Source organism: Streptomyces sp. NPDC085596 (genome assembly GCF_044541565.1).
Classification (GTDB): Bacteria; Actinomycetota; Actinomycetes; order Streptomycetales; family Streptomycetaceae; genus Streptomyces.
In genome coordinates this window covers 176,482-233,621 of record NZ_JBITTC010000003.1, presented here as the reverse complement: position 1 = coordinate 233,621, position 57,140 = coordinate 176,482, and the positions used below count along the sequence as shown (strand labels likewise).

The window sequence follows — 57,140 nt, the reverse complement described above, 5'->3', positions numbered from 1 at the left end:
GGTCTTCACGGCCTGCGCGATCGTGCTGGTCGTGGCGGTGGGGGCGCGGGTACGGCTGCATCCGCCTCGGGCGCTGTAGCTCGGCGGCCGGCGACGGTACCGGCGTTCTGGATATTGCGGGTCAAGGCGTTGGTGACACGCAAACCGGTCTCTTGATCTGCGCGCTCGCGGGCGTCGATGAGTTCGTCCCAGTGCTCGGCGGTCCAGGCATAGACGTCCAGCAGGACGGCGAGGAGGCTCTGCCCGAGTGGAGTCAGGGTGTAGTCGGCGGCGTCGGCGTCATGGGTGAGGAATCCGTCGTGTTCGAGTGAGCGCAGGGCCCGGGTGAGCTCTTTGGGGCTCGTCCTCGGCAGCGCCCTGCGCAGTTCGCTGAACGGTTGAGCTCCCTCGCCGAGCAGGCGCAGCACCAACGGCGCCCACTTGTTCCGCATCCGGACCGGCAGCATCGAGGAGGGACACAGTTCGTCAAACGTCTCGGGCGAGAGTCGGCGCATAGCCCAAGCTTAAGTACCCAACCGGTAACCGGGAGTCGGCCTAGCGTCGAGCGCATGATGAGAATCGTGATCTTCGGAGCAGGCGGCAGGACCGGCAGCGCTGTCGTGGCCGAGGCGACCGCACGCGGGCACCATGTGACGTCCTTGAGAGGTGCCGACGCGGATGTCACCGACCCGGCAGCAGTGGCACGGGCCGCATCGGGCCAGGACGTGGCGATCGCGGCCGTGGCGCCGGTCGATGCCGACCCGAGAGCTTTCTTCCGGGCCGCGGCCGACGGCTTGGTGACCGGTCTGCAGAGCGCGGGGGTCACCCGGCTGGTCTGGGTGAGCATCGCCTCGCTGTTGCCCGACGCCTCCGGCGTTCCGGCCGTCGACACCAAGGGCTTTCCGGCGGAGTATCGGCCGTTCTCCCAGGGACACCGGATTGCGCTGGAGAGGTTCAGGTCCTCCGACCTGCGGTGGACGGCGGTGAGCCCCGCAGGAGACTTCGCCCCGGACACGTCGCCCATCGGCGGATACGCCCTCACCGAGGACGGGGACCTGACCAGCCGAGTCACCCGCGCTGACCACGCCCGCGCCTTGGTCGACCTGGCTGAGCGGTCCGACCTGCGTGCCAAGCATTTCGGAGTGGTCCCGTCGTCCCCCGCCGAGAAGGCGTCCATTGCCCCTGGGGAGCGCTGAACCACACGTCGTCAGGGCACGATCGGACGCACCATGACGGGCAATGGCCAGAGGAGCCCGGAACCGGATGACCGCACGCTCGGGGTCGACGGCTTCTAGGACGGTCCGTCTCAATCGTGTTCTTCCGTGTTCTCGGCAAATAGCTTCTCCTGCATGGCAGTTAGTCGGTCCGAGTCCTCCGGGTCGATGTGTGAGCCGTACGCGACGGTGCCGCAGGGTCAGAGCCAAGCGACCGGGTGCGGGCGTGTTCGTCGCATGCTGGACGGCATTGGTGACCAGTTCGGAAACCGCCAGGGCTGCAGAGTCGGCGTTGCGATCGCGAGGATGAGCTGGACGGGACACGCGCGCGAAAGGGGCCGGCAGTCGTGGAGGAGATTCCGGAGGGTGGCATCGCGGGGGAGGCGACCTTGCTCATTCCCGCCACGGAGGAGCACCTGCCGCTGCTCGCGCGGTGGTTCGCCGACCCCGAGTTCGTCCGCGACTGGGGCGGACAGCCGCTCGGCCGCGAGGAAGTGGCCGCCAAGTACACCGGAAGGCGGCGCCCCGCAGTGGTCTCCTTGCTGGTCCTCAAGGGTGTGGACCCCGTGGGTTACGTCCAGTACGTCGCCGCCGGCCCGCACGAAGGCGGCATTGACATGGTGCTCGCGCCCCGTGCCCAGGGCCGGGGTTACGGTCCTGACGCCGCCCGCGCCCTGGTCCGGCACCTGCATACCGTTGTGGGGTGGGACCGTGTGACCGTCGATCCCGAAGCGTCCAACCGCCGTGCCGTCAGGGCGTGGAGCAAGGCAGGCTTTCGCGCGGTGGGCCCACAGGGAAGCCGGTGGCTTATGGAATGCAGGCGGGTGGCCGGTGTTCACCTGGCGGAGGGTGGCACAGATGGGATCGGCGCCCCGTGAATCGAACGAGCACCGGGTGAGGGGATGAGTCGACTCACCGCTGAGCCGCCGGCCCCGGGTCGCGTACCGTCGTCGTCACCCTGACCTGGCATGGAGTGCGGGGTGCCGAGGCGAAGCCGAAGCGGACCGGGGGGTCGACCGGGGCGAGTGGCCCCAGGTCTCGGCCGTCGAACACGGTGGTCGCGGAGGTCAGCCGGTGCAGGTCGCGGGCGCCATACCACTCGTACCGGCCGCCCCCGGCGGAACCCCGCGTGGGCACGCCCAGCAGCAGCCGCGAGACCGGGTCGGTCACGGCGGCGCAGGCCGGGCGGGAGACGAGGGGGCCGGCGATCCTGAGCAGGGTGCCCAGCGTTCCCCGGCGGCCGACGGTGAAGGCGAGGTCGAGCACCGCACCGGCGGCTATGGTCCACCGCGCCCCGGCGATCCGCACCCCCACGGGTACGACCCGCACCTCGTCGAAGGAGTACGTTCCCGCGATGAAGTCCGCCACCTGCCGGGTCGGCGCCAGCAAGGTGCGGTGGCCGTCGGCGCGTTCCAGCATCACGTCGTTGAAGGGGCCGAAGGGGGTGCGGGGCCAGTGGCCCAACACCAGGCGGGTGCCGGACGTCGTGCCGATGCCGGTGATCCAGCCGTCGAAGCGCAGGTCGACGGAGGCGCGCGCGGGTGGGGGAGGGGCGTCGGAGCCGGGGGGCATCACGCGCAACGGATGCCCCTGGCGCGAACCGGCGAAACAGGTCAGACGCCCGATGGGGTGGCCCGCGCCAGCACCTCCCCGGCCACCGCGAGCGCCTCGGCGCGGTCCTCGGGGACGAGGCCGATGCGGGTGCGGCGGTCCAGGAGGTCGGAGGGGTCGAGGGCGCCCTCGTGGCGGGCGGCCCAGAGGAGTTCCGCGCGGGTGACCGGGTGGCCGGGCACTACCGGCTCGGCGAGCGCCGGGTCCCGCTCGGCCAGGGCGAGGACGGCCGGGGCCTCGGTGCCGTAGCGGCGGACCAGCCGGGCGGGCGCGGGCAGGTCGCGCAGGCGCTCCGGGGCGGCGGCGCCGACCAGGGGGAGCGCGGCGGTCGGTGAGGGGGCCGAGGGCAGGCCGCGCGCGGCCACGGCTGCGTCCACGGCGTCCTGCGCCATCCGGCGGTACGTCGTCAGCTTGCCGCCCACCACGGTGACCACCCCGTCCGCCGAGGTCAGCACCGCGTGCCGGCGTGAGATGTCCGAGGTGCGCACGGAGCCGGTGTCCGGGCCGCCCGGCACCGAGGTGTCCAGCAGCGGGCGCAGCCCGGCGAACGCGCCGTCCACCTCGTCCCGGCGCACCGGCGCGTCCAGCACGGAGCCCAGCACGTCCAGCAGGAAGCCGATGTCCGTCTCCGGCACCTCGGGCACGTCCGGGATCCCACCCTCGACCGGCTCGTCCGTGAGCCCCACGTAGGTGCGGCCGTCACCCTGCGGCAGCACCAGCACGAAGCGGTTGGTCTCGCCGGGCACCGGTATGTGCAGACCCGCCGGAAGCGCGCCGAGGCGCTCGGAGCGCAGTACGAGGTGGGTGCCGCGCGAGGGGCGTACGCGGAGGCCGTCGACCAGGCCCCCGGCCCACACGCCGGTCGCGTTGACGACGGCCCGCGCCCTGATCTCCCCTTCCTCGCCGGTGAGTTCGTCCCGGAAGCGGGCCCCGGTGGGCCCGAGTTCCAGGGCCCGGACGCGGGTCAGCACCCGCGCCCCGTGCGCGGCTGCGGTCCGGGCCAGGGCGGTGACCAGGCGGGCGTCGTCGGTCACCCGGCCGTCCCAGGACAGCAGCCCGCCGCGCAGCCCGGCCGCGCGCACCGAGGGCGCGAGGTGCCGGGCCTCGGCCGCCGTCAGCCGGCGCGGCACCGGCAGCACCTGCCGGGGGGTGCGGGCGGCCATCCGCAGCATGTCCCCGGCCCGGAACCCCGCCCACGCCAGCGACGCCTGCGCCCGTGACACCAGCGGGGTCAGAGGCAGCACGAAGGGCTGCGCGGCCACCAGATGCGGGGCTGTACGCGTCATCAGCACGCCCCGCTCGACCGCGCTCTCGTGCGCCACGTCGAACTGCCCGGCCGCCAGATAGCGCAGCCCGCCGTGGATCAGCTTGGAACTCCAGCGGGAGGTGCCGAAGGCCAGGTCATGGGCGTCGACGGCGACCACGTCCAGACCGCGAGCCGCCGCGTCCAGGGCGACGCCCGCCCCCGTCGCGCCGAGCCCGACCACCAGCAGGTCGGCCGTGCGGCCCCCGGCCGCCGTGGCCAGCTCGCGGGTGCGGCGGGCGGCGTCGAGCGACGAACCGGGTGCCGCCGTACGGTCTGCGCGGTCGCGGATGCTCATGGGGTGAGGGTCCTTTCCAGAAGGGTGCGCAGCTCGCCCAGGAAGGCGGCGGCGTCCAGCTCGGGGTCGTCCTCGTCGGTCATGGTGCGCAGCGACAGCGCGAAGGACTGCACCAGCAACAGCACGGCGCGGGCCTGCCGTTCGGGATGCGTCACGCGTACCGAGCCGTCCGTGTGGCCCTCGCTCAGCGCCTCGGCCAGCAGCGTCAGCAGGGCCTCCTGGGTGGCGCCGCGCCGGTCGAGCACATAGGGGAGCAGCAGCTCGGGATCGACGTCCAGGATCTTGCGGAACAGGGGGTGGTCCCGGAACGCGGCCACGCCCGCGACCAGTCCCGTCACGATCCGGGCGCGGGTGTGCGGGCCGTCCGGCTCGGCGGGCATCGCCCGGGTGGCCACGGCGAGCCACTCGCGGGTCATCAAGTCGCCCACCAGGGTGCGCAGATCGGGCCAGCGCCGGTAAAGCGTCATCCGGGAGACCCCGGCGCGGCGGGCCACGTCGGCGAGGGTGGTGCGGCGGACACCTACGGCCAGGACGCAGTCGCGCACCGCGTCGAGCACGGTGTCGGCGTCCGAACGGTTGTGACGGATGGACGTCATGTGTAACAGTGTAACGCCCCGGCGGCCGGGGGGAGATGGCGCCGCACACACCGAACCGACGTGGTGAGGACGACCGTTCGATGGACATGCTGTGGAACGGCTGGGGCGACCCGGCGAAGGCGGCCCCCCTGCCCGACGCGGTGGCCGGACTGCTGCGCGACCTGCTCGGCGTCCGCCCGAGCCCCTCAACTCCCGTCGCGCTCAACGACATCGAGCTGCCCGCCCCCACGCTCACCCCGGCGGCGCTCAAGGACCTCGCCGGGGCGGTGGGCACGGCGGACCATGTCCGCACCGACACCGAGAGCCGTGTCCGCCACACCCGCGGCAAGTCCACGCCCGACCTGCTGCGCATCCGCGCCGGCGACGTCACCGACGTACCGCAGGCCGTGGTCCTGCCCGCCTCCCACGAGGAGGTGCTCGCCGTGCTGCGGGCCTGCGCCGCGCACACGGTGGCCGTCGTCCCGTACGGCGGCGGCACCAGCGTCGTCGGCGGACTCGCCTCCGAGCGTGGGGAGTTCATCGCCCTGGACCTGCGCCGGATGGACACCCTGCTCGACCTCGACCCGGTCTCCCGCACCGCCGTCCTCCAGCCCGGCCTGCGCGGCCCGCAGGCCGAAGCCCTGCTCGCCGCCCACGGGTACACCCTCGGCCACTTCCCGCAGTCCTTCGAATGGGCCACCGTCGGAGGCTTCGCCGCCGCCCGCTCCAGCGGCCAGGCGTCCGCCGGGTACGGCCGCTTCGACGACATGGTCCTCGGCCTCACCCTCGCCACCCCCGAGGGCACCATCGTGGCCGGCCGAGCCCCGCGCTCCGCCGCCGGACCCGACCTGCGCCAGCTGATCCTGGGCTCCGAGGGCGCGTTCGGCGTCATCACCTCCGTCACCGTCCGCGTCCGTCCCCTGCCGGAGCAACGCCGGTACGAGGGCTGGCGGTTCGCCTCCTTCGCCGAGGGCACCGCCGCGCTGCGCAGGCTCGCCCAGGACGGCCCCCGGCCCACCGTGCTCCGGCTCTCCGACGAGACGGAGACCCTGGTCGGCCTCGCCCAGCCCGACGCCATCGGTGCCGCCCTGGCCGAAGGCGGCACCGGCTGCCTCGCCGTCACCGGCTACGAGGGCACCGAGGCCGACACCGCCCGGCGCCGCGAGGAGGCCGCGGCCGTCCTGCGGGAGTGCGGCGGCACCCTCGTCGGCACCGAGCCCGGCGAACGCTGGGCCCACGGCCGCTACTCGGCGCCCTACCTGCGCGACGCCCTCCTCGACGCCGGCGCCTTCGCCGAGACCCTGGAGACCGCCGCGTTCTGGTCCCGGATACCCGAGCTGTACACCGCCGTCCGCACCGCCCTCACCGACACCCTCACCCGCGCCGGCACCCCGCCCCTGGTCATGTGCCACATCTCCCACGTCTACGAGAACGGCGCCTCCCTCTACTTCACCGTCGTCAGCGCCCAGGGCGAGGACCCCCTCACCCACTGGACCCCGGCCAAGCACGCCGCCAACGAGGCCGTGCTCGCGGCGGGCGGCACCATCTCCCACCACCACGGCGTCGGCACCGACCACCGTGACTGGTACGTCCGCGAGGCCGGTCCCCTCGCCGTCGACGCGCTGCGCGCCGTCAAGGCCCGCCTCGACCCGGCGGGACTCCTCAACCCCGGCGTCCTGCTCCCCACCGACTGAACCGTTCCACCCGCCCACTTCCCCGCGCCCCGGAGGCACACCGATGCGAGAGTTCACCGCCGTGGTCAACCCGACCGCGGGCGCCTCCACCGGGGCCGCCACGCTCCTCCAAGTGGCCCGGCACCTCCGCGAGGCCGGCGCCACCCTGGAGACCGAGTACAGCCACAGCCTCGCCCACGCCCGCGAGACGGCCCGCCGCGCCGGGGAGAGCGGCCGGGTCGTGCTCGCCGTCGGCGGCGACGGCATGGCCGGCGGCATCGGGGGAGCGCTCAGCGGCACCGGCGCCGTACTCGGCCTCGTACCCGCCGGACGCGGCAACGACTTCGCCCGCGCCCTCGGCCTGCCCGCCGATCCCGCCGCCCTCGCCGAGATCCTGCTGCACGCCGAGCCCCGGTACGTCGACACCATCGAGGTCGAGTCCGCCGTCCACCCGCGCACCGTCGTCCTCGGCAGCGTCTACGCCGGGGTCGACGCCCTCGCCAACCGGTACGCCAACCACTCCCGCCTGCTGCGCGGCGCCGCCTCCTACTACATGGGCGGCCTGCGCGCCGTGGCGACCTGGCGCACCGCCGATTACGTGATCACCGTCGACGGCGAGGAACAGCGGCACCGCGGCTACACCGTCGTCGCCGCCAACTCGCCCTACTACGGCTTCGGCCGGGCCGTCGCCCCCGCCGCCCAACTGGACGACGGCCTCCTCGACATCGTGCTGATCCGCGAGGCCCCGCGCCGCCTCTTCTTCAGCCTCATGAACGAGCTGAAGACCGGCGCCCACGTCCACCGCCCCGAGGTGCGCGTCCTGCGTGGCAGGGAACTGCGCATCGAGGCCGACCGCCCCGTGCCCTACGGCGCCGACGGCGAGGTGGAGGCCACCCTGCCCGTCACCGTCCGGGTCCGCCCCGCCGACCTGGCCGTGCTGTGTCCCTCCCCGGACCCGAAGGCCACGAAGCGGTAACGTCTTGCAACCGCGGGTGCCTCGACAAGGTCTGGACCGGCATGAAGATCTCTTTCCTGCTCCACAGCGCGTACCCGATCGGAGGGACGATCACCACGACCTTCAACCTGGCCGGAGCGCTCGCCGAGCGCCACGACGTGGAGATCGTCTCCGTGTTCCGGAACCGGGAGCGCCCGCAGCTCACCCTGGACCCACGCGTCCGGCTGCGGTCCCTGGTCGACCTGCGCGAGGAACAGGACCACCCGGCCCACCGCGAACCCGCGCGGGCCTACCCCACCGCCGAGGGACGCCACCGCGAGTACAGCAGGCTGACCGACGAGCGGATCGCCGCCCACCTCGCCGGCACCGACGCCGAGGTCGTCATCGGCACCCGGCCCGGTCTCAACGTCCACCTCGCCCGCCAGGCACCCGACCGTGTCCTCCGCGTCGGCCAGGAACACCTCACCTGGGACCACCATTCGCGCCGGCTGCGCACCGTACTGCGCCGCGCCTACCGCGGCCTCGACCTGATCACCACCGTCACCGACGCCGACGCCCGCGCCTACCGGCGCGGCACCTGGCTGCCCGGTGTCCGCGTCGAGGCCCTGCCCAACAGCGTGCCCGAACCCGTACTGCCGCCCGCCGACGGCGGCTCCCGGCTGATCGTCGCCGCGGGCAGACTCGTCCCGATGAAGGACTACGACACCCTCGTCCGCGCCTTCGCGCACGTCGCCGCCGCCCACCCCGACTGGCGGCTGCGCATCTACGGCAGGGGCGAGGAACGCGACCGGCTGCGCGCCCTCATCCAGCGGCTCGGCCTCAGCGACCACGCCTTCCTGATGGGCGCCGCCGTGCCCATGGAGTCCGAATGGGTCAAGGCGTCCATCGCCACCGCCTCCTCCACCTTCGAGCCCTTCGGCATGACCATCGTCGAGGCGATGCGCTGCGGGCTGCCCGTCGTCAGCACCGACTGCGCCCATGGACCCGGCGAGATCATCCAGGACGGCGTCGACGGCCGGCTCGTACCGGTCGGTGACCCGGATGCCTTCGGCGCCGCCCTGCTGGACCTCGTCCGCGACGACGAACGGCGCCGCACCATGGGCAAGGCGGCCCTGGAGAACGCCCGCCGCTTCGCCCCCGAGACCGTCGGGGCCCGCGCCGAGCGCCTGCTGGCCGACGCCCTCGCCGCCAAGGCTGCCGGACGCCGTCCACCCCGTGAACCGGGCGCCGCGCATCGCCGCCTGACGTCCGCCGGGCAGAGCGCCCACGACCTCGCGTACACGGCCGCCGCCGGCGCGGTACGCACCGTGCGCGGGTGGCGGCGATGAGCCTGACGAGCGACAAGGAGCCCCGCGTGGACCCCGAGCACCCCGTGATCCGCGTGACCTGTGTGGCGGACGCCGACGGCCGCGTCGCCTTCGACCTCCCGCTGCCCACCCCGGACGGCCGCCCCCACCTGCTGCTGAAGGCCAGGCCCCGCAAGGGCGTGCCCGACCCCGCCGCCCGCAGTCTCCCGCTCGAAGCCGTCGGCGACGGCCGGGTACGCGCCGTGCTGGAGCCGCTGCCCGCGCTGGAGGAGGGCCGCTGGGACGCCTTCCTGGTCCGCGAACCAGGCGCCGCACCCGATCAGTTGGCCTCCGGCCCGCTGGATCTGCGGGTCCTTCTCGACGGCGCCCGCCTCGACCGGCCGTCCCCGGTGGCGGTCCGCATCCCGTACCGGGCGCTGGACGGCTTCCTCGCCGTACGCGCCTGGCTGCGCACCGCGCACGCGGAGGCCGGGTCGATCGAGGTGGACGATCGCGCGACCACCGTCACCGCCCGCCTGCACGGCACCGACCTCGGTAAGGACGCTCTTGTACGGCTACGCGGTCGGCGCAGCCGCGAGGAGCGCACCCTCCGCCCCAGCACCGACGAGGACGGCCGGGGGTTCCGGTTCACCGTCGACCACGCGGAACTCACCGGCGTGGACGTCCGCTACTGGGACGTCCACGTCCTGCCCGCCGCCGACGCGGCCCCCGTCCGGGTGGGCCGCGTCCTGGACGACGTGGCGGACCGCAAGCAGTCCTTCGTATACGCGGCGGCGAACAGCGCCGGCCGCCTCGTCCGCCCCTACTACACGGTCGACAACGACCTGTCCTTCGAGGTCACCGACCCCGACTGAGGCCCGGCTACGGCAGGGTGCGGCACAGCAGCGCCGCCGGACCCTGCCGGGCGCCCAGCCGTGTGGTGAAGGCGATCCCGGCCGCGTACTCGTTCACCTGGCACTGGCCCTTGTACGCGCCCTGCGCGAACTCGCCGCCCACGCCGTCCGGGGGCCGGTTGTCCGAGCGGTCGAACCACACGGTCCGCCCGCTGCCCGCGAGCGCCGTCCGGCCCGGTGCGCACAGCGCCGCCGACACCCGCTCGCCCCGCAGGCCGTAGCCGATCAGGAACGCGCCGGACGGGCACTGGAACTTGGTGTAGCCGCCCGCCCAGTCGCCGCCGGAGACGAACCGCTCGTCCTTGACGACGCTCTGCGCGCCGTCCGCCGCACGGAGATCGGCCGCCCCCGCGTCCGTGCACAGCCCGCGTCCGCCCGTGCTGCTCAGCCCGGCCAGCCGCAGCCCGTCCGGGCAGGCCGCTTTGTACGCGCCCGAGTCCCAGTCGCCGGTGCCGCGCACCCGCAGCGACTCCACCGCGTCCCCGTGGTCGGTGCTCAGCATCTTCCACACGGCGGCCGCCGGCACCGGACCCGACTTCCCCGGAGTGTCCATCAGGTGCCGCCAGGCGGTGGCCCGCCAGTCGCCGGAGTCGAGGAGACCGGAGCGCCGGCCGCCCTCGTCGTAACGCAGCAGCGCCCAGTCGTCGTGCCCGTCGAAGCCGACCAGGGGCCAGTACGCGAAGTCGGCGTCGTGGTCGGTGAAGTAGTCGGTGATGTTGCCGAACCAGGCGCGGGTCGCGGGGTTGGTCTCCCCGGCACCGGCGCCGAACTCGCTGATCCACACCGGCGCGGTGTAGTGGCGGCCGGATTCCTCCACGAAGAACGCCTCGTCGGTGAGCGCCGCGTTCAACTCGTCCCGGGACAGGTCCTGGTAGCGGGCGTCGTGCGTCTCGCCGATCCCCGTGGCACCGCTGTGCCGGGGGCCGGTGTAGCCGTAGAAGTGGGCCGAGTAGACCAGCTTGTGGGAGTCGACCAGGGTGTGCGAGAGGGTACGGGCCGGGGCCAATTGCGGGCGCCCGTGCGGGAGTCCGTCCACCGGGAGGCCGGTCCAGTTGATGCCCTCGATGACGATGAGCAGCCTGGGGTTGGCTTCGGCCAGGATGCGGTCGCCGGCCGTCTGGGCCGCCGCGTACCAGTCGTGCGCGTCGCCCAGGCCCCAGTTGGGGTCGTCCAGGATGTCCCGCCGGACCTCGTTGTACAGATCGGCGCCGACCACGCCGGGCACGGAGGCGTAACGGCGGGCCATGAACACCCAGTCGTCGGCCCACTGCTGAGTCGACTGGCTACTGTTCCAGCGTTCGTTGCCGTCGACCCCGCAGCACCAACGGGAGGTGTTGGTGTGGTTGTTCAGGATGACGGCGAACCCGGCCTGGCTGAGCGCGTCCACCACGGCGTCGTACACCTGGAGCGGGGTCCTGCCGCGCAGCTGCGGGTTGGCGGTCACCGCCGCGTCCGGTACCGGGGCCGTGCGGTGGACCAGCTCGTTGGAGAACGGCAGCCGGATGGTGTTGACGCCCAACTCCCGGAAATCGGAGAGCAGCCGGGCGATCGGAACCCGGTCGAGGCCGAGCGGGATGTCGTGCGCGTTCTGGCCCGCGTGATGGTTCGCCGCGTCGTCCACGCTGCCGCTGCCGGTCCAGGAACCCTGCGCGCCGTCCCAGTTGGCGGCCTTCAGCCGGAACCGGTTCCCCCGGCTGTCCACGATGTACCGGCCCCGCGTCGACAGCGGGGCCGACCAGTCGGCGGCCGCCTGCGTGGCGGAGTGCGCGACCGGCACCGGTGCCGGTACCGGTGCGGCGTGTGCCGTGATGGTCATGGCGGAGGCGAGCAGTAACCCGGCGGCGGTGGCGGCCAGACGCAGGGAACGGGGAGCGGTCGGCATGGTAGCGGCCCTCGGCTGTGATGGGGGGTGGGAGCGCGGGAATGCGTGGAGCGCAGTGTCCACCACGGCGCACCCGTCACGGAAGGCGCCCGACGGCCGATCCCGTCACATCCGTTCACACCCCAACTCTCAGGCGTGGACGGCCAGTTCGGCCCAGATGGTCTTGCCCCGATGCTCCCGCCGGGTGCCCCAGCGCTCGGTGAGCTGGGAGGTGATGGTCAGTCCGCGGCCATGCTCGTCGTCATCCTCGGCCTGCCGCAGCTGCGGGGCGGTGCTGCTGTCGTCGGTGACCTCGATGATCAGCCCCTGGTCACGGACCAGACGCAGCCGGATCGGCCCCTCGGAGTAGCGGACCGCGTTGGTGACCAGCTCGCTGACGACCAATGTCGCGGTGAACGACAGGTCCGACAGCTGCCAGTGGCCGAGCCGTTCGTCGGTGCGCTCGCGGGCCAGGGAGACCGCCTGCGGCTCGTTCGGCAGCGACCAGGACGCCACCTTGTCGGCGCCCAGGGTGAGCGTGCGGGCGACCAGCAGCACACCGTCGTCAGCCGGATGGTGCGGCGCCAGATCGTGCAGCAGGGCGTGGCAGATGTCCGGCAGCGGCCGGTCCTGCGGACGCAATGCGGCTGTGAGCCGGGTCAGTTGGTCGCCCGAGTCCGGGCTCGCGTCCCGCAGCAGCACCGGGTTGCACAGCACCATCAGGGTGCCCGCGGGCACGTCGAAGTGCCCCGCGCGATAGCGGGGCGCGCCCCGGCCCAGCGCCGGGCCGACCGGTATGTTCGCGAAGGTCACCGGCTCGTCCGGCCGGGCCACGGCGGGCGGCGGATGGCCCGCGCTGGCCACCGTGCACCGGCGCGCCACCGGGTCGTAGACCGCGTACAGACAGCAGGTGCCCGCGCGCAGGCTGTCCAGGGACTCGTCCGGGTGCCGCGACTCCTCCGCGTCCAGCCGGCCCACCAGGTCGTGCAGCCGCTCCAGCAGTTCCTCGGGCGGCAGGTCGAGCGAGGCCAGCGCGCCGATCGCGGCCCGCAGACCGCCCATCGTGACGGCGGCCCGGATGCCCCGCGTGGGCGGCTCCCCGACGACCAGCGCCACCCGCGCCCCGGACAGCGGGATGATGTCGAACCAGTCCCCGCTGGTGCTGCTCGGCAGATAGCTGTGCGCCGTGGCCACCGCGCTGTGCCCGGGCACATGCGCCGGCCGCAGACTGAGCTGGAGGATACGCGCCACCGAGCGCTCCCGTGTGTACAGGCGCGCGTTGTCCAGGCACAGCGCGGTGTGCCTGGTCAGCTCGGTCGCCAGCCGCAGATCGTCCTCGGAGAAGGGTGCGGTGCCCCGGCCCCGGTAGAACCGCGCCAGGCCCAGCACCCCGCCCCGCGCGGCCAGCGGCACGGCCATCCTCGAGTGCGCGCCGTTCGCCTGGGCGACCTCCTGCCCACCGCGCCGCGCGGGCCCGTTCGCCGGCGTCTCGTGGTCGGTGATGAGCACCGGGCGCCCCTCGGTCAGCACCTTCTTGTACTGGGAGGTGAGACCCGGCTCCATCACACAGCCGACCTCCCCCGCCCGGTGCCCGTTCGCCGCGCGCACCGACCGGTACCCGGCACAGCGCAGCAGCAGATCGTGGCCGAGTGACCCCACATCCGGCACATCGCCCCGCAGCACCGCGTCCAGTACGTCGATCACCACCGTGTCGGCCAGGTCGGGCACGCTGATGTCCGCGAGTTCCTGCGCGGTGCGCACCGTGTCGAGGCTGGTGCCGATCCGGGCGCTCGCCTCCCGCAGCACGCTCAGCCGGACCTGCGCCCGGTGCCGGTCGGTGGCGTCCACGACGCTGAGCGCCACCCCCGGCCGCCCGCCGGCCGCGTCCCGCAGCCGGAACGCGGACAGCGCCAGCACCCGGTCCGGCGCGTCCGGCGTGGCCCCGCCCGCCACCTCCACGTCCCGCCGGGGCTCGCCGGTGGCCAGGACCTCGCGCAGCATGGCCTCCACCGGCTCGTGGCGCAGACCGGCCGCCCACTGCTCCAGCGGCCGGCCCAGCGCGCCGTCCAGCGGCAGCGCGCCGAAGTCCCCGGCCGCGTCGTTGAAGCCCACCAGCCGGAGCGTGCCGTCGAGCACGTACAGCGGGTGCGGCGAGTCGGCGAACAACGCGTCGAGCACGGCCCTGTCCAGGTCACGGCCCCGATCCGCAGTCCTGTTCTGCGATGTGTTCACCCCTCCAGACTGCGCCCGCGAGCGGCGCCATGTCGTGCCGACCGGCCCCCTACCCGGTGCCGCCCAGCCCCCGCGCGCACCGTTCGTGCCCCGGGCCCATCTGTGCCAAGCTCGTGGCATGACTCCCGCAAACACGACCGGCAACGAGGGCACCACGCTGTACTACGGCGACCTGTCCGCGCCGCACGTGCTCCAGGTCTTCCTGGAGATGCGCGACCGTGCCTCCGCCCGGATGGCCAAGACCCTGCTCGGCACCATCCGGCAGGGCGCCGACGACGGAAAGTACGCGGTGAAGTTCCACTTCGCCGGGACGATGGACGACACCGTGGGCGGCAACGGCGACCAGAAGGCCCTGAGCGCCCTCGCCGCCGCGAGCGACGAGGGGCAGAAGCAGTTCATCGAGTACCTCGGCGCCCTCTTCGACCACCAGCCCTTCCCGCCCGGCGACGACAAGTTCTCCCAAGGGTCGGTGCTGCTGTCGGTCGCCGGTGACGTGGACGGCCTGCGCTCCGCCGACTTCGACCACAAGGTCTCCGACGACACCTATCTCACCTGGGCCGGGGAGTCCATCGCCACCTTCGAGACCTTCGGCCTGCCCGGCACCCCGGCCGTCTGGTACGACAAGGACAACATCCCCGTCACCACGGTCGAGGGTGAAGTCGACACCGACCCGCAGAAGTTCCTCGCCGCGGTCAAGACGTCCTGACCGCACCGGGTGCGTGGCCCGGCCGCTGGGTAGGGAACGACCGTCCGGCCATCGGGCCGGGCGGTCGACGCGTGCAGGGCGCGCAGGGAGGGGACGGGGCACATGACTTCCGAGCGGGAGGCCGGCGGCCGGGTGCTGGCGGTCGCGGTGTACGACGGACGGCTGCTGCTGGTGACGCAGGGGGACGGCGGCCCCTGGACGCTGCCCTCCGGCACCGCCGAACCGGCCGAGACACCGGGCGCGACGGCCGAGCGCGTCGTGTACGAACTCACCGGCTACCTCGTCGACGGCACCGAACCTCTCGGCCCGCCGGACGGGGAGTCCCCGGACGGCGTCCCGGCCGTGGTGTGCCAGTTGCTCACCGACTCGCCCTCGGGCGGGGCCTCGCTGCCGGCCGAGCAGATCCGCTGGGTGACCTTCGCGGACACCGAGCGGGACTCGCTGCCGTCGTCCGTGCGTGCCTACCTCCAGGGCCACAGCCCCGTCTGATCAGCCGGCCGGAGGGCTCGGCGCGGCGGCGAGGAAACGCTCGCGGTCCACCACCGCCCGGTCGATCTCGCCCTCCGCGACCGGCGCGCCCGAGCCGTCCACGGCCCGCACCACGAAGGTGAGCCGTCCGCCCGACGTGCCCGGCACGGGTTCGGCGGACACCGTCACACGCCCGCCCACCGGCGTGGCCCGCAGATGCCGCACCCGCACGGCCGTGCCCACCGTGGTCAGCCCCGGCCCGGCGAACGGCTCCGCGGCCCGTACGGTCGCCGCCTCCAGCCACGCGACCAGCCGCGGCGTACCCAGCACCGGCACATCACCGCTGCCCAACGCCACCGCCGTGTCGGCCTCGGTCACCTCGTACTCACACATCCCCCCACGCTAGCCGCCGCACGCACGACAGAGGCGGTACGGAGAGATCCCCGTACCGCCTCTTCACCGACTGTCGTGAGCGGCTACTCGGCGGCCGCCTTCTCCGGCTCGGCCTCCGCGTCGCCGGACTCGCCCGGCTCCGGGTGACGCACGCTCAGGTGCAGCGAGTCGTCCTTCACGCCGGCGACGATCGTGTCGCCCTTCTCGACGCCGCCGGACAGCACCAGCTCCGCGATCCGGTTGTCCAGCTCGGTCTGGATCGTGCGGCGCAGCGGACGCGCGCCGAACTCCGGCCTGTAGCCGTGCGCCACCAGCAGCTTCTTCGCCGCCTCGGTGACCTCAAGACCGATGCCCTGGGCCCGCGTCCGCTTGGCGCTGCGCTCCAGCAGCAGGTCGATGATGCGCCCGAGGTTCTTCTCGCTGAGCGCGTGGAAGACGATCGTCTCGTCGATACGGTTCAGGAACTCCGGCGGGAAGTGCCCCTGGAGCACCGACTCCAGTTCACCGCGGATCTCGTCCACCCTGCCCTGGTGGGCCAGGATCAGCTGCGAGCCGATGTTGCTCGTCAGGATGACCACCGTGTTGCGGAAGTCCACGGTACGGCCCTGAGAGTCGGTCAGCCGGCCGTCGTCCAGCACCTGGAGCAGGGTGTGGAAGACATCCGGGTGCGCCTTCTCCACCTCGTCGAACAGCACCACGCTGTACGGCTGCCGGCGCACCTTCTCGGTGAGCTGGCCGGCCTCGTCGTACCCGACGTAGCCGGGCGGCGAGCCGACCAGCCGGGAGACCGTGTGCTTCTCCTGGAACTCGCTCATGTCGAACCGGATCAGCCGGTCCTCGTCACCGAAGAGCAGCTCCGCGAGCGCCTTCGCCAGCTCCGTCTTGCCGACACCCGTCGGACCGAGGAACAGGAAGGAACCCACCGGACGGTCCGGGTCGCCCATGCCCGCCCGGTTGCGGCGCACCGCCTGGGCGATGGCGAGGACCGCCTCGTCCTGGCCGACCACGCGGTCGTGCAGCGCGTCCTCCAGCTTGAGCAGGCGCTCCTTCTCGCTCTCGGTCAGCTGCGCCACCGGGATGCCGGTCCGGCGGGACACGATCTCCGCGATGTCGTTCTCGGTGACCGCGACCACGCCCTCACGGCGCTCCTCGATCTGCGTCAGCTCGTTCTCGGTCTCGGCGATCTTGTGCTTGAGCTCCTTGGCGCGGTCGAACTCCTCGGTGGCGACCGCCTCGTCCTTCTCCCGGTTCAGCCGGGCGAGGGTGTCCTCGCGGTCCTGCACCTCCTTGGACTTGCCGCGCGAGCGCAGCCGCACCCGCGCACCGGCCTGGTCCAGCAGGTCGATCGCCTTGTCGGGAAGGAACCGGTCCGCGATGTAACGGTCCGACAGCTCGGCCGCCGCGACCAGCGCCGCGTCGCTGAACCGGACCTGGTGGTGCGCCTCATAGGCGTCGCGCAGGCCCTCCAGGATCTGGACGGTCTCCTCGACGCTCGGCTCGGGCACCTTCACCGGCTGGAAACGCCGCTCCAGCGCCGAGTCCTTCTCCACGTACTTGCGGTACTCGTCCAGCGTGGTGGCGCCGACGACATGCAGCTCGCCACGGGCCAGCGCGGGCTTGAGGATGTTCCCGGCGTCCATCGAGCCCTCGCCGCCGGAACCGGCGCCGACGACCGTGTGCAGCTCGTCGATGAAGAGGATCACGTCCTGGGACGCGGACGTCACCTCATCGATGACCTTCTTCAGCCGCTCCTCGAACTCGCCCCGGTACTTGGCCCCGGCCACCAGACCCGCCAGGTCCAGCTCGACGACCCGGCGGCCCTCCAGCGTGCGCGGCACGTCGCCGGAGATGATCCGCTGGGCGAGGCCCTCCACGATGGCGGTCTTGCCCACACCGGGCTCACCTATCAGCACCGGGTTGTTCTTGGACCGGCGGGACAGGATCTCGATGGTCTGCTCGATCTCCTCACCGCGCCCCACCACCGGGTCGAGCTTCCCGGAGCGCGCGGCGGCGGTGAGATCGTGCCCGTACTCGTCCAGCGTGGGCGTGCTGCTCGGCTCCTGCCGGGCCTCGGCCTTCGCGGCGGAACCGGCGTCGCGGGCCACCCGGTCGGTGTCCACCCCCAGATTCCGGGCCACCGAGGCGGCCTGGTCGTTGCCCGGATCGAGCAGCGCCTGAAGGATGTGCTCCGGCCCGATGTACGAGGCACCGGTCGCCTGCGACCGGGCGTGCGCGCCGATCAGCACGCGCTTGGCGGCCGGGGTCAGACCCGGCTCGGCCGAGGGGGTGCCGCTGCCCGAGGGCAGCGCCGCCTCCAGCTCCTTGGCCAGGTCGTCCGGGTCGGTACCGGAGCGGGCGAGCAGCGTGCGGGACGGCTCGACCTGGGTGGCCGCCCACAGCAGATGCTCGGTGTCCAGGTCCTCGCTGCCGTCCTCGGCGGCGCGCTGCGAGGCACGCGCGATCAGCTCACGCGCGGAGTCGGTCAGCAGCCGGCCGACCGGAACGCGCTGCACCGCCGGTGGCGAGGACGCCGCGGACATACCGAAGAAACGATTCAGTAGGTCGGAAAACGGGTCTTGCGATCCGAAAGAACCGAACGCACCCATAGGTGGCACTGACATATGCGCATCAGCCTCCTCTGTCTTCCCTCACGGGAACCCCACCTAATCACAGAGGAGTTACGGAAGTCGCCGTCAACCACACATCCAACTGCGGCCGGAGTCAGTGGTGGAGGAGCCGCGCCAGCAGCAGATACGCCCGCTGTTCGGCCGCCGCGAGCGCCGCCGGGTCGATGCCCGCCGACAGCAGTTCGCCCGCCGCCGCGTCGTCCGCCTCACGCAACTCGACCACGGCGACGGCGAGATGGACCGGGATCACCGGATGCGGTGGCCGGGAACGGAACGCCAGCGCGCGCTCGGCACGCTCGGTCGCCTCGGTGCACTGCGCGAGCGCCCGCTCGACCCGCACCGCCGCCCGGTCGTGCACCACCAGCAGCGCGCACACCAGCCCGATCACGATGCCGAGCAGACTGCCGAGCCCCCGGTCCACGATCAGCTCCTCGGGAGACTCCGGGTCGGCCAGATCGCTCAGCAGCAGCGCCAGCGGCGTCAGGAAGACGACGCCCAGGCCGTAGTTGCGCACGACCATGTACTCCATCAGGAACTCCAGCGCCACGACCACCAGCGCCAGCAGTACGGGCCCCGGGTGACCCGCCAGCACTCCGAGGGCGATCATCAGGCCGAGGGCCGTGCCCAGGGTGCGCTGGACGGCCCGCTGGACCGTGGTGCGGACATTGACCGAGTGCAGCACCGCCGCCGCCGAGATCGCCGCCCAGTAGCCGTGCCCGAGGCCGAGTGCCAGCGCCGCGCTGCCCGCCACCAGCGTGCCCAGCACCATCCGCAGCGCGGGCACCAGCAGTACCGACACCGGCTTGTGCCCGCCGGGCCGCCCCCGCACCAGCACCCAGGCCCGCCGCGCCCCCGGATCGTCCGGCACCGGCGCGCGCGGCGAGAAACGGCGGCCCGGCTCACGGGGCAGCGAGGAGTACGCGGCCAGATCGGCCAGCACCTGCGGATACCGCTGCTGCCGGTCGGCCAGCATGCCCGCCTGCGTGCGCAGCAGCCGGGCCAGCTCCGGCGGGTCATGGGGGGTGCCGCGCGTGGAGTCGATCAGCAGCGACCAGGACAGGTCCGTCAGCCGCACACAGGCGTTGTCCTCACCGGGCCGCTCGGAGGTGGTCGGCGGCGCCAGCCCGAGCGAGTCGTACGCCTGGAGCACCGCCGCCGTCGCCCGGTGCCGGGACCGGCCCACCCCGCCCCGCGCCGTGTCGAGCAGTTCGGCGAGCTGGCGCAGCGCGGCGGCCACCGACAGCCGCTGCGGGCGGTCGGGATGGACCAGGCGGCCCAGCAGGGCCAGCGCCCACGCCAGCAGCGAGCCCGCCGCGGCCATGCCGGCGCGCGGCAGCACCTGGCCCGGCGTGGTGGTGGCGTTGGCGGACACCGCGAAGGAGAACAGCAACAGGATCGCGCCCAGCCCGCCTAGCCCGGTCGCGTCGCAGACGTACTTGCACACGCCCGCCACCAGCGCCGTCGCCGCGACCACCACCGCCGCGCCGGCCACACTGGACCAGGGACGCGCCACCGACGCCAGCGCCGAACCGAGGCCCACGCACGCCGTCATGGCCAGCGCGACCCACGCCAGCACCCGCGCCCGGCGGCGGTAGGGCAGATTCCGGCCGAACGTCGTCGTGAACGCCCCGAGCATCCCGTACACCGCGAGATCGGGCCGTCCGGCCAGCACGACCGGCAGGCCCGCGAGCGCCATGGCCAGCGCCGCGCGCACCGCGAACAGCAGAGCCCCGTCCACCCGCTGGAGGGCCAGCACCCCGCGCGGGAAGAGGACATGCGCCAGGCCGGAGGTGTCCCACCGGCGTCCGCCGCCGGTACCGGCGCGGGAGGAACGGCGCGAAAGGGGCATGCTCGGTGTATACCACTTGACCTGGCCCCAGTCCTGATCGACTTGTGCGTCCCAGGTGGGCGCCCGTTGTCATCTGCCGGGCCGGAAGCGGCGGATGGGGGTAGCGTGAGGGCGTATGAGCATGTGGCTGCCGGTGTCCGCGGTTCCCAGGCTCGGCGGCGCGTTCGTCGTCGGAGCGATCGTCGGCCTTGCCGTCGGCCTGACCGGTCATCCGGCGCCGCTGGCCGTCCTGTCCGGCATCGCCGCCGTGGGCACCGTCTTCGTGGTCACCGGCTGGATCGTGCTGTGGCCCATGGACGCCGACGCCACCCACACCAACGCCCGGCGCGAGGACTTCCGGCCGGCGGTGGACGAACTCGTGGTCGTCGGCGTCTCGCTGTGCGGGCTCGGCGGCATCGTGCTGATGCTGGTCGCCCACCGCTCCGGCACCGACACCGGCGCCGCCGCGGCCATCGCCCTGCTCGGCGTCCTCATGGCCTGGGCCGCGCTGCACCTGATGTACACGACCCGCTACGCCTACCTGTACTACGGCCCGGCGCAGGGCGGCATCGACTTCAACTCCAAGCTGGCGCCCGCCTACCCGGACTTCTTCTACTTCAGCTACAACCTCGGCATGACCTATCAGGTCTCCGACACCAGCGTGTCCAGCCCGCTGATCCGCGCGGTGGCGCTCCGGCACTGTCTGCTGTCGTACCTGTTCGGCATCAGCGTGCTGGCCACCACCATCAACCTGGTCGCGGGCGTCGTCACCGGCTGATCAGCAGGCGCCGACCCACTCCGTGGCGCCGTCCGTGAAGATCTGCCGCTTCCAGACCGGCACGTCGTGCTTGAGGGTGTCGATCAGCTTGCGGCACGCGGCGAACGCCTCGGCGCGGTGCGGGCAGGAGACCGCGGTGATCACCGCGACGTCCCCGATCGCCAGCAGGCCCGTACGGTGCACGGCGGCCAGCGCGCGCACCGGGAACTCGGCCGCGATCTCCTCCGCCACCCGCCGCAGCTCCTGCTCGGCGGAGGGGTGCGCGCTGTACTCGAGGGACGAGACGGACTTGCCGCCGTCGTGGTCGCGGACCGTGCCGACGAACAGCGCGGTGCCGCCCGCGGCGTCGTCGCCGACCGCCCGGTACACCTCGTCGAGGGAGAGCGGGGTGTCGCGCAGGGCGAGCAGCCGGACGGGGGAGGGGAGCAGGGTCGGGGAGGTGTGCAGCGACATGGCGTGATCCGGTTTCCGGGTGCGGGGGAACAGGGGCAACGAGAGAGGGCGGCGGGCGGACGCGGGTCCGGTCAGCCGCCGGCGAAGGGCGGGAGCACCTCGACCGTGGCGCCGTCCCGCAGCGCGACCGAGGCGTGGTCGCGGACGCCGACCGGGTCGCCGTCCACCAGGAACGAGCAGACCTTCAGCACCTGCGCGAAGCGCGGCTCGTCGGCGTGGCGGGACCGCGCCTGCTCCAGTGCCTGCGCGAGGGTCCCCGCGCGGTAGGACTCCTCCGCCGTGCCCGCCGCTCCCTTGGCCGCAGCCCAGTAGCGGATGGTGCCCGCGGGTGCCGTCTTCGTCTCCATGTCCTTCGCCTTCTCGGGTGGGTAGGTCGGTCTTCGGTGGATGGGGCCCGGTCAGCCGGTGGGCAGCGGCAGCAGCCCCACGGCCGCTCCGGCCGCCGCGCCGCCGGGCGGGACCACGGCCAGCGCGTCGGCGAGGGCCAGCCCGCGCAGCATCGCCGGGCCGTCGTACGGCAGCGGGGCCACCCCGGTGCCCGCCGTGCGCACCGGCAGCAGCCGGGTGTCGCGCGGGTGGCCGGGCAGTGCCTCGGCGGTCACGGCACGGCGCGGCCCGGGGTCGGCGTGGCCGCCCAGCGCGCGCAGCAGGGGGGCGGCCAGGGTGGCCGTACCGGCCACGGCGGCCAGCGGGTTGCCGGGCAGCCCGACCAGACGGCGGGCGCGGCCGTCCGTCGTCGCGGGCAGATCGGCCAGCAGCATCGGGTGTCCCGGCCGTACCGAGACGGAGTCGACGATCAGCCGCGCGTCCAGCAGCCGCAGCGTCTCGTGCAGGAAGTCCACGGGTCCGGCCGCCGTGCTGCCGGTGGTGATCACGACATCGGCGGGGGAGTGCGCCACGGCCTCCCGCAGCTCCTCCAGCCGGTCGGCCACGCGGTGCCGGCCGATCACCTCGGCGCCGAGACCGCGCAGCCAGGACGGCAGCAGCGGGCCGAGCGCGTCACGGACCCGGCCGCCGCGCGGCACCCCGCCGTCCAGCAGCTCGTCGCCGAGGACGAACAGCTCCACGCTGGGACGCCGGTGCACCACCAGCCGGTCGTAGCCGCTCGCGGCCGCGAGGCCCAGGACGGGCGGGGTGACGCTCGTACCGGCGGGGAGCAGCGGCTCACCGCTGTGGCACTCCTGCCCGCGCGGGCGCACGTCGTGGCCCTCGGGGAGCGGCCCGGCGCCGGGGGCGGCGAGGTGGAGCAGGCTCGTGGACCGCTCCACCTCGCCGTGCTCGCGGCGCAGTACGGCGCTCGCACCCGGCGGCAGCGGCGCGCCGGTGGCGATCGGCACGGCGGTGCCGGCCGCGAGCGGCTCCGGCTGCTGACCGGCGAGCACGCCCCGCTCGCCCAACTGCCACGGGCCGGGACCGGACACGGCCCAGCCGTCCATGGCGGAGGTGGCGAACGGCGGCAGATCGGTGAGCGCCGTCAGCGGCTCGGCCAGCGCGTGGCCGAGCGCGTCCTCAAGGGTGCGCGGCACACCGGGCAGCGGACGCCCGGCGGCGGCGCGCGCCAGGGACCGGGCCCGCTCCCAGGACGGATGGTGCGCCGGGAGGCCGGTCATAGCGCCGCCGCGCCGTTCTCACGCTCGGCGGCCCACTGCTCGGCCAGCCCGGTCACCTTGCGGTTCGCCTCCGACACCGCGCCGGTGCCGCCGGCCTGGAGCGCGGCCGCGTAACCGACCAGGAAGGAGGTGATCGGGGCGGCCGGACGGGCCACCTCGTGCGCGACCACCTTGGTCATGTCCAGCAGCTCGGCGATGTCGACATCGAGGTCGATACCCAGCTCGGCCTTGGCCGCCGCGATCCATTCGTGCATCCGGTTCACTTCGTCAGTCCTCACTCGTGGTTTCCGTACGGGTCTCAGCCGCCGATGGCCGACATGGGCCGGTCGGGACGGCGGAAGTCTTCGCTGTTGATGGCGTGGCCGGGGCCCTTGACGGCGATGCAGGAGCGCCATGCCGCCTCCAGCGCGTCGTCGTCGGCGCCCGCGCGGAGCAGGGTGCGCAGGTCGGACTCCTTGGTGGCGAACAGACAGTTGCGCAGCTGTCCGTCGGCGGTGAGCCGCACCCGGTCGCAGTTGCCGCAGAACGGCCGGGTGACGCTGGCGATGACACCGACGAACGAGTCGGTGCCGTCGATCCGCCACTCCTCGGCCGGGGCGTTGTCCTCGCGGGGTACGGGGGTGAGGGTGAAGCGCTCGCCGATCCGGTCCAGGATCTCGGCGGCGGTGACCATCTTCTCCCGCTCCCAGGCGCCCTGGGCGTCCAGCGGCATCGACTCGATGAACCGCATCCGGTAGCCGTTCTCCACGGCGAACGCGGTCAGGTCCGCGATCTCGTCGTCGTTGACCCCGCGCACCGGCACGGCGTTGACCTTGACCGGGTCCAGGCCGGCGGCGCGGGCCGCGCGCAGCCCCTCCAGCACGTCGGTGAGCCGGTCGCGGCGGGTGATGGCGGCGAAGCGCTCCGGGCGCAGGGTGTCCAGGCTGACGTTGACCCGGCCGAGCCCCGACTCGCGCAGCGCCACCGCGGTACGGGCCAGCCCGATGCCGTTGGTCGTGATGGACAGCTCGGGCGCCGGGTCCAGGGCGGAGATGCGGGCGATCAGACCGGGCAGGCCCCGGCGTACCAGGGGCTCACCGCCGGTCAGCCGGACCTCGGTGATGCCCAGGCGGCCGGTGGCGATACCGACCAGGCGGACGATCTCGTCGTCGGTGAGCAGCTCGTCCTTGGGCAGCCAGGCCAGGCCCTCGGCGGGCATGCAGTAGGTACAGCGCAGGTTGCAGCGGTCGGTCAGGGACAGGCGCAGATCGGTGTGGACCCGGCCGAAGCGGTCCACCAGTGGCTCCGGGGCGGGGCGCCGACGCGTACCGGTGACGGCGATGTCGCTGTGCTGGTCGGTGAGCGGTCGGGACACGGGCCTGCCTTCTTCCTGTGCTGCCGGGAGGCGGTCGTACGGTGTGCGGTCGTCCTCCGCCGGGCGGCGGTCGCCCGGACGTGTCGTGCGTGCTCCCGGCCGCCTGACCGGCACCTGGAGCATTGGGCTCTCGCTTTCTCCGCGCCACGGGCCGCCGCGGACCGCCCGCCCGGCGCCGGGGACGCCGCCGGGCTCGACCAGGCGCGGCCGGGGCGCGACGCGTCCGCGACGCCGACGCGGCCGGGACACACTCCGATGATCATCTCGGTCGGCGCCCCGGCCCCCGGACATCGCCACGCCGTCGGCCGCCTCTCCCGTGCCCGCGCGCTCGGCGCGGGCACGGGAGAGGCGGCGCAGGGCGCGGCACGTCATGGCGCGTCGGGTGTTCACGGCGCGACGCGGTGGACCGGTGCGTGGGCGTGCGCGCTGACGGGGATGTGCTGGACGCCGATCCGCTTGCGGAACACCCAGTAGGTCCAGCCCTGGTAGAGCAGCACCAGCGGGGTGGCGAAGCCGGCGACCCAGGTGATGATCCCCAGCGTGTACGAGCCGGCGGCCGCGTTGGTCGCGGTCAGGCTCCAGGCCGCGTTCAGGCTGGACGGCATCACCTGGGGGAACAGCGCGAGGAAGAGCATCGCGGTGGACGCCACCACGCTCAGCCCGGAGGCGATGAACGCCCGGCCCTCGCGGGCGCCGAAGTTGAAGCCCAGCGACACCAGCACCGCGAGGACGGCGACCGCCTCCGCGATCAGGCTGCGCACATTGCCGGTGTCGACCTGGGTCCAGGTCAGGAAGGCGAGCAGCAGCAGGACGGTCAGCACACCGGCGGTCTGGGCCAGATCCCGCGCCCGGTGCCGGATGCTGCCCACCGTCTTCAGCGAGGCGAACACCGCGCCGTGGAAGGTGAAGAGCACGGTCGTGGTCACACCGCCCAGCAGCGAGTACGGCTGGACCAGTTCGGCGAGGCCGCCGTGGTATTCGTGGTCGGCGCCGATCGGCAGACCGTGGACCATGGCGGCGAACAGCACGCCCCACAGGAAGGCCAGCACCAGCGAGGTGACGAAGACGATCGCCTCCCAGTTGCGCTTCCAGCGCTCACCGTCGCGCTTGTGCCGGTACTCGAAGGCCACGCCACGCAGGATCAGGCAGATCAGGATGACGAACATCGGCAGGTAGAAGCCGCTGAACATCGTGGCGTACCAGTCGGGGAAGGCGGCGAAGGTCGCGCCGGCCGCGGTGACCAGCCAGACCTCGTTGCCGTCCCAGACGGGGCCGATGGTGTTGAGCAGTACACGGCGCTCGGTCTCGCCGCGGGCGAGCACGCGGGTCAGGATGCCCACGCCGAAGTCGAAGCCCTCGAGGAAGAAGTACCCGACCCACAGCAGGGCTATGACGAAGAACCAGAGGTCATGGAGATGCACGGTTCCGGACTCTCTCTAACTGATCAGTAGGCGAAGGCGAGCGGCTTTTCGGCGTCCCCGGGGGCGCCTTCGAGCGTCGAGGCGCCGCCGAGCTTGATGTCCCGCAGCGGTGGCCGCTCGGAGGTGACCGGCCCGCCGCCCGCGTACTTCACCAGCAGCTTCAGCTCGACCACCGCGAGCGCGATGTACAGCAGGCTGAAGCCGATCAGCGTGATGAGCTGCTCGGTGAGCGAGACGTTCGGGGAGACCGCGTCGACGGTGCGCAGCAGGCCGGTGACGGCCCAGGGCTGACGGCCCATCGCGGTGAAGATCCAGCCGAAGGAGTTGGCGATCACCGGGAAGGCCAGGGTGAAGATGCCGGCCCGCCAGGCCAGACCGCTGGCCATCGCGCCGAGTTCGCGGTTCTTGGTGAGCATCAGCCGCGGCACGTCGAACGAGCCGGTGCGGTGCTCGGGGGCGACCCAGAACTTCCGCCGCGTCAGCCAGAGTCCGGCCGCGCCGAGGGAGAAGGAGGTCATGCCGAACAGGATCATCGCCCGGAAACCCCAGTACGTCATGGGGACGTTCGGGATGTACTCCGCGGGGGAGCCGCCGTACGCGGCCGCCTCGGCCTTGGCCGTGTCGTTGATGCCGGGGACCGCCGAGTGGAAGTCCTTGTGCGCCAGGAACGAGAGCAGGCCGGGGACCTGGATGTCGACGCTGTTGCGCTGATGGGCGACGTCCGGGACGGAGAAGGCGGAGAAGGGGGCGGGTGCCTCCTTGTCCCACAGCGCCTCGGCGGCGGCCATCTTCATCGGCTGCTGCTCGAACATCACCTCGCCGAGCTTGTCACCGCTGATCGCGGTGCCCAGGCCGAAGATCACGGCCAGCACCAGGCCGAGCCGCAGCGAGGTGCGCATGGCCGCGACCTGCTTGAGGTCGTTGGGCCGGCCGCGACGCTGACGGCGGGCGGCGCGGTACAGGTGGATGGCGGAGATGCCCATGACGAAGGCGGCGCCGGTCAGGAACGCGGCGGTCAGGGTGTGGGCGACCACCACCAGGTTGAGCTTCTGGAAGAGCACCGCGCCGATGTCGGTCAGATGCGCCTTGCCGTGCGCCTTGTCCAGGCTGAAGCCCACCGGGTTCTGCATGAAGGAGTTGGCGGCGAGGATGAAGTACGTCGACAGGATCGTGCCGATCGAGACCATCCAGATGCACGCGCAGTGGATCTTCTTGGGCAGCTTGTCCCAGCCGAAGATCCACAGTCCGATGAAGGTGGACTCGAAGAAGAAGGCCAGCAGGGCCTCCAGGGCGAGCGGTGCGCCGAAGACATCGCCCACGAAGCGGGAGTAGGCGGACCAGTTCATGCCGAACTGGAACTCCTGCACCAGCCCGGTGACGACACCCATGGCGATGTTGATCAGGAAGAGCTTGCCCCAGAACTTGGTGGCGTGGAAGTACTTCGTCTTACCCGTGCGTACGTACGCCGTCTCCAGTCCCGCCGTGATCGCCACCAGGCTGATGGTGAGGGGCACGAACAGGTAGTGGTAGACGGTGGTCATCCCGAACTGCCATCGCGCGATGGTGTCCGGGGCCAATGCCAGGTCCACGGCAGGTCTCTCCTCAACTCCGCGGGCGCCGCTCGCGCCGGGGAGGCGCGGGTCACCGCCGGAGGGTGAATGTGAATATGTCGGAAATCACCCTGAAAGCGACATTCTCGTGAGGGTCGCGTCCAGGGGTGACGCATTGCTCCGTCCGCGGTCGGTATTCCAGCGGCGGTGAATGCTTGATTGCTGTCCGTCGATCAGCGTCGACCAATTTCCCCGTCAAGTCAAAGAGGGGTGGTCGATCGGGTAATAGGTGGTACTTATCCTCGCTGCGGGCTGCACGTCGAGAGTCCACCCTACCGGCATCGTGCCTGGTCACCACCGGTCGGAGGAATGTGAGATGCTCCGGTGACGGGCGGATGCGGAAGATAAGCGAAACCTATCGCGTGATCGAAATGGCCTCTTTGACTTTCCTTCGCGGAATCAAAGAAAATGCTCGGGCAGCGGCCTTCGGAATCACGAATCTACCCGTCGACCGGAACCCGCCTGTACAGGCGTATGTCAGAAAGAGGCAGACACACAATGAGCAGCAGCATCGAGGACCCGATCGACGAACTGACGGTCACGCCTCCCAAGACGTGGGCGACGGGTGTCCCGGCCGTGACGCACGCGCTGGAGTACTCCCTCAGCCAGACGTCCCCGCGGCGCACCATGCTCACGCTGCTGAACATCAATCAGATCGACGGCATCGACTGTCCGGGCTGCGCGTGGCCCGAGGACAAGAAGCGGCACTTCAACGAGTACTGCGAGAACGGCGCCAAGCACATCAACGACGAGGCCACCTCGCGCCGCGTCACCCGTGACTTCTTCAAGCAGTACTCGATCGCCGAGCTGGACTCGAAGTCCGACTACTGGCTCAACCAGCAGGGCCGTCTGACGGAGCCGATGGTGAAGTGGCCCGGCGCCACCCACTACGAGCCCATCAGCTGGGAGAAGGCCTTCGAGGTCCTCGCCAAGGAGCTGAAGCAGCTCACCTCCCCCGACGAGGCGATGTTCTACGTCTCGGGCCGCCTGAACAACGAGGCCGCCTTCCTCCTCCAGCTGTTCTCCCGCGCGTTCGGCACCAACAACCTGCCGGACTGCTCCAACATGTGCCACGAGTCCACCGGCTGGGGTCTGGGCGCCGCGCTGGGCATCGGCAAGGGCAGCGTCTCGCTGGACGACATCCACCACTCCGACCTGATCTTCCTGGTCGGCCAGAACCCCGGCACCAACCACCCGCGCATGCTCGCCGCGCTGGAGGAGACCAAGCGCAACGGCGGCGAGGTCGTCGCGGTCAACACCCTCCCCGAGGCCGGCCTGATGCGGTTCAAGCACCCGCAGAAGGCCCGCGGTGTCATCGGCAACGGCACGCAGATCGCCGACCAGTTCGCGCACATCCGCGCCGGCGGCGACATGGCCCTCTTCCAGGGCCTCAACAAGCTGCTGCTGGACGCCGAGGACGCCGCTCCGGGCACCGTGCTCGACCACCAGTGGATCCAGAAGAACTCCCGCGGTTTCCTCGAGTTCACCGAGAGCGTCCGCAAGATCTCCTGGGACGACATCCTCCTCGCCACGGGCATGACCATGGACGAGATCAAGGAGATCCACGAGCGGGTCATGAAGAGCAAGAGCGCCATCGTCTGCTGGGCGATGGGCGTGACCCAGCAGAAGCACGGTGTCGCCACCATCCGCGAGATCGTCAACTTCCTGATGCTGCGCGGCAACCTGGGCAAGCCCGGCGCCGGTGTCTGCCCCGTCCGCGGCCACTCCAACGTGCAGGGCGACCGCACCATGGGCGTCTGGGAGCAGATGTCCGACGAGTTCCTGGACGCGCTGGGCCGCGAGTTCGGCTTCGAGCCGCCCCGCCACCACGGCTACGACGCCGTACAGGGCATCCGGGCGATGCACGAGGGCAAGGCCAAGTTCTTCCTCGGCGTGGCCGGTAACTTCGTCCGGGCCACCCCGGACAGCGAGTACACCGAGCAGGCCATGCGCAACTGCAGCCTGACCGCGCACATCTCGACCAAGCTCAACCGCTCCCACACCGTCTGCGGCGAGACCGCGCTGATCCTGCCCACCCTGGGCCGCAGCGACCGGGACATGCAGAACGGCGTCGAGCAGTGGATCACCGTCGAGGACTCGATGAGCGACGTCCACCGCTCGCACGGCAAGCTGCCCCCGGCCTCCAAGCACCTGCTCAGCGAGGTCGCCATCATCAGCCGCCTGGCGCTCGCCGCCATCGGCGACAAGTACGGCATCCCGTGGAAGAGCTTCGAGGCCGACAACGACAAGGTCCGTGACCGGATCTCCCGTGTCGTGCCCGGCTTCGAGAACTTCAACGAGCGCATCCGCCAGCCCGGAGGGTTCAACCTGCCGAGCCCGGTGAACAGCGACAAGTTCCCGACCCCGAGCGGCAAGGCCGAGTTCTGGGCCAGCCAGTTCGAGATGCCGCACGTGCCCGCGGGCCACCTGCTGCTCCAGACGTTCCGCTCGCACGACCAGTGGAACACCATCTGGTACGCGCCCAACGACCGCTACCGGGGCATCCACAACGCCCGCCGCGTCGTCATGGTCAACCCGGCCGACCTGGAGCAGTTCGGCTTCCGGGACGGCGACATGGTCGACCTGGTCAGCGTGTGGACCGACAAGGAGCGCCGCGCCGAGAGCTTCAAGGTCGTCGCCTACCCGACGAGCCCCGGCTCCGCCGCCGCGTACTACCCGGAGACCAACGTGCTGGTCCCGCTGGACAGCGTCGCCGACATCAGCAACTGCCCCACCTCCAAGGGCGTGCTGATCCGGCTGGAGCCGTCCCGCATCCCGGCCCCCGGCCTCGCCGGCTGATCCGGCCCATGACCTCCCCTCCCGACGGTCCGGGAGGGGATGTGAGCCGCGGATGGCCCGGTACCCGCTGCCCCGGCGGGACCGGGCCGTCCGTGGCTGCCACCGGCACCCGCACCACCCCCGCGGGTCCCGGCGTACGACCGCGCCGCCCCGGCACCGGCAGACCCCCGGCCCGGCCCGGCGGCCCCTTCCGCCCCCGCCCGCGACCGGCACGCCGTACCCCCGTCGGTCCCGGCCGGCGCACCGCCGCTGAACAGAACCGCCCGTTGCCCATTCGCGTGACTCACGCGTACAGAAAGGCACTTCACGGCATGCCCGCTTCCCGCACCGCGCAAGGCTGGCTCCCGGCGGCCGGCGCGGTGTTCGCCGCAGGATGGGGCGCGAACCAGTTCACCCCGCTCTCCTCGGTGTACCGCACACGCGAGCACTGGCCCTCTCTCCAGGTCGCCCTGATGTTCACGACCTACCTGGCCGGCTTCCTGCCCGCGCTGCTCACCGGCGCCACGGTCGCCGGCCGCTTCGGACGGCGCCGCGTGGTGCTGCCCGCGCTGCTGCTGTCCGCCGCCGCCAGCGCGCTGCTGGCCGCGGCGGCCTTCTTCCGCCCGGCCGTCTACGCCAGCCGGTTCGCCACCGGCGTCGCGGCCGGACTCGTCATCTCCGTCGGCGGCGCCTGGCTGCGCGAACTGTCCGCGGCCGAAGGCCCCGCCAAGGCCGCGCGCCGCGTCACCTGGGCCACCGGCGCCGGCTTCGCCGCCGGAGCCCTCATCGCGGGCATCGTCGCCCAGTGGCTGCCGCACCCCCTGCTGCTGCCCTGCCTCCTGCACTGCCTGCTCGCCCTCGGCGTCCTCGCCGCGCTGCGCCGCACGCGGGAGACCGCGCCACCCCCGGCACGGGACGACCCGGACGGTCCGTGGCCGCCCGCCGTCACCCACCCCCGCTTCGTCCGCGTGGTGCTCCCGGCGGGCCCGGCCGTCTTCGCCGCCTCCACCGTCGCCTATGTCGTCCTGCCCCCGCTGGTGGCCGAACGGACCTCCGGCTACGCGCCGCTGTTCAGCGGACTGGTCACCGCCCTGACGCTGCTCACGGGCCTCGCCGTCCAGCCGCTGGCCGAACGCCTGGACCACGCCCACAGCGCCCGCGCCACCCTCACCGCCATGGCGACGGTCATCTGCGGTCTGCTGCTCAGCGCCCTCGCCGTCCACGACGGCTCCATGGGCCTCGTCCTGCTCGCCGCCGTCCTCCTGGGCGCCGGATACGGACTCACCCTCGCCTCGGGACTGCGCGAGATCGAACGGCTGACCAGGCCGCGCGCCAGTCCTTCCGCGGTCTCCCTCTACCACGGTGTCACCTACAGTGGATTTCTCACCCCACTGCTGCTTGCCGTCACCGCAGGAGCCGCCCCCTACCCCGCCTTGCTGGCGGGTCTGGCCGCCATCGGCCTACTGTGCCTGATGATCACCGCGTGGCACAGCCGCCGGCACCTTCCCTGACCCACGGGAAGCGACGGCTGCGCGAACCGCAGACCCGCCGCCGACCCGACCGACCCGACCCCGGCGGCCCAGGCACGGCCCGGCCCGCCGACCCCACACAACCGGCTCCACCGACGGCCACACCGCCCCCGGCCGGAGCCCGAGGAGAGGAACAGACCATGGGACGAGTGACCGTGCGGCGTCGAGTGCTCCGCATCCGCGACGGCGCGTCCTCGCACCGCCCGGACACCCTCGCCGCCGAGGAGCCGATGGAGATCCGGGTCGGCGGCCGCCCCCTCACGGTGACCATGCGCACCCCCGGCGACGACTTCGACCTCGCCGCCGGCTTCCTGGTCAGCGAGGGCGTCGCGCACAGCGACACCGATGTCGCCGGCATCCGTTACTGCCTGGGCGCCACCGACGACGGCACCAACACCTACAACGTGGTCGATGTCGTCCTCGGCCCCGGAGTCGAGGCCCCCGACGCCTCCCTGGAGCGCAACTTCTACACCACGTCCTCCTGCGGCCTGTGCGGCAAGGCCAGCCTGGACGCGGTGCGCACCACCGCCGCCTGGTCCGTCGCCGACGACGAGCTGAGGATGAGCCCGGAGATGCTGGCGACCCTGCCCGAGAAGCTGCGTGCCGCCCAGAAGGTGTTCGACAGCACCGGTGGCCTGCACGCGGCCGGGCTCTTCTCCTCCGAGGGCGAGCTGCTGTGCCTGCGCGAGGACGTGGGCCGCCACAACGCAGTCGACAAGGTCGTCGGACACGCCCTGCGCTCCGGGCTGCTCCCGCTGCGCGGCTGTGTGCTGATGGTCAGCGGCCGCGCCTCGTTCGAGCTGGTGCAGAAGGCGATCATGGCCGGCATCCCGATGCTCGCCGCCGTCTCCGCCCCGTCCTCGCTCGCCGCCGACCTCGCCGCCGAGAGCGGCCTGACCCTGGTCGGCTTCCTGCGCGGCGACTCGATGAACGTCTACACCGGCGCCGAACGCCTGGAGCCGCAGCCCGTCGCCTGACGGCACCCGCCCCGATGGCCGCGCCCAGGTTCTGTTGGGCGCGGCCACAGCCGGTGCTAGGCGAGCGGCAGCGCGGGGCCGCCGGGCAGGCGCTCCAGGGCGCCGGCCACGTCCGTCTCCCTGGCGACCTCGATCAGCGCGCGGGCCATCACCGACCCCGGCTGCTGGGACGTCGTCACCAGGCCCACCGGCACCGTCCAGTCCGGCTCCACCAGTGGCACGGCCCGCATGCCGTGCGGCACCCCGAACACGTGCAGCCAGGCGTGCGGGACGACGCTCGCCCACCGGCCGGTCCTGACGTGCGCGAACAGCGCGGCGACGGAGTCGGTCTCCACCCTGGGCGTCGGCTTCGCCCCGGCCTTGGCGAACACGCCGTCCAGCACCCGCCGGCCCTGCATCGACTCGTTCAGCAGACACAGCGGGAGCCGGGCGGCCTCCGCCCAGGTCGCCGTCGACTGATGCGCCAGACCGTCGGCCGCGGTGATCAGCAGTACATAACGTTCCTCATACAGCGGAATGGCATGGAAATGCCCCGAAAGTTCTTCCGGGAGATACGTGATTCCGGCGTCGATCTCGAAATTCTGGAGCTGGCGGAGAATGTCCTCCGACTGGAGGTCCGCTATCACTTCCACGGTGACCAGCGGATGCTCCGTGCAGAACGGACCGGTCAGCAGCGAGACGGCCGCGGACGCGGTCGGCACCGAGCCGATCCGCATCCGGCCGCTCAGCCCGCAGCGCAGGGCACCGACCTCGTCCCGCAGCGCGTCACGGTCCGCGAGAATCCGCTGCGCCCACACGACGATGCGCTCGCCCTCCGGGGTGAGCCCCTCGTACTTGCGGCCGCGCCGGACCAACGGCACGTCAAGCTCGTCCTCCAGCTTCCGGATCGCCTCGGAGAGCGCGGGCTGGGAGACGGAGCACGCCTGGGCGGCGCGGGCGAAATGGTGCTCCCTCGAGAGAGCGACGAGGTATTCGAGTTGGCGAAACAGCACGTCATGGGTGTACCCGACCGCTGACCGAAAAGCCAATCGGCGCAGCGGCCCGCCCGCCGCCGGCCCACCGCGCGGACGGCCGCCCGGCCGGGCGGAGACGGCCCGCGAGCCCCTTCCGCCACCTGCGGACCGTATGCGAATTCACACATTGCCGGACTTCTCTTCGGGATTGTCCGGCAATTCACCGAGCGTAATGCGCGAGGGCACTGGGCCCTCCCCGATTTGCTAGAGTTAGTAATCTATGACCCGCGGCAACATCTCTCAGCTCATCGCTGGACTGGCCCGTGTTCTCTCGCCACGTGGCTCATTCGCCATGGCCAAGGTCAGCGGAGCGCTCCCTTTCGCGCTGCGGGCCGCGCTCACCATGGCACTGCCCACCCTGCCACTGGTGCTGCTCGGCCACCCGAACCTCGCCGTCTTCCCGGCTCTCGGCGCCTTCACCATCACCTTCGAGCGCAGCCTGCCGCTGCGCCGCCGCAGCCGGCTCTGGGTGCTCGCGCTCGTCGCCCTGGCGATGACGGCCGCCGTCGGGCTCGGCTCCCTGCTCGCCGTCTGGGTGGGCCCCTCAGGACCCTGGAACCAGGGCGTCGCCGCCGTGGTGGGCATGGCCGCGGTCGCCGGACTCGCCAAGTTCGGCTGTGACTACGCCGGGCTGCGCGGCCTCGGTGCCGTACTGATCCTGGTCTCCTTCGCCATCACCGCCGAGGGCACGCCCGCCCTCACCGACGTAACTCCGCACACCGCGCTCACCGCGCTCGGGGCGGCCATCGCCTGGCTGGTGTGCCTGCCCAACTCCCTCCAGCCCCAGCGGCTCCAGCGGCTCGCGCTCGCGGACGCCCTGGAGTGCTTCGCCCGCGCGCTGGAGGCCGCCGGACCGATCGAGACCTCCAAGGCCCGCCACCAGGCCATCGTGGCCGCCCTGCGCGCCTACCACGCCCTGAACGACCCTGACGACAGCGACGGCGTCCTCGGTCTCGCCCGGCGCCCCTCCGGCCGCCCCGCCGCCACCGGCTACTCCGCCGACTACGTCTGGGCCCTGCTGACCACCGACACCTGGCGCGACGCCGAGGGCGCGGTCGTCGCCCGGCACCTGCGCGAGCAGGCGCGGATGCTCTCCGACCGCCGCTGGCACACCCTGCTGCCGCTGCCCGAGGAACTCCTCGACGGCTCAGGCCGCTCCCACCAGGGCGACACCGCCCCCGGCCACCCCGACACCGTCGTCCCGCCCGAGCCCCGGCCTCCGACGCCCCTCGCCCCGGCCGCGCACGGCGACGGCAAGCCGGGCAGGCCGCGCGGGCGGCGCCGCCGCCGGGCCGCCGCCCTGCTGCCGACCGCCGTACGCACCTTCGTCGGCACCGCCGCCGCGGGTGGACTCGCCCTCTTCCTCGGCGTCGGCCACAGCTACTGGGCCGCGATCTCCGCCGCCGCCGTGCTGCACTCGATCAACGTGTGGAGCACCATGCAGCGGGCCGTGCAGCGCACCCTCGGCACCGCCATCGGCCTGCTGCTGACCAGCGCCGTCCTCGTCATGCACCCCGGCCCGGTGGCGATCATCTGCCTGATCATCGTCTTCGAGTTCTTCCTGGAGTACGTCGTCGCCCGCAACTACGGCCTCGGCGTCATCTTCCTCACCCCGCTCGCCCTGCTGCTCAGCGAACTCTCCTCGCCCGTCTCCGCCTCGCGGCTGCTGCACGACCGCGTCATCGGCAGCGTCATCGGCATCAGCGTCGGCCTGATCTGCGCCCTCCTCCTGGTCCACGGCCGCGCCGCCGTCCGGATGCGGGAGGCGCTGCATCTGTGCACGGTCGTCTCCGACCAGGCCGAGCACGCCCTGCACAGCACGGCCGCCCGGCGCCGGATGGCCCAGGTGCAACTGGCCGCGGCCGCCGTCGAGTTGTACGAGGCCAAGGAGGCCGCGAGCGGCGAGCTGAAGCCGACCGGCGTCGACCCCGCCGCCATCGCCGCCGCCGAGCACCGCGCCTACGACCTGCTGGGCAGACTCAGCCGCGCCGTACTGGCCGACGACCGCGCCAGACGCGGCCGGGGCCGCAGACGCCCCGGAGCCGTACCGCCCCGCCGCCCCCGCCCGGCCTCCGCCGACAACGGCGCCCGCCCCGACGCCTGAGAGCCGGGGCCGAACCCCTGTCCCGCACCGGCTCGCACATCGTGAGCCGCAAAGGCTCAGCTTTACTTCCATAAAGCAATCCGCGCCGCGCCGCCGAAGAGACCGGTCCGGCGAATTCGCGGGATTCGGCGCGGCGGATGTGAACGGGCCGCGCCGTCGGCGCGAATCCGCGCGACACGCCGCCCGGAGCGTCTATGTTCGTCTCGCGTGCAAGCTGATCAGAAAGCAGGTTTCCATGACCGAGACACAGCCCGTCGTCGCTCCTCCGGCCAGGGCGGCGGTATTCCTCGTGGTCACCATCGACGAGGGCGGCGAGGACACCGTACGAGGCTTGCTGGAGGACGTGCAGTCGCTGCGCCGCTCCACCGGATACCGCGATCCCGACGCCCAGTTGAGCTGCGTCGTCGGTATAGGGTCGGCGGCCTGGGACCGCCTCTTCACCGGGCCGCGCCCCGCGGACCTGCACCCCTTCGTCGCGCTGGACGGCGAGCGCCACAAGGCCCCCGGCACCCCCGGCGACCTCCTCTTCCACGTCCGCGGCCGCCGCATGGACATCGTGTTCGAGCTGGCCCGGCAGTTCGCGCAGCGGCTCAAGGGCGCCGCCACGGTCGTGGACGAGGTGCACGGCTTCAAGTTCTTCGACGACCGCGACCTGCTCGGCTTCGTGGACGGCAGCGCCAACCCCGAGGGGGAGCGCGCCGCCGACTCCGTGTACGTCGGCGACGAGGACCCGGGCTTCGAGGGCGGCAGCTATGTCATCGTGCAGAAGTACCTGCACGACATGGACGCCTGGCACGCCCTGTCGACGGAGGAGCAGGAGCGCGCCATCGGCCGTTCCAAGCTCGCCAACATCGAGTTCCCGGACGACGTGAAGGCCCCCGACTCCCACGTCATGCTGAACACGATCGAGGGCAAGGACGGCCGCGAGCTGAAGATCGTGCGCGAGAACATGCCGTTCGGCACCATCGGCGACGACGAGTACGGCACGTACTTCATCGGCTACGCCCGTACCCCCGACGTCACCGAGCACATGCTCCGGAACATGTTCCTGGGCCGGCAGCCCGGACAGCACGACCAGATCCTGAACTACTCGACCGCCGTCACCGGCTGCCTCTTCTACGTCCCGACCGTCGCCTTCCTCGACGAACTCCCGGCCGCCCCCGAGAAGGCGGCCGAGCGGGACATAGCCCTCAACGCCTCATAGCTCCACCACGCCTGAACGGACGGCACCGGCCCTCTCCCAAGGCCGGTGCCGTCCGTGTTCCGGCGTGCCCGACTCCCTGCCAGCGGACGCTGATCGGAAACAGGAAGCACTCATGTCGCCTCTCTCGCACGGCACTTCCCAGCAGCCCGACGAACCCGCCCTCGCCGTCAACCCGTTCTTCGGGCAGGCGAACCCGGTCAGCGGAATGACCGAGGACCCGCCCAAGCACCGCCTGGCGGAACGGCCGCTGGCCCCCGACACCGCCTACCAGGTCGTCCACGACGAGCTGATGCTCGACGGCAACGCCCGGCTCAACCTCGCCACCTTCGTCACCACCTGGATGGAACCGCAGGCCGGGCGGCTGATGGGGGAGTCCCGCGACAAGAACATCATCGACAAGGACGAGTACCCGCGCACCGCCGAACTGGAGCGCCGCTGCGTGGCGATGCTCGCCGACCTGTGGAACGCCCCCGACCCCTCGCAGGTCGTGGGCTGTTCGACCACCGGCTCCAGCGAGGCGTGCATGCTCGCCGGGCTCGCCATGAAGCGCCGCTGGACCATGCGCAACTCCGACCGCTACCCCGGCAGCGCCCGCCCTAACCTGGTCCTCGGCATCAACGCCCAGGTCTGCTGGGAGAAGTTCTGCAACTACTGGGAGGTGGAGGCCCGCCAACTCCCCATGGAGGGCGACCGGTTCCACCTCGACCCGCACGAAGCGGTCGAGCTGTGCGACGAGAACACCATCGGGGTCGTCGGCATCCTCGGCTCCACCTTCGACGGCTCCTACGAGCCCATCGCCCAGCTGTGCGCCGCCCTCGACGACTACCAGGAGCGCACCGGCCTCGACATCCCGGTCCATGTCGACGGCGCGTCCGGCGCGATGATCGCCCCGTTCCTCGACCAGGACCTCGAATGGGACTTCCGGCTGCCGCGCGTGGTCTCGATCAACACCTCCGGCCACAAGTACGGCCTGGTCTACCCCGGCGTCGGCTGGGCACTGTGGCGGGACAAGGAGGCGCTGCCCGAGGAGCTGATCTTCCGGGTCAACTACCTCGGCGGCGACATGCCGACCTTCGCCCTCAACTTCTCCCGCCCCGGCTCCCAGGTCATCGCCCAGTACTACACCTTCCTGCGCCTGGGCCGCGAAGGCTTCCGCGCGGTCCAGCAGGCCACCCGCGACGTCGCCATGTCGCTGGCCCGAAAGGTCGAGGACATGGGCGACTTCAAGCTGCTCACCCGAGGAAACCAGCTACCGGTGTTCGCCTTCACCACCGCCGACCACGTCACGTCGTACGACGTCTTCGACATCTCCCGCCGGATGCGGGAGACCGGCTGGCTGGTGCCCGCGTACACCTTCCCGCCCGACCGGCAGGACCTCGCGGTGATGCGGGTGGTGTGCCGCAACGGCTTCACCCGGGACCTCGCCGACCTGTTCGCGCGCGACCTCGCCCGGCTGCTGCCCGAACTGCGCAGCCAGCCGCACCCGATGGTCAGCGACCGGAAGGCCGAGACCGGCTTCCACCACTCGGAGAGCCGCGAGGAGTCGTAGCCCGGGTCGTAGCCCGAGTCATAGGCCGTCAAAAGGTTCCTCATACAGGCACTTCACCGCCGCCCCACGCCGCCGGGCCCTTCCCCCGGGCGCCGTGGGGCGACGCCTTTCCAGGTCACCGCCGCGCGCGAGTGACCTAGGCTGGGGCGCACTCGCGCCATGTGCACGCTGCGAGTCGACCTGGAGCACAGGGAGTTGTGATGAGCCAAGACACGTCGGGGCGACCCGTGGACGACGCGGAGAAGCGGGCCCCGGAGTTCCACCCCTACCACCACCCGGCGGCAGGCTGGGGAGCAGCCAAGAGCGTGACGCGCTTCCTGATACGCGAGCGCGAACTCCTCGAAGGCCCCAAAGCCATCCAGAAGATGAACCACGAGGGCAAGGGCTTCGACTGCCCCGGCTGCGCCTGGCCGGACGACCTCAAGGGTCTCAAGCTCGACATCTGCGAGAACGGCATCAAGCACGTCACGTGGGAGATGACCCACAAGCGCGTCGGCCCCGCCTTCTTCGCCGCCCACACCGTCAGCGAACTCGCCACCTGGAGCGACGCCGCGCTGGAGGACCAGGGCCGCCTCACCCACCCCATGCGCTACGACGCGGACACCGACACCTACGTCCCCATCTCCTGGCAGGACGCCTTCGAGCTGGTCGGCCGTACCCTGCGTGGACTCGACAGCCCCGACCAGGCGTCGTACTACACCTCCGGCCGGCTCGGCAACGAAGCCACCTTCCTCTACCAGCTGATGGCGCGTGAGCTGGGCACCAACAACCTGCCCGACTGCTCCAACATGTGCCACGAGGCCAGCGGCCGCGCCATGACGGCGGCCCTCGGCACCGGCAAGGGCACCGTCGACCTCGAGGACTGGGAGAAGACCGACGCCCTGTTCATCATCGGCGTCAACGCGGCCTCCAACGCACCCCGCATGCTCACCTCGCTCGCCGAGGCGTACAAGCGCGGCGCGAAGATCGTGCACATCAACCCGCTGGTCGAGGCCGCCGCCACCCGAACGATCATCCCGCACGACTTCGTGGACATGGCGCTCAACCGCGCCACCCCCACCAGCTCGCTCAACCTCCAGCCGCGCATCGGCGGCGACATGGCCCTGCTGCGCGGCATGGCGAAGGCCATCTTCGCCGAGTCGGAGACCAACCCCAAGGCGCTGGACCAGGAGTTCATCGACCGCCACACCTCGGGCTTCGACGAGTACCGCGCGGTGTGCGAGGCCACCCCCTGGGAGGAGCTGGAGCTCCAGTCCGGGCTCAGCCGGGCCGAGATCGAGTCGGCCGCCCGCATCTACTGCGACGCCGACCGCTCCATCTTCAGCTGGTGCCTCGGTGTCACCCAGCACGAGCACGGCGTCGACACCGTCCGGGAGATCGTCAACGTCCTGCTGCTGCGCGGCAATCTGGGCCGCGAGGGCGCCGGCCCCTCCCCGGTGCGCGGGCACAGCAATGTGCAGGGCAACCGCACCTGCGGCATCGACCACCGGCCGTCCAAGGAGTTCCTGGACCGGCTGGCCGAGGTCTGCAAGATCGACCCGCCCCGCGAGCACGGCCTCGACACCGTCAACACCATCGAGGCCATGCACACCGGCGACATCAAGGTGTTCGTCGGCATGGGCGGCAACTTCGCCCTCGCCGCGCCGGACAGCGTCTACACCTTCGACGCGCTGCGCAAGTGCGAGCTGACCGTGCAGGTCAGCACCAAGCTCAACCGCAGCCACCTGGTCCACGGCAAGCAGGCGCTCATCCTGCCCTGCCTCGGCCGTACCGAGAAGGACGAGCAGCTCACCGGCGAGCAGGGCACCTCGGTCGAGGACTCGATGTCCATGGTCCACCTCTCGGTCGGCATGAAGCGCCCCGCCTCGAAGCACCTGCTCTCCGAGCCGGCGATCATCGCCGGGATGGCACGGGCCGCGCTGCCCGAGAGCGCCACCCCCTGGGAGTGGTACGTCGAGGACTACGACCGTATCCGCGACACCATGGCCAAGGCGCTGGAGGGCTTCGAGGACTTCAACCGCCGGGTCCGGCTGCCGCTCGGCTTCCGCATCAAGCAGCCCGCCCGCGAACTCGTCTTCCGCACCCCCTCGGAGCGCGCCGAGTTCTCCAGCCCGGGGCTGACCGACGTCATCCCCGAGAAGGGGATGCTCAAGCTCGGCACGATGCGCTCCCACGACCAGTGGAACACCACGATCTACTCGGACGACGACCGCTACCGGGGGGTCAAGAACCTGCGCACGCTGATCTTCATGAACAAGGAGGACATGGCCGAGCGCGGGCTGAAGCTCTTCGACGAGGTCGACATCACCAGCATCGCCAAGGACGGCAGCAAGCGCAGCGTCCACGGCTACAAGGTGATCCCCTACGACATCCCGCAAGGGTGCGCGGCCGGTTACATGCCGGAGATGAACGTGCTCTGCGCGATCGGCGACTACAGCACACAGAGTGACCAGCCGCTGATGAAGAACGTCAACGTCGTGGTGACGCCCGTCGCTTAGAGGTCATGCGAAAGCGGCCGGTCCCTTCCGTGGGAGCCGGCCGCTTTCGTGTGTACGGCGTTCTCAGAAACCGATCTCGATCGAGCGCCGGGTGGCAGCCTGGGATTTCGGCAGCCGGACCGTCAGTATCCCGTCGGAGAGATCGGCCTGTACCGCCTCGACATTGACGTCACCGGGTACCCGTACCCCGTAGGAGAAACTGCCCGACCTGCGGCGCAGCGCATTTCCGTCGGTGTTCTCGTCGAGCGAGCCGTGAATGTGCAGTTCGCGGCCGTCGACCTCGATGTTCACGCTCTCCCGCGGAATGCCGGGCAATTCGGCGCGGACCAGATAGGCGTCGCCCGCGTCCTCCTCCTCGACCAGCGGCATCCAGTGCCGGGTCGGCTCGGCCGGCTGCGCGGACTGCTCCACCAGACGGCTGACCTCGCCCCACAACTGCTGGAGTTCCACCACGGGATCGTGTCCGGCCCACCAGGCCGACCTCGCAACGCCCGCACGTTCGCTCATGCCCAGACTCCTATGCCCTGGCTCCGGTTCGTCTCTCCGGCCGGTTCGGATTCCGAGTCTAGGCAGAATGCGCTTCGTCCGCGCGGGCAACGGAGCGTGACCGGTGCGGGTATGCCGAGGGCGTGAATATAAGGAGTGCGCGCCAGAGAGCGGAGAGCACGCGGGAGACCCGGGAAAAGGGTGGGCGGAAAGCCCGGAAACCCTTGGGGGGCTTGCCGTCCTCGGGTTGCGGAGCCCTGGACATCGGGGTTCAGTGAAAACCTGATCCGTCGCGCACCAGGAGCTGCCATGTCGATGTCGTTCGGTTCACCGTTCGGTTCCTCCGACCCGTTCAGCGACCTGCTGAACCGGTTCTTCGGCATGTCACCGGCGTCATCGCCTCCTGCGGTCCAGCGAGTCCCCATCGGCCGGCTGCTGACGGAGTCCTCGCAGGAACTGCTCAACCTGGCCGCGCGGAAGGCCGAGGACGACGGCACCTCCGACCTCGACACGCAGCATCTGCTGTGGGCCGCGACCAAGGTCGAGCCCAGCCGGAGGCTGCTCGCCCAGGCCGGGGTCGACCCCGACAAGCTCGCCCAGACGATCAGCGAGGTGCTGCCCGGTGAGTCCAGCATCCCGTCCGCCGAGCCGGGCCTCACCCCCGCGGCCAAGCGCACCCTCGCCGACGCCTTCGCGCAGTCCCAGGCGGCCGGCAACTCCTACATCGGCCCGGAGCACATCCTCGCCGCCCTGCTGGACGACGCGGACTCCGGCGCCGGTCGCCTGCTCTCCTCCGAGGGCGTGGACGGCAGGAAGCTGGCGTCCCGTACCGAGCAGGCCGCCCGGCACGACCAGGCCCGCGGCGGCGGCCAGGGACCCACCAGCACTTTGGACGAGTTCGGCCGTGACCTCACCGAGGAGGCCCGGCAGGGCAAGCTCGACCCGGTGGTCGGACGCGCCGACGAGATCGAGCAGACGGTCGAGATCCTCTCCCGCCGCTCCAAGAACAACCCGGTCCTCATCGGCGAGCCCGGCGTCGGCAAGACCGCCATCGTGGAGGGCCTGGCCCAGCGCATCGTCATCGGGGACGTCCCCGAGACCCTGAAGGACAAGCGGGTCGTCGCGCTCGACATGTCCGGACTGGTGGCCGGTGCCCAGTACCGCGGCCAGTTCGAGGAGCGCCTGAAGAAGGTCATCGAGGACGTCCAGGCGTCCGAGGGCGAGATCATCCTGTTCATCGACGAGCTGCACACCGTGGTCGGCGCGGGCGCCACCGGTGAGGGCTCGATGGACGCGGGCAACATCCTCAAGCCCGCCCTCGCGCGCGGCGAGCTGCACGTGGTGGGCGCGACCACCATCGACGAGTACCGCAAGTACGTCGAGAAGGACGCCGCCCTCGAACGCCGCTTCCAGCCCGTCATGGTGCCCGAGCCGAGTGTCGCGGAGACCGTGCTGATCCTCGAAGGGCTGCGCGACGCCTACGAGGCCCACCACCAGGTCCGCTACGAGAACTCGGCGCTCGAAGCCTGTGCCGGGCTGTCCGACCGGTACATCACCGACCGCTTCCTGCCGGACAAGGCCATCGACCTGATGGACCAGGCCGGCGCGCGGGTCCGGCTGCGCAGCGCGGCCCGCTCCACCGAGGTCGTCGCCCGCGAGGACAAGATCGCCAAGCTTCAGCGCGAGCTGGACGAGGCCGTGTCGGGGCAGGACTACGAGAAGGCGAACGACATCAAGGGCAAGATCGCGGAGGTCGAGGCCGAGGTCGCCGGGATCGAGGAGCGCCGCGAGGGCGTCATCACCGTCACGCCGAACGACATCGCCGACATCGTCTCCCGTCGCACGGGCATCCCCGTCTCCCAGCTCACCGCCAGCGAGAAGGATCGGCTGCTCAAGCTGGAGGAGGAGATGCACGCCCGCATCGTCGGGCAGAACGAGGCCGTCACCGCCGTGTCCCAGGCGGTGCGCCGCAACCGGGCCGGCATGGGCGACCCGAACCGTCCGGTGGGCTCCTTCCTGTTCCTCGGCCCCACGGGTGTCGGCAAGACCGAACTCGCCAAGGCCCTCGCCGAGCTGCTGTTCGGCGACGAGGACCGCATGATCCGCTTCGACATGAGCGAGTTCCAGGAGAAGCACACCGTCTCCCGCCTGGTCGGCGCGCCTCCCGGATACGTCGGCTACGAGGAGGCCGGGCAGCTCACCGAGAAGGTCCGCCGTCAGCCGTACAGCGTGATCCTGTTCGACGAGATCGAGAAGGCGCACCCGGACGTATTCAGCACGCTGCTCCAGATCCTGGACGACGGACGGCTGACCGACGGCCAGGGCCGCACCGTCGACTTCCGGCACACCGTCATCATCATGACGTCGAACATCGGCGCCCATCTGATCCTGGCGCACCAGGGCGATGTGTCCGAGATCAAGGACGAGCTGCTGGAGGAGCTGCGCGGCCGGTTCCTGCCGGAGTTCCTCAACCGGATCGACGACATCATCATCTTCCACAGCCTCACCGAGGACGACCTCTCCGAGATCGTCGACCACCTGCTGGACCAGAGCCGGCGCCGGGTGAAGGCGCAGGGGATGGACCTGGAGGTCACCGAGGCGGCGAAGAAGCTGCTGATCGCCCACGGCCACCAGCCCGAGTTCGGCGCGCGGCCGCTGCGCCGCACGATCCAGTCCGAGCTGGACAACCGCATCGCCGAGCTGCTGCTCAGCGGCCAGGCCGAGCCCGGGGACACGATCGTCGCCGATGTGAAGGACGACTCGCTGCACGTCACCGTGCGCGGCGCGGGCGACAAGAAGTCGGAGAAGGGCGACAAGGGCGACAAGGGCGACAAGGGCGACGAGCCCGCCGGGAAGAAGGCGGCCGCCAAGAAGACCGCGTCCGGCGGCAAGAAGAAGGCCGACACGAAGGAAGCCGACTCGAAGGACGCCGGCACCAAGGACGCCGAGGCGAAGAAGGACTGACGGCGGCAAGGAGAACCCCATGGCGCACCACCACAAGTCCAACAAGGAAGTCGAGGGCGACCCCGACTACGGTCACGGCCGCGGCCTGCCGCGCCGCCCGGACGAGCCGCAACTGCAGGAACGCACCCAGGAGGACCGGCGCGACGTCGGCCTGCCCGTCCGGGAACAGGAGAGCCCCGAGCGGAGTTACGAGCAGGAACGCGCCGAGATCGACCGCCAGGTGGACCGGGGCGAGGTGGAGACGGGTGACCTGACGCGCCGGCAGCGCGAGGAGGAGGACCCCTTCCCGCCGTCCCACTACGACTGACCCCCGCCGACGACAAGAGCCTGGGTGGACCGGACGCGATGTCCGGTCCACCCAGGCTCTTCGTGCGTGCTCTCAGCCCTTGTCGCCGGGCGTGCCCAGGGAGACCACGACCGCGGTGGCCTCGCCGTCCGGGGCGTCGTAGCTGACGGAGTCGCCGGGGACCCGGCCCATGAGCGCGCGGCCCAGCGGGCTGTCCGACGTGACGAGCTTCGGGTCGCGGGCGTCGGCGATCTCGCCGATGTGCAGCGTCTCCGTGGTGTCGTCCGCGAACCGGACGGTGACCGTCGTGCCCACCCCGACCACATCGGTGGGCACCGGGCCGGCGATGCCGGCCTGGCGGAGCCGGTCGTTGACCCGGTCGATGCGTTCGTCCAGCCGGTTCAGCTGGTCGGCCCGCTGGATCTCGTCGGCCTGGTCGGCGCGGTCGCCGACCTCGTCGGAGTCCTTCAGCGTCGCGGCGACCGTCTTGCGTTCGTCGTGCAGATCGGACAGTTCCTGCTCGAGCGCGCGACGGGCTTCGGCGCTGATCGGCTCGGGGTCACCGGTCATTCCTGCTCCAGTGCTACAGACGGAAGTGCTGGACAGAAGCACCCTAGTTGCGCTCCCGCGCGACATCCAGTCGGACGGGGGCGAGCCGTGGGCGAGTGGCGCTACGGCACCCAGGGCCGCTGCCAGGGCGGGCTGCCCGCTACCAGGGCGTCGGCCTGGGGCGGGCCCCAGGAGCCGGGCGGGTAGGGGTGGACCGGTGGGGGATAGGTGAGGAGGGGCTGGACGATGCGCCAGCACTCCTCCACCGCCCGCTGCGGCGCGAAGTACTTGTCGTCGCCGGTCAGCGCCGCGTACAGCAGGCGCTCGTACGGGGCCAGCGGCTTGCCGAGTTCGCGGGCGAAGATGGTGTCCAGCGGGACCAGCCGCCATGCCGACGCCTCGTCCAGCGCCGAGAGCTGGAGCCGCATCCCGGCCTCGGGGTCGATGCGCAGCACGATCTGGTTCCCGGCGACCCGGCCGGGGTCGGGCAGGAAGCCGAGCCGGGGCGGCTCGCGCAGGATCAGCCGCACCTCGGTCACCCGCACCGGAAGCCGCTTGCCCGCGCGGATGAACACCGGCACCCCCGCCCAGCGCCAGTTGTTGATCTCCAGCCGGAGCGCCGCGTACGTCTCCGTGGTCGAATCCGGTGCCACGCCCGGCAGTTGCTGGTAGCCGAGGTACTGGCCGCGCACGTACTCGTGCACATCGGCCGCCGGCATGGCGCGCAGCACCTCGATCCGCTTGTCCCACAGATCGGTCGCGCTCGGCCCGACCGGCGGGTCCATCGCCACCAGGGCCAGTACCAGCAGCAGATGATTCTGGATCACATCGCGCAGCGCGCCCACCTGGTCGTAGAAGGCGCCTCGGCCCTCGACGCCGAACTCCTCGGCCATCGTGATCTGGATGGCCACCACGCTGTCCCGGTGCCACAGTTCGGCCAGCGCGGAGTTGGCGAACCGCAGATACTCCAGCTCGATGACGGGTTCCTTGCCCAGGAAGTGGTCCACCCGGAGGATCTGGTTCTCGTCCAGCACCGCCGTCAGCTTGCGGTCCAGCGCGCGGGCCGAGGCCAGATCGTGCCCGAACGGCTTCTCCAGCGCCACCCGCGCCTGCCCCAGCAGCCGGGCGGCCGCCAGCTGGTCCACGATCGGCGCGAACAGCGAGGGCGGGGTCTCCAGATAGAACAGCGGGCGACGGCGCCGCCCCAGCTCCTGGGCCAGCCGCACATAGGTCTCGGGCGCGGTGAGGTCTCCGGACACATAGGTCAGCCGCGCGGCCAGCCGCTCGAACACCGCCGCGTCGACCGACCCCTCCGCCTCCTCCACCGACTCTCGCGCCAGCCCGGCCAGTTCCTCGTCGCTCATCTCCCGCCGGCCGACCCCGATCACCGGGCAGTCGAGCAGCCCCCGGCCCTCCAGCTTGTACAGCGCGGGGAACGTCATCTTCCGCGCGAGATCCCCGGTCACCCCGAAGATCACCAGAGCGTCGGCTTCCCAGGTTCCGGCCATCGGCTGATGCTCCTCACCCCTGCGGTGGGCGCCCGCGAGGGCGTACCCCTCTTGCTTCGGTTCTCGTATCGTCCGTGCCCCGGACCCGGCGCGCGACTCGGGCGGGCGCTCCGGCGGCTGTGCTCGCGGGGCATTCCGGCATGTATGGTGTCCGGCACGCGGGGCAGGTGATCACCCGTCCCGCACCGAACGTGTCCGACCACGCCAGAAGGAGGCCCGCATGTCCTCGAAGCGACGCCGGAAGAAGAAGGCCCGCCGCAAGAACGGCGCGAACCACGGCAAGCGGCCCCAGTCCTGAAGCGACGGCCGTACCGGGCCCGGTCACCTCGTCCCGAGGCGGCCGGGCCCGGCCCTTTTCCCGCTGCTCAGATCCGGCTGCGGTCCCCGGCCCTGCGGCCGGTGTCGTCCCCGGCCGGGCCGGAGTGCCCGAACCGGGCCTGTAGGGCCGCGTCGACCTCCTCGAAGGAGCGGTCCTTCGTCTCCGGTACGAACCGGGCGACGAACAGCAGCCCGCAGAAGCAGATCGCCGCGAACACCAGGAACGTCTCGCCCTGCCCGATCGCGGCCGCCAATGGCAGGAACGCCTGGCTGACCGCGAAGTTGGAGATCCAGTTGGTGGTCGTCGCCGTGCTCGACCCCAGCGCCCGTACCGCCGGCGGGAACAACTCGCCGACCAGCACCCAGAAGATGGGGCCGAGGCCGCCCGCGTAGGCGGCGATGTACAGGATCATGCAGATCAGGGACAGCTCGGAGTTCCAGCCCGCGATGAAGCTCAGGCCCAGCAGCGCGACCAGCAGCGCCATCCCGGCCAGCGAGATCAGCAGCAGGGTGCGCCGTCCCGCCCGGTCGATCAGCCGGGTCGCCAGGATGGTCATCAGCAGGTTGACGACGCCGATGAACACCGAGTAGAAGATCGAGTTGGAGGCGCTGAGCCCGGTCTTCTCGATGATCGTCGGCGCGTAGTAGATGATCGTGTTGATGCCGCCGAACTGCTGGATGACGGCCATCGTCACGCCCACGATCAGCGCCGGGCGCACCTTCGGGCCGAGCAGCGTCCGCCAGCCCGGCCGCGGGGCGTGGCTGCCGTCCCGGTGCCGCAGCCCGCTCACCACCCGCTCCGCCTCGTCCTTCGGCAGCACCAGCGTCAGCACCTCGCGCGCCTCGGTCCAGCGGCCCTTGCGCACCAGCCAGGGCAGCGACTCCGGCACCACCAGCAGCATGCACAGCGTCAGCACGGCCGCCGGGACCGCGCCGAGCGCGAACATCAGCCGCCAGTCCCGGCTGCCCGAGAACGCCAGGTCCACCAGGTACGACACCAGGATGCCCACCGTGATCATGAGCTGGTTGGCGCTCAGCACCCGGCCCCGGATCGCGGTCGGGGAGATCTCCGAGAGGTACACCGGCACGGTCGCCGAGGCCGCGCCCACCGCGAGACCGAGCACGACCCGGCCGATCAGCAGCTGCCAGTACGTCGGCGCGGTCGCGGCGATCGCCGTACCGAGGATGAAGACGGCACCCTCCAGTGCCACCGCCTTCCGGCGCCCGATGGCGTCCGCGAGCCTGCCCGCGAGCAGCGCGCCCGCCATGGCGCCGATCAGCAGGACACTGACGATGGTGCCCTGCTCGGCGGCCGAGAGGTGGAAGTCGTCGGTGATGAACAGCAGGGCGCCGGAGACCACACCGGTGTCGTAGCCGAAGAGGAAACCGCCGACGGCGATCGTCGCGGCCCAGCGGTAGATCTTCCGCATGCCCTCGGGGGGTACCTGGGTGACCGGTCCGTGCGTCCCCGGTTCACGGGAGAAGCCCTGCATCTGCACGTCCTGTCGTCGTCGGTCACGGGCGGCGCCCGGGACAGCGCGGCGCGGGCAAGATGTTCCGCGCGCGGGCCGGACCAAAACGGCGCCCGCACCCACGCGGCGCCGAATCCCCCGTACGGCCCGGCAGCGCTGGCCGGTGCCCGCCGGGCGGCCGAGACTGGACCGCGCACGGCGGGCGACCGGCCCGGGCGGCGTTCCCAGCATGAGGACGGACCATGACGTTCACCTTGCCGACCGACATCGAGGACAGGCCCGTCGCCGTCATCGGCGCCGGCACCCTCGGCCGCCGGATCGCCCTCATGTTCGCCACCCGGGGCGGCATGGTCCGCGTCTACGACAAGTCGCTGGAGGCGGGCGACGCGGCCCGCGCCTACGTCGAGGACCACATCGGTGAGGTCGCCGCCCGGACCGAGGGCGGCCGGCCCGGCACGGTGGTCGTCACCGACGACATGGCCGAGGCCGTCAAGGGCGCCTGGCTGGTGATCGAGGCCATCCCGGAACGGCTGGAGCTGAAGAGAGACGTCTTCGGCGAACTCGACCGGCTCGCCGCCCCGGACGCCATCCTCGCCAGCAACTCCTCGTCGTACGCCTCCAGCCAGTTCATCGACCAGGTCGCGCACCCCGAACGCGTGCTCAACACGCACTTCTACATGCCGCCGAAGCAGAACGCCCTCGACCTGATGTCCGACGGCCACACCGACCCCGCCATCATGGACCTGCTGGGGCGGGTACTCCCGCGCTACGGGCTGTACCCCTTCGAGGCGCACAAGGAGTCGACCGGTTTCATCTTCAACCGGATCTGGGCGGCCATCAAGCGCGAGGCCCTGGCCGTGGTCGCGGACGGCGTGTCCACCCCGCAGGACGTGGACCGGATGTGGCAGGTCAACACCGGCTCCACGGCGGGCCCGTTCCGGATGATGGACCGGGTCGGCCTCGACGTCGTCCTCGACATCGAGAACCACTACGCCGCCGAGAACCCGGAACTGCCCGCCGGCCCCCGCGAACTGCTGAAGAAGTACGTCGACGCCGGACACCTCGGCGTGAAGACCGGCCGCGGCTTCTACGACGACTACGACACCAAGCCCTGATAGGGGAGGGCCATGAGACCCGCCCGCCTTCGCGGCACGCCGCGAACTCCGCCACGGAAGAGGGTTACTGTCCGGCTATGAGCGAACAGGGTGAACCCGGAATGGAACGAGGGACGAACGCGCGTAAGGGCCCCTACCTGGACGCCCGCGTGGGCTCCGCGGGCGGGCCCGGCGCGGGCGGATCGACCTTCACCGTCCTCGTGGCGGCCGCCGCCAACTTCGGCGTCGCGCTCGCCAAGGCCGTCGCCGGTGTCCTCAGCGGCTCCAGCGCCATGCTGGCCGAGGCCGGGCACTCGGTCGCCGACACCATCACCGAAGCCTTGCTCTTCGTCGCCCTCAAGCGCAGCAAGAAGCCCGCCGACGACGACCACCCCCTCGGCTACGGACCCGAGCGGTACATCTGGGCGCTGCTCGCCTCCGTCGCCACCTTCGTCGGCGGCGGCGTCTTCGCCGTGTACGACGGCATCCACGCCCTCACGCACGACGAGAAGCCCGGCAACCCGCTGATCTCCTACATCGTGCTCGCCGTCGCCTTCGTCCTGGAAGGGCTGTCGCTGCGCACCGGCTGGCGGCAGGCCACCGGACGGGCCGAGCACTTCCGGGTGCCGATCCTGCGCTACCTCCAGCACACCCCCGACACCGCCGTGAAGGCCGTCGTCATGGAGGACTCCGCAGCCCTCGTCGGCCTGGTGCTCGCCGCCCTCGGCCTGCTCGGCGGACAGCTCACCGGCTCCGGCGTCTTCGACGGCATCGCTTCCATCCTCATCGGTGTGCTGCTGGTCGTCGTGGCCTACATCCTCGGCCGCGCCAACACCGAACTCCTCGTCGGCCGCGCCCTGCCCAAGCCCATGCGGGAGGCCGTACTGCGCGAACTGCGCTCCGTGGAGGCCGTACAGGACGTGATGGAGCTGACCACGCTGGTGCAGGGGCCGGGGGAGATCCTGATCGCCGCCAAGGTGGACTTCCGCGACGTCTCCACCTCCGCCCAGATCGAATGGGCCTGCGAGGAGGCGGAGACCCGGCTGCGCACGCTCATTCCGGCGGTCAAGCGCGTCTACCTGGACCCGACCCCGCCGCGTTCGGCTCCGCCGCGCCTGCCCGAGTGACCGGCGCGCCCCGGCCCGGCCCCCGCCTCGGCGGTCAGGCCGGCTGGGGCACCATCCGGTGCAGGCCCCGGCGGTCGTAGTAGCGCGTCGCCGCGAAGCCGAACGCCAGGGCCACCACGAAGCCGATCGCGATCATCATCCAGCCACGGCCGAGACCGGCGTCGGCGCGGGCGTCGAAGTAGAGGATCGCCCGCACCCCGGCCGCCAGTTGACGCATCGGCTCGAAGGCGCCCAGGAACCGGTAGAAGCCCGGCACCGCCTCCAGCGGCACGGTGGCGCCCGAGGACGGCAGCGCGAACGCGATGAAGACGAACATCGACACCAGCTGCCCCAGGCTGCCGAAGGCCGCGTTGATCGCCTGCACCCCGAGCCCGACCGTCAGCGTCGCGCAGTACGAGAACACCCACAGCAGACCCGGATGCGGGGCGTCCATGCCCAGCGCCCCGATCGTCGCCAGCATGATCAGCGAGGTGGTGAGGAGCGAGAGACCCGCCGTCATCACCATCTTCAGCACCAGCGTCTGGGTCCGGCTGATGTCCACCGTCGGGCGGCGCGAGTGCCAGGGGCCGATCTCGGTGTCCGCGTAGCCGAGCGAGCTGTCGACGCCGTTGTGGATGATGTTGCCGCCGATGAAGCCGGCCAGCACCAGCAGCAGCGCGTAGTAGAAGGCGCTCAGCCCCAGCCCGCTGTGCGCGCCGATGGGATGGCCCACCTCGGTGCGCACCTCCACCGGGTCGGCGATCAGCACCCGGGTCGCCGCGCTCGCCTGCTTCACCTGCGGGGACGCCGACAGCTGCTCGCCGACCGAGACCGACACCCGGTGCGCCGCGCTCTGCGTGATCCGCCCCGCCAGCGAGGAGGCCAGGCTGCCCACGCCGGGGTTGGTCAGCACGGTCAGCGCCGGACGGGACTTCGCGTCCGCGGTGGGCAGCGCGCCGACGGTCGCCGTGAAGTCCGCCGGGATCACCAGGGCGCCGTACACCTTGCCCGACGCCAGCTCGTCCTGGGCCTCGGCCCGTGACATCGGGCGCCAGCGCACCCGGCCGTCGGAGGCGCCGGAGGAGAGGATGGAACGGGCGGCCTGCGTGCCGACGTTGGCCTTCTGGCCCGGCAGCGGCTCGCCGTCGTCCATGTTCACCAGCGCCACCGGCATCCGGTGCAGGCTGCCCTCCGGGGTGAGGATGCCGCCCATGTACAGCAGCGACAGCACCAGCGCGACCAGAGAGCCGAGCACGGCGGGCATCAGCCACAGCTTCCACCGGCCCAGCAACCGCGACGCGCTCACCCTCGGTCCGGACGCGTGCGGGGGCATCCCGGAAGCCATACCACTCCAAGAGGTGCAGTCGGCGGCAACCGCCGAACGGGCTGCGGCGAGGGCCCGTACCGTACGTTCGGCCGCCGGACCGCACCGCCTGCGGACGCAAGCCGACGATAGGTCCCGGACACCGAAACGGCCCGCCACGACACCGGCCATCTGCTCCGGATGACCCGAGGGAACGGACCTCGTAAGGTGTCCTCTCTACCGCACCCGTTCCCTCTCCACCGAAGGGACCGCCGCCGCCGTGATCCCTGCTTCTCCCGAGAACCGCCCCTACGTCGTCATCGGCGGGACCAATCTCGCCCGCCGTGTCTGCGCCACGCTCCAGGACCGTGGCCGCGAGGTCGCCCACCTCACCGCGCCCGGCGACACCGAACTGCGCGCCGCGCTGCGCGAGCGCCCCGACGGCGTCGCCATCCTCCTCCACGACGACGTCGCCGCCCTGCGCTACGCCCTCGCCGTCGCCCATCTCGCCCCCGCCGCGCCCATCGTCGCCACCGTCTTCGACCGCACCGTCTCCGACGAACTGGAACGGCTGCTGCCCCAGTGCGACGCGACCTCGCCCGCCGAACTGGCCGCGCCCGCGCTGGCCGGACCCTGTATCGACGCCGGCAACCTGGCCGTGCGCCGCCGCGGCGACGGCGTACGGGCCGTGCGCGCCCGGGGTGGAGTGCCATACGTGGAGCAGTGGCTGCCGGACCGGCGCGGGCCGTGGCGCCGCATGGAGAAGCTGGCCGCCCAGCTCCGCCCGCACGACGCGGGTGCCCGGCTGCTGCTGATCGGCCTCTTCGGCATCCTCACCGTGCTGCTGGCGGACTGGTCCTGGATGTTCGCCCACGGCCACCCCCCGGCCGAGTCCTTCTTCCACGCCGCCCGCGTCGTCGCCGGAGTCGGCCCCGCCACCGCCGGGGAGCACGAGACCGGCTACCAGGTCGCCTCCGGCCTGGCCATGCTCGCCACCCTCGTCTTCAGCGCCCTGTTCACCGCCGGTGTCATCGAGCGGATGCTGAGCCCCAGGCTGATCGGGCTCGTCGGCCCCCGCACCCTGCCCCGCTCCGGCCATGTCATCGTCGTCGGCATGGGGCAGGTCGGCATGCGGCTGTGCACCGAACTCCAGGCGCTCGGCATCCCCGTCGTCGGCGTGGAACGCGACCCGCACGTCACCACCGCACGGCTCGCCCGCTCCCTCGGCATCCCCGTCATGACCGGCCACGGCGGCGACCGCGCCGTGCTCGAACGGCTCCGCCTCGGCCACGCCCGCGCCCTTGCCGCGGTCGGCTCCGACGACCTGGACAACATCGCCGTCGCCATCGCCGCCCACGGCATCTCGCCCGCCACCCGGATCGTCGTCCGGGCCGGCGAGCACGAGGCCATCGCCGAGACCCGGTCCCTGCTGCCCATGGGCACGGTCCGGGACGTCACCAGCCTCGCCGCCGCCTATGTACTCGCCCGGCTGCTGCGCGAACCGGTCACCGGAGTCGTCGCGCACGAGCACGGCATCTGTCTGGAGACGGACGAGGACACCTTCGTCCCCTGGCCGCTCACCGCCCGCGAACGCTGCTCGCACGTCCAGGGCGACACCGCCGCCGCGGCCACGCCCTCCTGGTGACTTCCGCCCGCTCCGCCCCTTCCGTCCTTCGGAGGGCGTGCCGCCCCGATGGTCGCTAGCGTGTTGCAGACGGCGGCCCGCCGCGGGCGACAGCCGGATCGGACCGTTCCGTCGACGGAAGGACCTCCCCATGGGCCGACGCAAGGATCTCGGACTGCTGGCCGTACGCCTCGGCACCGGCGGTGTGCTGTGCGCCCACGGCGCGCAGAAGCTCTTCGGCTGGTTCGGCGGCGGAGGCATCGACGGCACCGCGAAGTTCATGGAGTCCGTGGGCTACCGTCCCGGCAAGCCGAGCGCCGTCGCCTCCGGCCTCGCCGAGCTGGGCGGCGGAGCGCTGCTGGCCCTCGGCCTCGCCACTCCGGCCGGCGGCGCCGCGGTGGCCGGCGGCATGGCCGGCGCCGTCTCCGTGCACCGCCCGGCCGGATTCTTCGCCATGACGGGCGGCTATGAGTTCCCGGCCTACCTCGGCTACGTGGCCACCTGCATCGGCCTGTCCGGACCCGGCCGTTACTCCCTGGACCGCCTCATCGGCTACCGGCTCGACCGGCCCCGCCTGGTCCTGCTCTCCTTCGCGCTGAGCGCCGCCGGCACCTCGGTCGTCGTGGCCCGCCGCGAACAGGTACTCGCGGCACAGCGGCGCGAGCAGCCGGAACCGGCCGGACGCTGACGGCAGCGCGCTCGCATTTGCGACCATAAATAGCGGAATTGCCTTGACGGTGCGGCACGGAACTCGGTCACGGAGATCGAGTTCCGTGCCGTTCCGGGTTATCGGGAACCCTTTTTCAGGCACTGACGAAAGGGTTCCCGACTTCGGACCCAAATGGCCGCTCGGCCTTTGTTTTCAAGGGGTGCGCGTCGCGTGGCGGGTGCTGATACGCCGACATACTCTGGCCTAAAGCTCCATATATAGGTATGGACGCACGCCGCGACGGCGGAAGGGTGAGAGCCTTGAGCACCTTGGACGAAGAGCAGTCACGGATGATGGAGGCGGAGTCGGATCTCGAGCCCCGCGTGGGCCCGATCCCCACAGGGGAGCCGTACTTCCACCCCTACCACCACCCCGCCGCGGGATGGGGCGCCGCCAAGAGCGTGACCAAATTCCTGCTGGACGAGGGAACGCTGATCGAGGGCCCGCGGGCCATCATGAAGATGAACCACGAGAACGGTGGTTTCGACTGTCCCGGATGTGCCTGGCCGGATGACACCAAGGGCCTGAAGCTTGACATCTGTGAGAACGGAATCAAGCACGTCACGTGGGAACTGACCCACAAGAGGGCCAACCGCGAGATGTTCGCCCGCCACACGGTGAGCGAAATGCACGAGTGGAGCGACTTCAAACTGGAGGACCAGGGCCGGCTCACCGAGCCCATGGTCTATGACGCGGCCACCGACCACTATGTGCCGATCTCCTGGCACGACGCGTTCGAGCTGGTCGGACGCCATCTGCGCAACCTGGAGAACCCCAACCAGGCGTCGTACTACACCTCCGGCCGGCTCGGTAACGAAGCGACGTTCCTGTACCAGCTGATGGCGCGTGAGCTGGGCACCAACAACCTGCCCGACTGCTCCAACATGTGCCACGAGGCCAGTGGACGCGCCCTGACGGCGGCCCTCGGCACCGGCAAGGGCACCGTCGACCTCAAGGACTGGGAGGCCACGGACGCCCTGTTCATCATCGGCGTCAACGTCGCCTCCAACGCGCCCCGCATGCTCACCTCGCTGACCGAGGCGTTCGACCGCGGCGCGCAGGTCGTGCACATCAACCCGTTCATCGAGGCGGGCGCGACAAAGGCGATCATCCCGCACGACTTCCTGGACATGGCCACCTTCCACGCCACGCGGACCAGCACCCTGGACCTCCAGGTGCGGGTCGGCGGCGACATGGCGCTGCTGCGGGGCATGGCCAAGGCCGTGCTGGAGCAGGCGAAGACCGACCCCAAGGCCATCGACAGCCAGTTCATCAACCGGCACACCGTCGGCTTCGAGGAGTACCGGGCGCTGTGCGAGGCCACACCGTGGGAGGAGCTGGAGCGCCAGTCCGGGCTCAGCCGCGCCGACATCCTCAAGGCGGCGCGCATCTACGGCGACGCCGACCGCTCCATCATCAGCTGGTGCCTGGGCGTCACCCAGCACGAGCACGGCGTGGACACCGTCCGCGAGATCGTCAACCTGCTGCTCCTGCGCGGCAACCTGGGCCGTGAGGGCGCCGGTCCTTCGCCGGTGCGCGGGCACAGCAATGTGCAGGGCAACCGCACCTGCGGCATCGACCACCGCCCCGAGCCGGAGTTCCTGGACCGGCTGGCCGAGGTCTGCAAGATCAACCCGCCGCGGGACCACGGTCTGGACACCATCGGCACGCTCCAGGCGATGAACCGGGGCGACGTCAAGGTGTTCATCGGCATGGGCGGCAACTTCGCCCTCGCCGTGCCCGACTCGCCGTTCAGCTACGAGGCGCTGCGCAACTGCGACCTCACCGTCCAGGTGAGCACCAAGCTGAACCGCAGTCACGTCGTCCACGGCAAGGAGGCGCTGATCCTGCCGTGCCTCGCCCGCACGGACAAGGACCACCAGCGCAACGGCGTGCAGAGCATGTCGGTCGAGGACTCGATGAGCATGGTGCACCTGTCGGTCGGCATGAAGCGGCCCGCCTCCAAGCACCTGCTGTCCGAGCCCGCGATCATCTCCGGCATGGCGCGCGCGGCGCTGCCTTCCAGCCCCACGCCGTGGGAGTGGTACATCGAGGACTACGACCGCATCCGCGACACCATGTCCGAGGTGCTGGACGGCTTCGAGGACTTCAACCGCCGGGTGCGGCTCCCGCTGGGCTTCCGCATCAAGCAGCCCGCCCGTGAGCTGATCTTCCTCACGGAGTCCGGTCAGGCGGAGTTCTCCAGCGCCAAGCTGCCGGACGTGGTGCCCGCGCCGGGCATGCTGGCGCTCGGCACGATGCGCTCGCACGACCAGTGGAACACCACGATCTACTCCGACAACGACCGCTACCGCGGCATCAAGAACCTGCGCGAGCTCGTCTTCATGAACGAGGACGACATGCGCGAGCGCGGGCTCTCGGAGTTCGACCCGGTGAACATCGTCGCCACGGCGAAGGACGGCAGCCACCGCTACCTCGACGGCTACCTCGCCATCCCGTACGACATGCCGCGCGGCTGCGCGGCCGGCTACATGCCCGAGATGAACGTGCTGATCGCCCTGTGCGACTACAGCACCCAGAGCGACCAGCCGCTCATGAAGCACGTCAAGGTACACATCACCGCGGCGACCTGACCGAAGGCCGCACACGGGCGGGCCCCCTCCGATCGGAGGGGGCCCGCCCGTGTGGTGTGCCGGCGCCGGGTCAGTGGCCGGACGGGATGTGGTGGACCGCGATGCGCTTGCTGAAGACCCAGTACGTCCAGCTCTGGTAGATGACGATGAGCGGGGCGAAGATCGCCGCGACGACGGTCATCACCGTCAGCGTGTAGGACGCGGACGAGGCGTTGGCGACCGTCAGCGACCAGGCGGGGTTCAGCGTGGACGGCATGACCTCGGGGAACAGCGTCAGGAACAGCATGGCGAACGACGCGACCACCGTCAGGGCGGAGAAGACGAAC

48 protein-coding genes (2 of these 48 only partly in view) are annotated in these 57,140 nt (G+C 71.6%); 25 read left to right on the top strand and 23 right to left on the bottom strand.

Translation table 11 applies throughout. The annotated features are described in order from the left end of the window. Positions 1-79: the 3' portion of an MFS transporter gene (locus tag ACIGA3_RS11035; protein WP_399713038.1), read on the top strand. It extends 1,127 nt beyond the left edge of the window; 79 of the gene's 1,206 nt are visible here — the last part of the coding sequence; its start codon lies beyond the left edge, outside the window; the stop codon is at positions 77-79. Here the strand turns inward: ACIGA3_RS11035 and ACIGA3_RS11030 are convergent. Beyond that, on the bottom strand, positions 6-494 hold the full coding sequence (locus ACIGA3_RS11030) for a winged helix-turn-helix transcriptional regulator (RefSeq protein WP_399713036.1): 489 nt from the start codon (positions 492-494) through the stop codon (positions 6-8). The two genes, ACIGA3_RS11035 and ACIGA3_RS11030, sit on opposite strands and share 74 nt — an antisense overlap. 57 nt (positions 495-551) lie before the next feature. Here ACIGA3_RS11030 and ACIGA3_RS11025 point away from each other — a divergent pair, with 57 nt between their 5' ends. Together ACIGA3_RS11025 and ACIGA3_RS11020 are read left to right on the top strand one after the other, a co-directional pair. Then, positions 552-1,175 carry an NAD(P)-dependent oxidoreductase gene (locus tag ACIGA3_RS11025; RefSeq protein WP_399713985.1) on the top strand — a complete coding sequence of 208 codons (624 nt, stop codon included), beginning with the start codon at positions 552-554 and terminating at the stop codon, positions 1,173-1,175. Positions 1,176-1,540: 365 nt separating this feature from the next. Then, complete coding sequence (locus ACIGA3_RS11020) at positions 1,541-2,071, top strand: GNAT family N-acetyltransferase (protein WP_399713033.1); 531 nt, start codon at positions 1,541-1,543, stop codon at positions 2,069-2,071. Between the two features lie 34 nt (positions 2,072-2,105). On the opposite strand, the gene ACIGA3_RS11015 is transcribed toward ACIGA3_RS11020, so the two are convergent. The 3 genes from ACIGA3_RS11015 to ACIGA3_RS11005 are packed head-to-tail and all read right to left on the bottom strand — an operon-like array spanning position 2,106 to position 5,001. After that, entirely contained in the window at positions 2,106-2,765 is a 660-nt protein-coding gene (locus ACIGA3_RS11015) for a hypothetical protein (RefSeq protein WP_399713983.1), read from the bottom strand. A 41-nt stretch (positions 2,766-2,806) separates the two neighbouring features. Further along, on the bottom strand, positions 2,807-4,405 hold the full coding sequence (locus tag ACIGA3_RS11010; RefSeq protein ID WP_399713031.1) for a glycerol-3-phosphate dehydrogenase/oxidase: 1,599 nt from the start codon (positions 4,403-4,405) through the stop codon (positions 2,807-2,809). Then, positions 4,402-5,001: a TetR/AcrR family transcriptional regulator gene (locus tag ACIGA3_RS11005; RefSeq protein ID WP_399713029.1), complete on the bottom strand. Its 600-nt coding sequence runs from the start codon at positions 4,999-5,001 to the stop codon at positions 4,402-4,404. Before ACIGA3_RS11005 ends, ACIGA3_RS11010 begins: the two co-directional genes overlap by 4 nt. A gap of 80 nt (positions 5,002-5,081) precedes the next feature. On the opposite strand from ACIGA3_RS11005, the gene ACIGA3_RS11000 reads away from it, so the two are divergent. From ACIGA3_RS11000 to ACIGA3_RS10985, 4 genes are read left to right on the top strand one after another with little or no spacing between them, the layout of a single operon-like run. Next, the gene (locus tag ACIGA3_RS11000) at positions 5,082-6,674 is read left to right on the top strand and encodes an FAD-binding oxidoreductase (RefSeq protein WP_399713027.1); all 1,593 of its coding nucleotides are present in this window, start codon (positions 5,082-5,084) and stop codon (positions 6,672-6,674) included. A gap of 43 nt (positions 6,675-6,717) precedes the next feature. Continuing rightward, the gene (locus tag ACIGA3_RS10995) at positions 6,718-7,629 is read left to right on the top strand and encodes a diacylglycerol/lipid kinase family protein (RefSeq protein WP_399713024.1); all 912 of its coding nucleotides are present in this window, start codon (positions 6,718-6,720) and stop codon (positions 7,627-7,629) included. Positions 7,630-7,670: 41 nt separating this feature from the next. Next, positions 7,671-8,936, top strand: a complete 1,266-nt coding sequence (locus ACIGA3_RS10990) for a glycosyltransferase family 4 protein (protein ID WP_399713021.1) — start codon at positions 7,671-7,673, stop codon at positions 8,934-8,936. Further along, positions 8,933-9,769: a transferase gene (locus ACIGA3_RS10985; protein ID WP_399713018.1), complete on the top strand. Its 837-nt coding sequence runs from the start codon at positions 8,933-8,935 to the stop codon at positions 9,767-9,769. Before ACIGA3_RS10990 ends, ACIGA3_RS10985 begins: the two co-directional genes overlap by 4 nt. 7 nt (positions 9,770-9,776) lie before the next feature. Here ACIGA3_RS10985 and ACIGA3_RS10980 read toward each other — a convergent pair whose 3' ends face one another. Then, positions 9,777-11,690 carry a glycoside hydrolase family 5 protein gene (locus ACIGA3_RS10980; RefSeq protein WP_399713015.1) on the bottom strand — a complete coding sequence of 638 codons (1,914 nt, stop codon included), beginning with the start codon at positions 11,688-11,690 and terminating at the stop codon, positions 9,777-9,779. Between the two features lie 129 nt (positions 11,691-11,819). Then, positions 11,820-13,847 (bottom strand): SpoIIE family protein phosphatase, encoded by a 2,028-nt coding sequence (locus ACIGA3_RS10975; protein ID WP_399713013.1) that lies wholly within the window; start codon positions 13,845-13,847, stop codon positions 11,820-11,822. A gap of 172 nt (positions 13,848-14,019) precedes the next feature. Here ACIGA3_RS10975 and ACIGA3_RS10970 point away from each other — a divergent pair, with 172 nt between their 5' ends. Continuing rightward, positions 14,020-14,607: a thioredoxin domain-containing protein gene (locus tag ACIGA3_RS10970; protein WP_399713010.1), complete on the top strand. Its 588-nt coding sequence runs from the start codon at positions 14,020-14,022 to the stop codon at positions 14,605-14,607. A 102-nt stretch (positions 14,608-14,709) separates the two neighbouring features. Further along, on the top strand, positions 14,710-15,096 hold the full coding sequence (locus ACIGA3_RS10965; protein WP_399713007.1) for an NUDIX hydrolase: 387 nt from the start codon (positions 14,710-14,712) through the stop codon (positions 15,094-15,096). Here ACIGA3_RS10965 and ACIGA3_RS10960 read toward each other — a convergent pair whose 3' ends face one another. The 3 genes from ACIGA3_RS10960 to ACIGA3_RS10950 form a co-directional block, all read right to left on the bottom strand. Next, a complete protein-coding gene (locus ACIGA3_RS10960) occupies positions 15,097-15,468 on the bottom strand; it encodes a thioesterase family protein (protein ID WP_399713004.1) in 372 nt (123 codons plus the stop codon). It abuts the gene before it with no gap. An 83-nt stretch (positions 15,469-15,551) separates the two neighbouring features. Beyond that, on the bottom strand, positions 15,552-18,089 hold the full coding sequence (locus ACIGA3_RS10955) for an ATP-dependent Clp protease ATP-binding subunit (protein WP_399713001.1): 2,538 nt from the start codon (positions 18,087-18,089) through the stop codon (positions 15,552-15,554). Positions 18,090-18,189: 100 nt separating this feature from the next. Next, a complete protein-coding gene (locus ACIGA3_RS10950) occupies positions 18,190-19,944 on the bottom strand; it encodes an FUSC family protein (protein ID WP_399712998.1) in 1,755 nt (584 codons plus the stop codon). 115 nt (positions 19,945-20,059) lie between these two features. Here ACIGA3_RS10950 and ACIGA3_RS10945 point away from each other — a divergent pair, with 115 nt between their 5' ends. Then, positions 20,060-20,701, top strand: a complete 642-nt coding sequence (locus tag ACIGA3_RS10945; RefSeq protein ID WP_399712996.1) for a DUF1345 domain-containing protein — start codon at positions 20,060-20,062, stop codon at positions 20,699-20,701. On the opposite strand, the gene ACIGA3_RS10940 is transcribed toward ACIGA3_RS10945, so the two are convergent. From ACIGA3_RS10940 to ACIGA3_RS10910, 7 genes are all read right to left on the bottom strand, one after another. Further along, positions 20,702-21,154: a molybdenum cofactor biosynthesis protein MoaE gene (locus ACIGA3_RS10940; RefSeq protein WP_399712994.1), complete on the bottom strand. Its 453-nt coding sequence runs from the start codon at positions 21,152-21,154 to the stop codon at positions 20,702-20,704. A gap of 71 nt (positions 21,155-21,225) precedes the next feature. Next, complete coding sequence (locus ACIGA3_RS10935) at positions 21,226-21,501, bottom strand: MoaD/ThiS family protein (RefSeq protein ID WP_399712991.1); 276 nt, start codon at positions 21,499-21,501, stop codon at positions 21,226-21,228. 51 nt (positions 21,502-21,552) lie between these two features. Beyond that, positions 21,553-22,764, bottom strand: a complete 1,212-nt coding sequence (locus tag ACIGA3_RS10930) for a molybdopterin molybdotransferase MoeA (RefSeq protein ID WP_399712988.1) — start codon at positions 22,762-22,764, stop codon at positions 21,553-21,555. Next, complete coding sequence (locus tag ACIGA3_RS10925) at positions 22,761-23,042, bottom strand: DUF6457 domain-containing protein (RefSeq protein WP_399712986.1); 282 nt, start codon at positions 23,040-23,042, stop codon at positions 22,761-22,763. Before ACIGA3_RS10925 ends, ACIGA3_RS10930 begins: the two co-directional genes overlap by 4 nt. A 20-nt stretch (positions 23,043-23,062) precedes the next feature. Beyond that, the gene (gene moaA, locus ACIGA3_RS10920) at positions 23,063-24,085 is read right to left on the bottom strand and encodes a GTP 3',8-cyclase MoaA (RefSeq protein WP_399713980.1); all 1,023 of its coding nucleotides are present in this window, start codon (positions 24,083-24,085) and stop codon (positions 23,063-23,065) included. A gap of 419 nt (positions 24,086-24,504) precedes the next feature. Beyond that, a complete protein-coding gene (gene cydB / locus ACIGA3_RS10915) occupies positions 24,505-25,539 on the bottom strand; it encodes a cytochrome d ubiquinol oxidase subunit II (protein ID WP_399712984.1) in 1,035 nt (344 codons plus the stop codon). A gap of 23 nt (positions 25,540-25,562) precedes the next feature. Further along, positions 25,563-27,128 (bottom strand): cytochrome ubiquinol oxidase subunit I, encoded by a 1,566-nt coding sequence (locus ACIGA3_RS10910; RefSeq protein WP_399712981.1) that lies wholly within the window; start codon positions 27,126-27,128, stop codon positions 25,563-25,565. 519 nt (positions 27,129-27,647) lie between these two features. Here ACIGA3_RS10910 and ACIGA3_RS10905 point away from each other — a divergent pair. From ACIGA3_RS10905 to fdhD, 3 genes are all read left to right on the top strand, one after another. Further along, positions 27,648-29,948, top strand: coding sequence for an FdhF/YdeP family oxidoreductase (locus ACIGA3_RS10905; protein ID WP_399712978.1), 2,301 nt, complete (start codon positions 27,648-27,650; stop codon positions 29,946-29,948). A 311-nt stretch (positions 29,949-30,259) separates the two neighbouring features. Further along, on the top strand, positions 30,260-31,438 hold the full coding sequence (locus ACIGA3_RS10900; RefSeq protein ID WP_399712975.1) for an MFS transporter: 1,179 nt from the start codon (positions 30,260-30,262) through the stop codon (positions 31,436-31,438). Between the two features lie 158 nt (positions 31,439-31,596). Continuing rightward, complete coding sequence (fdhD, locus tag ACIGA3_RS10895) at positions 31,597-32,433, top strand: formate dehydrogenase accessory sulfurtransferase FdhD (RefSeq protein ID WP_399712973.1); 837 nt, start codon at positions 31,597-31,599, stop codon at positions 32,431-32,433. A gap of 56 nt (positions 32,434-32,489) precedes the next feature. On the opposite strand, the gene ACIGA3_RS10890 is transcribed toward fdhD, so the two are convergent. Beyond that, a complete protein-coding gene (locus ACIGA3_RS10890) occupies positions 32,490-33,425 on the bottom strand; it encodes a LysR family transcriptional regulator (RefSeq protein ID WP_399712970.1) in 936 nt (311 codons plus the stop codon). Positions 33,426-33,738: 313 nt separating this feature from the next. Here ACIGA3_RS10890 and ACIGA3_RS10885 point away from each other — a divergent pair, with 313 nt between their 5' ends. The 4 genes from ACIGA3_RS10885 to ACIGA3_RS10870 all read left to right on the top strand — a co-directional run bounded on the left by ACIGA3_RS10885 (position 33,739) and on the right by ACIGA3_RS10870 (position 40,801). Beyond that, positions 33,739-35,550 (top strand): FUSC family protein, encoded by a 1,812-nt coding sequence (locus ACIGA3_RS10885; RefSeq protein ID WP_399712967.1) that lies wholly within the window; start codon positions 33,739-33,741, stop codon positions 35,548-35,550. A gap of 235 nt (positions 35,551-35,785) precedes the next feature. Beyond that, positions 35,786-36,754 carry a Dyp-type peroxidase gene (locus ACIGA3_RS10880; RefSeq protein ID WP_399712964.1) on the top strand — a complete coding sequence of 323 codons (969 nt, stop codon included), beginning with the start codon at positions 35,786-35,788 and terminating at the stop codon, positions 36,752-36,754. A 112-nt stretch (positions 36,755-36,866) separates the two neighbouring features. Beyond that, positions 36,867-38,303, top strand: a complete 1,437-nt coding sequence (locus ACIGA3_RS10875; protein WP_399712962.1) for a glutamate decarboxylase — start codon at positions 36,867-36,869, stop codon at positions 38,301-38,303. 200 nt (positions 38,304-38,503) lie between these two features. Further along, on the top strand, positions 38,504-40,801 hold the full coding sequence (locus ACIGA3_RS10870) for an FdhF/YdeP family oxidoreductase (protein WP_399712960.1): 2,298 nt from the start codon (positions 38,504-38,506) through the stop codon (positions 40,799-40,801). 63 nt (positions 40,802-40,864) lie between these two features. Here ACIGA3_RS10870 and ACIGA3_RS10865 read toward each other — a convergent pair whose 3' ends face one another. Beyond that, positions 40,865-41,308, bottom strand: coding sequence for an Hsp20/alpha crystallin family protein (locus ACIGA3_RS10865; RefSeq protein ID WP_399712958.1), 444 nt, complete (start codon positions 41,306-41,308; stop codon positions 40,865-40,867). A gap of 288 nt (positions 41,309-41,596) precedes the next feature. Between ACIGA3_RS10865 and ACIGA3_RS10860 the strand changes: the two genes are divergently transcribed. Both ACIGA3_RS10860 and ACIGA3_RS10855 read left to right on the top strand, forming a co-directional pair. Continuing rightward, a complete protein-coding gene (locus ACIGA3_RS10860; RefSeq protein WP_399712955.1) occupies positions 41,597-44,251 on the top strand; it encodes an ATP-dependent Clp protease ATP-binding subunit in 2,655 nt (884 codons plus the stop codon). 19 nt (positions 44,252-44,270) lie between these two features. Next, positions 44,271-44,558 (top strand): hypothetical protein, encoded by a 288-nt coding sequence (locus tag ACIGA3_RS10855; RefSeq protein WP_399712952.1) that lies wholly within the window; start codon positions 44,271-44,273, stop codon positions 44,556-44,558. A 72-nt stretch (positions 44,559-44,630) separates the two neighbouring features. On the opposite strand, the gene ACIGA3_RS10850 is transcribed toward ACIGA3_RS10855, so the two are convergent. Next, positions 44,631-45,107: a GreA/GreB family elongation factor gene (locus tag ACIGA3_RS10850; protein WP_399712950.1), complete on the bottom strand. Its 477-nt coding sequence runs from the start codon at positions 45,105-45,107 to the stop codon at positions 44,631-44,633. Between the two features lie 101 nt (positions 45,108-45,208). Beyond that, positions 45,209-46,594: a glucose-6-phosphate dehydrogenase gene (locus ACIGA3_RS10845; protein WP_399712947.1), complete on the bottom strand. Its 1,386-nt coding sequence runs from the start codon at positions 46,592-46,594 to the stop codon at positions 45,209-45,211. A 220-nt stretch (positions 46,595-46,814) separates the two neighbouring features. Between ACIGA3_RS10845 and ACIGA3_RS10840 the strand changes: the two genes are divergently transcribed. Then, positions 46,815-46,892 (top strand): 50S ribosomal protein bL37, encoded by a 78-nt coding sequence (locus ACIGA3_RS10840; protein ID WP_370454205.1) that lies wholly within the window; start codon positions 46,815-46,817, stop codon positions 46,890-46,892. Positions 46,893-46,959: 67 nt separating this feature from the next. Here ACIGA3_RS10840 and ACIGA3_RS10835 read toward each other — a convergent pair whose 3' ends face one another. Continuing rightward, complete coding sequence (locus ACIGA3_RS10835) at positions 46,960-48,405, bottom strand: sugar porter family MFS transporter (RefSeq protein WP_399712944.1); 1,446 nt, start codon at positions 48,403-48,405, stop codon at positions 46,960-46,962. 221 nt (positions 48,406-48,626) lie between these two features. Here ACIGA3_RS10835 and ACIGA3_RS10830 point away from each other — a divergent pair, with 221 nt between their 5' ends. Then, positions 48,627-49,499, top strand: a complete 873-nt coding sequence (locus ACIGA3_RS10830; RefSeq protein WP_399712941.1) for a 3-hydroxyacyl-CoA dehydrogenase family protein — start codon at positions 48,627-48,629, stop codon at positions 49,497-49,499. A 77-nt stretch (positions 49,500-49,576) separates the two neighbouring features. After that, complete coding sequence (locus tag ACIGA3_RS10825; RefSeq protein WP_399712939.1) at positions 49,577-50,605, top strand: cation diffusion facilitator family transporter; 1,029 nt, start codon at positions 49,577-49,579, stop codon at positions 50,603-50,605. Positions 50,606-50,639: 34 nt separating this feature from the next. On the opposite strand, the gene ACIGA3_RS10820 is transcribed toward ACIGA3_RS10825, so the two are convergent. Further along, entirely contained in the window at positions 50,640-51,929 is a 1,290-nt protein-coding gene (locus tag ACIGA3_RS10820; protein WP_399712936.1) for a YhgE/Pip domain-containing protein, read from the bottom strand. Between the two features lie 238 nt (positions 51,930-52,167). Here ACIGA3_RS10820 and ACIGA3_RS10815 point away from each other — a divergent pair, with 238 nt between their 5' ends. From ACIGA3_RS10815 to ACIGA3_RS10805, 3 genes are all read left to right on the top strand, one after another. Then, positions 52,168-53,532, top strand: a complete 1,365-nt coding sequence (locus tag ACIGA3_RS10815) for an NAD-binding protein (RefSeq protein ID WP_399712933.1) — start codon at positions 52,168-52,170, stop codon at positions 53,530-53,532. 130 nt (positions 53,533-53,662) lie between these two features. Further along, entirely contained in the window at positions 53,663-54,199 is a 537-nt protein-coding gene (locus ACIGA3_RS10810; protein ID WP_399712930.1) for a DoxX family protein, read from the top strand. 311 nt (positions 54,200-54,510) lie between these two features. Continuing rightward, entirely contained in the window at positions 54,511-56,814 is a 2,304-nt protein-coding gene (locus tag ACIGA3_RS10805; protein WP_399713978.1) for an FdhF/YdeP family oxidoreductase, read from the top strand. 70 nt (positions 56,815-56,884) lie between these two features. Here ACIGA3_RS10805 and cydB (ACIGA3_RS10800) read toward each other — a convergent pair whose 3' ends face one another. Further along, positions 56,885-57,140, bottom strand: partial view of a cytochrome d ubiquinol oxidase subunit II gene (gene cydB / locus ACIGA3_RS10800; protein ID WP_399712929.1) — the end only. 746 nt of this gene lie beyond the right edge of the window; only the last 256 of its 1,002 coding nucleotides appear in the window; its start codon lies off the right edge, out of view — the gene reads right to left on this strand; the stop codon is at positions 56,885-56,887.

Coding starts and splice junctions, on each gene's coding strand:
- ACIGA3_RS11030 (WP_399713036.1), bottom strand. CDS start 494: ATGCGCCGACTCTCGCCCGAGACGTTTGACGAACTGTGTCCCTCCTCG.
- ACIGA3_RS11025 (WP_399713985.1), top strand. CDS start 552: ATGAGAATCGTGATCTTCGGAGCAGGCGGCAGGACCGGCAGCGCTGTC.
- ACIGA3_RS11015 (WP_399713983.1), bottom strand. CDS start 2,765: ATGCCCCCCGGCTCCGACGCCCCTCCCCCACCCGCGCGCGCCTCCGTC.
- ACIGA3_RS11010 (WP_399713031.1), bottom strand. CDS start 4,405: ATGAGCATCCGCGACCGCGCAGACCGTACGGCGGCACCCGGTTCGTCG.
- ACIGA3_RS11005 (WP_399713029.1), bottom strand. CDS start 5,001: ATGACGTCCATCCGTCACAACCGTTCGGACGCCGACACCGTGCTCGAC.
- ACIGA3_RS11000 (WP_399713027.1), top strand. CDS start 5,082: ATGGACATGCTGTGGAACGGCTGGGGCGACCCGGCGAAGGCGGCCCCC.
- ACIGA3_RS10995 (WP_399713024.1), top strand. CDS start 6,718: ATGCGAGAGTTCACCGCCGTGGTCAACCCGACCGCGGGCGCCTCCACC.
- ACIGA3_RS10990 (WP_399713021.1), top strand. CDS start 7,671: ATGAAGATCTCTTTCCTGCTCCACAGCGCGTACCCGATCGGAGGGACG.
- ACIGA3_RS10985 (WP_399713018.1), top strand. CDS start 8,933: ATGAGCCTGACGAGCGACAAGGAGCCCCGCGTGGACCCCGAGCACCCC.
- ACIGA3_RS10980 (WP_399713015.1), bottom strand. CDS start 11,690: ATGCCGACCGCTCCCCGTTCCCTGCGTCTGGCCGCCACCGCCGCCGGG.
- ACIGA3_RS10970 (WP_399713010.1), top strand. CDS start 14,020: ATGACTCCCGCAAACACGACCGGCAACGAGGGCACCACGCTGTACTAC.
- ACIGA3_RS10965 (WP_399713007.1), top strand. CDS start 14,710: ATGACTTCCGAGCGGGAGGCCGGCGGCCGGGTGCTGGCGGTCGCGGTG.
- ACIGA3_RS10960 (WP_399713004.1), bottom strand. CDS start 15,468: ATGTGTGAGTACGAGGTGACCGAGGCCGACACGGCGGTGGCGTTGGGC.
- ACIGA3_RS10955 (WP_399713001.1), bottom strand. CDS start 18,089: ATGTCAGTGCCACCTATGGGTGCGTTCGGTTCTTTCGGATCGCAAGAC.
- ACIGA3_RS10950 (WP_399712998.1), bottom strand. CDS start 19,944: ATGCCCCTTTCGCGCCGTTCCTCCCGCGCCGGTACCGGCGGCGGACGC.
- ACIGA3_RS10945 (WP_399712996.1), top strand. CDS start 20,060: ATGAGCATGTGGCTGCCGGTGTCCGCGGTTCCCAGGCTCGGCGGCGCG.
- ACIGA3_RS10940 (WP_399712994.1), bottom strand. CDS start 21,154: ATGTCGCTGCACACCTCCCCGACCCTGCTCCCCTCCCCCGTCCGGCTG.
- ACIGA3_RS10935 (WP_399712991.1), bottom strand. CDS start 21,501: ATGGAGACGAAGACGGCACCCGCGGGCACCATCCGCTACTGGGCTGCG.
- ACIGA3_RS10930 (WP_399712988.1), bottom strand. CDS start 22,764: ATGACCGGCCTCCCGGCGCACCATCCGTCCTGGGAGCGGGCCCGGTCC.
- ACIGA3_RS10905 (WP_399712978.1), top strand. CDS start 27,648: ATGAGCAGCAGCATCGAGGACCCGATCGACGAACTGACGGTCACGCCT.
- ACIGA3_RS10900 (WP_399712975.1), top strand. CDS start 30,260: ATGCCCGCTTCCCGCACCGCGCAAGGCTGGCTCCCGGCGGCCGGCGCG.
- fdhD (WP_399712973.1), top strand. CDS start 31,597: ATGGGACGAGTGACCGTGCGGCGTCGAGTGCTCCGCATCCGCGACGGC.
- ACIGA3_RS10885 (WP_399712967.1), top strand. CDS start 33,739: ATGGCCAAGGTCAGCGGAGCGCTCCCTTTCGCGCTGCGGGCCGCGCTC.
- ACIGA3_RS10880 (WP_399712964.1), top strand. CDS start 35,786: ATGACCGAGACACAGCCCGTCGTCGCTCCTCCGGCCAGGGCGGCGGTA.
- ACIGA3_RS10875 (WP_399712962.1), top strand. CDS start 36,867: ATGTCGCCTCTCTCGCACGGCACTTCCCAGCAGCCCGACGAACCCGCC.
- ACIGA3_RS10870 (WP_399712960.1), top strand. CDS start 38,504: ATGAGCCAAGACACGTCGGGGCGACCCGTGGACGACGCGGAGAAGCGG.
- ACIGA3_RS10865 (WP_399712958.1), bottom strand. CDS start 41,308: ATGAGCGAACGTGCGGGCGTTGCGAGGTCGGCCTGGTGGGCCGGACAC.
- ACIGA3_RS10860 (WP_399712955.1), top strand. CDS start 41,597: ATGTCGATGTCGTTCGGTTCACCGTTCGGTTCCTCCGACCCGTTCAGC.
- ACIGA3_RS10855 (WP_399712952.1), top strand. CDS start 44,271: ATGGCGCACCACCACAAGTCCAACAAGGAAGTCGAGGGCGACCCCGAC.
- ACIGA3_RS10850 (WP_399712950.1), bottom strand. CDS start 45,107: ATGACCGGTGACCCCGAGCCGATCAGCGCCGAAGCCCGTCGCGCGCTC.
- ACIGA3_RS10845 (WP_399712947.1), bottom strand. CDS start 46,594: ATGGCCGGAACCTGGGAAGCCGACGCTCTGGTGATCTTCGGGGTGACC.
- ACIGA3_RS10840 (WP_370454205.1), top strand. CDS start 46,815: ATGTCCTCGAAGCGACGCCGGAAGAAGAAGGCCCGCCGCAAGAACGGC.
- ACIGA3_RS10835 (WP_399712944.1), bottom strand. CDS start 48,405: ATGCAGGGCTTCTCCCGTGAACCGGGGACGCACGGACCGGTCACCCAG.
- ACIGA3_RS10830 (WP_399712941.1), top strand. CDS start 48,627: ATGACGTTCACCTTGCCGACCGACATCGAGGACAGGCCCGTCGCCGTC.
- ACIGA3_RS10825 (WP_399712939.1), top strand. CDS start 49,577: ATGAGCGAACAGGGTGAACCCGGAATGGAACGAGGGACGAACGCGCGT.
- ACIGA3_RS10820 (WP_399712936.1), bottom strand. CDS start 51,929: ATGGCTTCCGGGATGCCCCCGCACGCGTCCGGACCGAGGGTGAGCGCG.
- ACIGA3_RS10810 (WP_399712930.1), top strand. CDS start 53,663: ATGGGCCGACGCAAGGATCTCGGACTGCTGGCCGTACGCCTCGGCACC.
- ACIGA3_RS10805 (WP_399713978.1), top strand. CDS start 54,511: ATGATGGAGGCGGAGTCGGATCTCGAGCCCCGCGTGGGCCCGATCCCC.